We start from the raw sequence: 57,033 nt of genomic DNA, 5'->3' as shown, positions 1-57,033 counted from the left end.
ACCTCCTTCCGCGCGTGCGCGAGCTGACGTTCACCGGCTTCCTGCGCTTCGCGTAGGCCGCCGCGGGCGGGTGCCCGCTGATCAAGTGCGCGCGCAGCGCGTGTATCGAGATCCCTCGTGCGTTCGAGGGGTTTCGATACGGCGCTTCGCGCCTACTCAACCGGCGGGGCTTGCTCAACCCGCGGGGCTCGCACACGCGCACTGATCGCGACGCCGATCGGTAGGCTCGATGCCATGCTCAACATGGCCGAGGGCATCGCGCGCCTCGGCGCGCTCGCCGAGTCTCCCGTCGTCTCGACGCTGGCCGACGCCTTCGCCGCAGCCGGGCACGACCTGGCGATCGTGGGCGGTCCGGTGCGCGACGCGCTGCTGGGTCGCACGACGAACGACCTCGACTTCACCACCGACGCGCTGCCCGACGAGATCCTGCGCATCGTCAAGCCGATCAGCACCGCGCAGTGGGACATCGGGCGCGCGTTCGGCACGATCGGCGCGAAGGTCGCGGGCGAGCAGGTCGAGATCACGACGTACCGCGCCGACAGCTACGACGGCGTCACCCGCAAGCCGACGGTCGAGTTCGGCGACACGCTCGAGGGCGACCTCGTGCGCCGCGACTTCACCGTGAACTCCATGGCACTGCGGGTGCCCGGCCGCACGCTCGTCGACCCGACCGGAGGCGTCGAAGATCTCGTCGCCCGACGGCTGCGCACACCCGCCGATCCGTCGGTGAGCTTCGGAGACGATCCGCTCCGGATGCTGCGTGCCGCACGGTTCGCGTCGCAGCTCGGCTTCGCGGTCGACCCGGCGACGGCCGCGGCGATGGCGGAGTTGCGCGAGACGCTGTCGATCGTCAGCCCCGAGCGCATCCACGGCGAACTCGTGCGGCTGCTGCAGACCGACGACCCGGTGCGCGGCATCCGCCTGCTCGTCGAATCGGGACTCATGGCGCAGTTCCTGCCCGAGATCCCGGCGCTGCAGCTCGAGGTCGACGAGCACCACCACCACAAGGACGTCTACGAGCACTCGCTGACGGTGCTGCGACAGGCGATCGACCTGGAGAAGACGCGGAATCCGGATGCCGCACCCGACGTGCCGCTGCGGCTCGCGGCGCTGCTGCACGACATCGGCAAGCCGGCGACGCGCCGGCTGGAACCGGGCGGCGGCGTCACGTTCTACCACCACGACATCAAGGGCGCGCGGCTCGCTCGCAAGCGCCTCCAGGCCCTGCGGTTCGACGCCGACACGATCGGCGTCGTCACGCGGCTCATCGAGCTGCACCTGCGGTTCTTCGGATACTCCGAGGGCGCCTGGACGGACTCGGCCGTGCGCCGCTACGTGCGCGACGCGGGCGACGAGCTCGAGCGCCTGCACATCATCACGCGGGCCGACGTGACCACCCGCAACGCCAAGAAGGCGGGCCGTCTGGCCCGTGCCTACGACGACATCGAGCGGCGCATCGCCGAGCTGTCCGCGCAGGAGGAGCTCGCCGCGATGCGGCCCGAGCTCGACGGCAACCGCATCCAGGAGGTGCTCGGCATCCCGCCCGGGCGCGAGGTGGGCGAGGCGTACCGGTTCCTCCTCGACCTGCGCCTCGACGAGGGCATCGTCGGCGAGGCGGAGGCCGAGCGCCGGCTCCGGGAGTGGTGGGCGGCGCGGGGCTGACCGGGCGCGCCTACACTGGACGCACGCTCCACCGACGTCGATCGGAGCCTCCATGTCTTCGCCGTGGTCGCAGCGGCGCGAGGTGTCGCCCGAGACCTCCCGTCTGCTCATCGAGCGCGCGCACGAGGAGCTCCTCGCCGGGAACGCGGCGGATGAGCGGCTGGCCGATGTGCGGGCGCTGGTGCGAGAGTCGTGGCGCCGCTCGATCGCCAGCCTCGTCGGGGCCGAGGCGCTGCCGCCGCTCGAGCTCGACGGCGACTCGCTCGCCGAATACCGCCGAAGCCACCCGCTGGTGGGCGTCATCGACATGGTGCGCGGACTCCTCCTGCCGGGCGGCGCCGACGAATCGGGCGTGATCGTTGCCGTCGGCGACGAGGCCGGGCGCCTGCTGTGGGTCGAGGGCGACCGGCGCGTGCGCTCCCTCACCGGCGACATGGGCTTCGTCGAGGGCGCCAACTGGTCGGAGGACGCCGTCGGCACGTCGGCTCCGGGCACGGCGCTCGCCCTCGACGCCTCGCTGCAGATCCACGGCGCCGAGCACTTCAACCGGCTGGTGCAGCCGTGGTCGTGCACGGCGGCCCCGGTGCACGATCCCGAGACCCGCAAGCTGCTGGGAGTGATCGACGTCACCGGCGGAGCCGAGGCCGCCTCGCCGCAGGCGCAGCTGCTGGTGGATGCCACGGCCCGCGCCATCGAGGGCGAGCTCCTGGTCGCGCGGCTTCGCGCCCGTGCGCAGCCGGCGCGCGCACCGCGCCGGACGACCCGCACGGCGACCGCGACCCGTGCCGCGCTCAGCGTGCTGGGGCGCGATCGCGGGCAGCTGGAGGTCGCCGGCGACGGCACCGAGACCGTGTCGGCACTCGCGCCGCGTCACGCCGAGCTGCTGCTGATGCTCGCCGTGCACCGGCAGGGACTCTCGGCTGAGCGGCTGGCCGAGCTCGTGTACGGCGATCCCTCGGCGACAGTGACCGTCCGCGCCGAGATGGTGCGCCTGCGCAAAGTGCTCGAGCGCACCGCTCCGGCGCTCGTGCCCGAGTCGCGTCCGTACCGTCTGGGGATCGAGCTCGAGACCGACGCCCACCGGCTGCTCTCGCTGCTCGACCGCGGCGCCCACCGCGTCGCGCTCGCCGCCTACCGGGGCGATGTGCTCCCCGACTCGGTCGCGCCGGGCGTCGAGGACTTCCGCACCACGGTGCGCACCGCACTCCGTGAAGCACTGCTGGCCGAGGCATCCGTCGACGTCCTTCTCGCCTTCTCCGAGACGGATGCCGCGGCCGACGACCTGGAACTGCTGCGGCTCTGCCTGTCGATGCTGCCGGCACGATCGCCGAAGCGCGCCGGATTGGTCGCCCGCGTCGAGAAGCTCGAAGCGGACTCCTGACCGCGGACTCGGGCCGCCCGGCATCGCGGGGGTCGGGGTGCGCCGACGACCGGATGCAACGGAATGCAACGTCGGGTCGCCTACCTTCGGCGACACGCGACGAGGACCGTCGCGACAGCGTCGAAGGAGACCAGCATGACCATCGTCGAAGAGGGCGTCTCGAGCGTCTACGCCGCCCCCGGGCAGCGCGGCTCGATCGCCGACTACCGTCCCCGCTACGGCCACTACATCGGCGGCGAGTGGGTGGAGCCGATCAAGGGCCAGTACTTCGAGAACATCAGCCCCGTCAACGGCAAGCCGTTCACCGAGGTCGGCCGCGGCACCGTGGAAGACATCGACCGCGCCGTCGACGTCGCATGGAAGGCGTTCGCGTCGTGGAAGCGCACGACCCCCGCCGAGCGCGCGGTGATCCTCAACAGGATCGCCGACCGCATCGAGCAGCACCTCGAGAAGATCGCCGTCGCCGAGACGTGGGAGAACGGCAAGCCCGTCCGCGAGACGCTCGCCGCCGACATCCCGCTCGCCGTCGATCACTTCCGCTACTTCGCCGGCGTGCTGCGTGCGCAGGAGGGTTCGCTGAGCCAGCTCGACGAAGACACCGTCGCGTACCACTTCAACGAGCCGCTCGGTGTGGTCGGCCAGATCATCCCGTGGAACTTCCCGATCCTGATGGCGACGTGGAAGCTCGCGCCCGCGCTCGCCGCAGGCAACTGCGTCGTGCTGAAGCCGGCCGAGCAGACGCCGGCATCCATCCTGTTCCTCTTCGACATCATCGGCGACCTCCTCCCCGCCGGCGTCGTGAACATCGTGAACGGCTTCGGCATCGAGGCGGGGGCGCCGCTCGCGCAGCACAAGCGCATCCGCAAGGTCGCGTTCACCGGTGAGACCACCACCGGGCGCCTCATCATGCAGTACGCGTCGCAGAACCTCATCCCGGTGACCCTCGAGCTCGGCGGCAAGAGCGCCAACGTCTTCTTCGAGGACGTCGCCCGCACCACCGACGATGCGTACTACGACAAGGCGCTGGAGGGCTTCACCCTCTTCGCGCTCAACCAGGGCGAGGTGTGCACGTGCCCGTCGCGCGCACTCATCCAGCGCTCGATCTACGACCGCTTCCTCGGCGACGGACTGGAGCGCGTATCGAAGATCGTGCAGGGCAATCCGCTCGACCCGGCGACGATGATCGGCGCGCAGGCATCCAACGACCAGCTCGAGAAGATCCTGAGCTACATCGACATCGGCAGGCAGGGCGGGGCCAGGCTGCTCGCCGGCGGCGAGCGGGTCGACCTCGGTGGCGACCTGTCGGAGGGCTACTACGTCGCACCGACGGTGTTCGAAGGCACGAACGACATGCGCATCTTCCAGGAGGAGATCTTCGGCCCGGTCGTCTCGGTCACGTCGTTCGACGACTTCGACGACGCGATCTCGATCGCCAACGACACGCTGTACGGCCTGGGCGCCGGTGTGTGGAGCCGCTCGGGAGACACGGCATACCGCGCCGGCCGCGCAATCGAAGCGGGCCGTGTCTGGACGAACACCTACCACCAGTACCCCGCGCACGCGGCGTTCGGCGGGTACAAGCAGTCCGGTATCGGCCGCGAGAACCACCTCAAGATGCTCGACCACTACCAGCAGACGAAGAACCTTCTCGTGTCGTACGCCGAAGGCGCGATGGGCTTCTTCTGATCCGACGCACCCGGATGGGGCGATCCCACGCGCTCCATCCGGGTTGTCCGAGTTCCGACGGCCCACGCCGCACGGCGCAGCGAAAGGACCCGCGATGACAGACGCCGAGACCCGCATCCGCTCACGGGTGGCGGTGACGGATGCTGCGGCATCACTTCTTCGCCGGCTCACGGCGCAGCACGGCCCGCTGATGTTCCACCAGTCCGGCGGATGCTGCGACGGCAGCGCACCGATGTGCTTCCCGGTCGGGATGTTCCTCGTGGGGCCGTCGGACGTGCACCTCGGGTCGCTCGACGTCGGGCTGGACGACGAGGTCGAGGTCTACATCTCTGCGGCGCAGTTCGAGTACTGGAAGTACACCCACCTCACCATCGACGTCGTGCCGGGCCGCGGCGCAGGGTTCAGCGTCGAGGGCCCCACGGGCAACCGGTTCATCATCCGCAGCCGCATGCTCGACGACACCGAGCTCACGCACTTCGGGCTGGGACCGCAGGCCGCCGAGGACTGACCCGCCTCGCGGGCCACGGGTGTCAGCGGAAGAAGAGGCCGAGCACCCCGGTCTGCGAGACGATCCACCACAGCACCACGGCGCCCATCGCGATCAACGACACCCACGGCACGCCGCGCTGCAGCCGGCGTCCTTGCGGGGCGACGCCCGGCGGTGGGCGCAGTGCGTCGAGCGGAGGGGTGAAGGGCACAGCGGATGCCGCCTCCCCGGCCCCGGCCGGCGGGCCGGACGCGGCATCCGTCCTCAACTGCGCCTGAGCGCGCAGCCGGTCGTCGCGCCAGCGCGCCCACTGCGCGAACTTGTCGAGCAGCGCGCCGACGACCGAGAACAGCCACGCCCACGTCGCCGGGTCGAGCGTCGAGAAGTCGCGCTTCGCGTAGAGGAAGAGCCAGTCGTCGACGATCTCGACGTCGAGCGCTGCGGCGTTGTCGATGAAGCGCGCCATGATGTCGGGCGTGAACAGGTAGAGGGCGTCCGGCCCGTAGCCCTCCGGGCAGTAGAGCGAGAAGTATCGGTCGAAGTCGCCCTCGAGGCTCAGGCGCTGGTCCTTGTCGAAGGTCGCGGGCAGATTCGACCCGAAGAGGCCGTTGTTGCCCCTCGCGTCGAGCACGATGTGCGGCAGCGGCACGTCGAGCTTCACCGCCACGTAGCCCCAGGCGTGCGTCGTCTTGTTCTTGCCCGACCCGGTCGTGTAGCGGTAGTTCGCGAACTCGACGAAGCGCGGGTGGTCGCCGCGCACGAGGTCGCTGGCCTGCCGGGCACTGCCGATGCTGAAGATCATGCCCGGCAGCCCGGGGCTGTCGAACCGCGGCAGGTAGCTCATGCCGTTCGCGCGGGCGAAGCGCTCGAGCCGGAACATCCGCACCGCGGCGGTGCGCCCGGCGGTCGTGAACCCGACGACCACGAGCGTGATCGCCACGCCGATCACCAGGAACGGGACCACGCCGAACAGGGCCCCGGTGAAGCCGCCGCCCTCGCCCACGGCGCCCGCGAGCGAGGCGAAGATCGAGACGAACATCGTGACGAACACCGACCCGAACGCCACGACGAAGACGCCCACCACCACCACGACCACGGCGGTCGATCCGGTGAACATCCCCGGCACACGACCGCTCTCGCGAAGCCGCTTGGCGTACGCGCGCGCCTCGGCTGCGTCGACGGGCTCGACGAGGGGCCGGGCATCGAACGGGTAGGACGGGGCCGCCGCTGCGCTCGGGAGGGTCATTCCTTCACGCTACCGGGGTACGCCGACGGACCCCTCCCGGCAGAATGGTGAACGACGATCCGACCCGAGGAGCCCGCCATGGAGCCCAGGAACCCCGACGATCTCGAGGCGCTGCGCGAGGCATCCGACATCCTCGGCATCGACGCGCTGCTGAGCGACCATGAGCGGGCGACCCGTGACCGCGTGCGCGCGTTCGTCGACGACGAGATCCGCCCGCACATCGCGGGCTGGTTCGATCGCGCGCATTTCCCGGTCGAACTCGCGCGCGGGTTCGGCGAGCTCGGCGTGCTCGGCATGACCTTGAAGGGCTACGGATGCCCCGGCCGCAGCAACGTGGAATACGGCCTCGCCGCGCTCGAGCTCGAGGCCGGCGACTCCGGGCTGCGCACCTTCGTGTCGGTGCAGGGCTCGCTCGCCATGGGCTCGATCCACCGCTGGGGCTCGGAGGAGCAGAAGCAGGAGTGGCTGCCGCGCATGGCCACCGGCGAGGTGATCGGGGCCTTCGGGCTCACCGAGCCGACAGCCGGATCCGATCCCTCGAGCATGACGACCTCCGCCCGTCGCGACGGCGACGACTGGATCCTGACGGGCGCCAAGCGCTGGATCGGCCTTGCGACGATCGCGCAGCTCGTCGTCGTGTGGGCGCGGACCGACGACGGGGTGCGCGGGTTCATCGTGCCGACCGACGCACCCGGGTTCGAGGCGTCGGTGCTCGAGCCGAAGGGATCGATGCGGGCGTCGATCCAGACCGAGCTGCACTTCGACGACGTCCGGCTGCCGGCATCCGCTCTCCTTCCCGGGGCGAGCGGACTGCGCGGTCCGTTCTCGGCGCTCAACGAGGCGCGGTACGGCATCGTCTGGGGGGCGCTCGGTGCGGGCCGCGACAGCTACGAGGTCGCGCTGCGTCACGCGCTGCGCCGACAGCAGTTCGGGGTGCCGCTCGCGTCGTTCCAGCTCACGCAGCAGAAGCTCGTGAACATGGTCGTCGAGCTGCAGAAGGGTGCGCTGCTCGCGCTGCAGATCGGGCGGGCGAAGGATGCCGGCACCCTCACCCCGCCGCAGGTGTCGCTGGGCAAGCTCAACAACGTGCGGGAGGCGATCGCCATCGCGCGCGAGGCGCGGACGATCCTGGGCGGCGACGGCGTGCTGCTCGAGAACTCGCCCATCCGCCATGCCGCGAACCTCGAGTCGGTGCGCACCTATGAGGGGACCGACGAGGTGCACACCCTGATCCTCGGGCAGCACCTCACCGGCATCGGGGCCTTCCGGTGACGCCCGTCCCGGCACCTCCCCCCGCCCCCGCCCCTCCTCCCGACGGTGAAACGTCGCGATTGCGACGAGACGACGGCTCGGGAGGTGCGTCTCGTCGCGATGACGCCGTCTCGGCGCCGGCAGGCGCCTCGGGACCGCTCGCCGGACTCGTCGTCGCGGACTTCTCGCGCGTGCTCGCGGGGCCGTACTGCACGATGCTCCTCGCCGACCTCGGCGCGACGGTGATCAAGGTCGAGGGGCCGGCCGGCGACGAGACGCGGCACTGGACGCCGCCCGAGCGCGACGGCGACGCGACCTACTTCCTGTCGGTGAACCGCGGGAAGCGGTCGATCACGCTCGACTTCGACGATCCGGCCGACCTCGCGATCGCGCGCGACCTCGCCGGCCGTGCCGACGTCGTCGTCGAGAACTTCAAGCCCGGCGGACTCGGCCGCTTCGACCTGGACTACGACGCCGTGCGCGCGTCGAACCCCGGCGTGGTCTACGTCTCGATCACCGGGTTCGGACCGGACTCGACGCTGCCGGGATACGACGTGCTCGCGCAGGCGCTGTCGGGGCTCATGAGCGTGACGGGCGCGGCCGACGGCGCACCCACGAAGGCGGGCGTCGCCATCGTCGACGTCGTCACCGGCCTGCATGCCGGGCTCGGCGCGCTCGCCGCCCTGCGCCACCGCGACCGGACCGGCGAGGGTCAGCGCGTCGAGGTCAACCTGCTGTCGTCCGCGCTGTCGGCGCTGGTCAACCAGTCGGGCGCGTACGCGCTGGCCGGCGTCGTGCCCCGCCGGCTCGGCAACGACCACCCGAGCATCTTCCCGTACGGCCCGTTCCCCACCGCCGACGGAGAGCTCGTGCTCGCCATCGGCAACGACCGGCAGTTCGCGCGGCTGTGCGACGTGCTCTGCATCCCCGAGGTCGCGGCCGACGCCCGCTTCACGCGCGCGGCCGACCGCAGCGCAGGCCGTCACGCACTGCGCCCCCTCCTCCACGCAGCGCTCGCCGCCCGCTCCGCGACCGAGTGGGAGACCCTGCTCGCCGCGGCCGGCGTGCCGTGCGCGCGGGTGCTCGGCATCGACGACGCCTTCGAGCGGGCGCGCCGACTCGGCCTCGACCCGGTGATCGGCGCCGGAGAGGAGCAGACGCCGGGGGTGCGGCATCCGATCTCCCTGTCTTCGACGCCTGCGCGGTACCCGCTCGCCCCGCCGTCACACGATGCCGACCGGGCGTGGGTGCTCGAGCTGCTCGAGGGCGACAGCGGAGATCCGGGTGGATTCGGCGGCTGACCTGGCATCCGGTACCATAGGAGGGTTGTCCGCACGCGCCCCTGTGCGCGGGAAGCCGGATGACGTGCAACACACCCTCCTGCTGCCGGGAAATGCCCGACAGCCGTTCAAGTCCGAAGGAGGTGGGTTAGTGACGCACCAGTACGAACTCATGGTCATTCTGAACCCTGAGATCGACGAGCGCCAGGTCGCTCCGAACCTCGACAAGTTCCTCAAGGTCATCACCAACGATGGTGGCTCGATTGAGAACATCGACATCTGGGGTCGCCGCCGTCTGGCGTACGAGATCCAGAAGAAGACCGAGGGCATCTACGCCGTCGTGAACTTCACCGCTACGAGCGAGACCACTCAGGAGCTCGACCGCCAGCTCAATCTCAACGAGCAGGTCATGCGCACCAAGGTGCTCCGCGCCGAAGAGGCGATCGCCATGATCGCGTCCGAGAAGGCCCGCGCCGACGAGAAGGCTGCCCGCAAGGCTGCCCGTCCCGCGAAGCCCGTCAAGCAGGACGCGTAACGACGATGGCCGGCGAGACGATCATCACCGTCGTGGGCAACCTCACGGCTGATCCCGAGCTGCGCTACACGCAGAACGGTCTCCCCGTCGCGAACTTCACGATCGCGTCGACGCCGCGCAACTTCGACCGCCAGGCGAACGAGTGGAAGGACGGCGAAGCGCTGTTCCTCCGCGCGAGCGTGTGGCGCGAGTTCGCCGAGCACGTCGCGGGCTCGCTGACGAAGGGCTCCCGCGTCATCGCGACCGGTCGCCTGAAGCAGCGCAGCTACGAGACGCGCGAGGGCGAGAAGCGCACCGCGATCGAGCTCGAGATCGACGAGATCGGCCCCTCGCTCCGCTACGCGACCGCTCAGGTCACGCGGGCGGCAGGCGGCGGCGGTCAGTCCCGCGGTCAGGCGCAGGTCGCCGACGAGCCGTGGTCGACCCCCGGTTCGTCGAACGCCTCCGGTGGCAACGCCGGCGGCGGCGACGCGTGGGCCGCCCCGGGCGCCTACGGCGACGACACCCCGTTCTAAATGGCATCCGGATGCCGCGGCATCCGTTGAATCTCATCTCTCAGTAAGGAAACACCCATGGCTGGAAAGGCAACCGGCGACCGCCGGAAGCCGCGGAAGGGCGCGAAGAACGCTGCCCCCGCGAAGGCGATCCGTGTCGGTCTCATCGACTACAAGGACGTCGCGACTCTTCGCAAGTTCATCTCGGAGCGTGGCAAGATCCGCGCCCGTCGTATCACCGGTGTCTCGGTGCAGGAGCAGCGTCTGATCGCCAAGGCGATCAAGAACGCGCGCGAGATGGCGCTCCTGCCCTACGCCGGCGCTGGCCGCTAAGGAGCACCGCAATGGCAAAGCTGATTCTCACGAATGAGGTCGCCGGGCTCGGTAGCGCCGGTGACGTGGTCGAGGTCAAGAACGGGTTCGCCCGCAACTACCTCATCCCCCAGGGCTTCGCGGTCGCGTGGACCCGTGGCGGCGAGAAGCAGGTGGCGTCGATCCGCGCCGCCCGTGACGCTCGCGCGATCCACGTCCACGAAGAGGCCGTGGCCCTCAAGGACGCCCTCGAGTCCAACAAGGTCCGCCTGGTCGTCAAGGCCGGCGCCGAGGGCCGCCTGTTCGGCTCGGTGAAGACCGAGGCCGTCGCCGACGCCGTCAAGGCCGCCGGTCTGGGCGAGCTCGACAAGCGCAAGATCCACATCACCTCGCCGATCAAGTCGGTGGGCGAGCACGAGGCGACGGTCCGTCTGCGCGACGACCTCACCGCTGTGATCACCCTGCAGGTGGTTGCTGCCAAGTAGACGCGGCTCGGATCAATGCTGCGAAGCAGCGTTGATGCGCGACGGGTCTAGGTCGAGTAGGCGCGCAGCGCCGTATCGAGACCTCCCAGCGACGAACACGAGAGCGGATGCCGCGGACCCTCGGGTCCGCGGCATCCGCCGTTTCATCCCTCCGCAGACGGATGCCGCGAGCCCCCCGTTCGCGACATCCGCCTGGTTCGTGCGCCGTCCGATGCGGGACGGCCGGTCCAGGCATGGCGGCCGCCCCGCGATCGGAGGGCGAGATGGGTGGGGGAAGCGGGAGGACCGGTGGGGAACGGCCCTCCCGCCACGCCCGGCTGCGCCGCTCGTCAGAGGCCCCCTAGGTGGTCTCCGACGCGCGGGTCAGGCCGAGCGCCGCCGAGACACGAGCGCCATCGCGCCCGCTGCGAGCAGCACCATGCCCAGCAGCAGCACGGGGAGCGCGCCCATCCCTCCAGTCTCGGCGAGTGCGGTGGCGCCGGCACCGGCCGGCGAGCCGGTCACGCTGGCACCGGCCGGCGAGCCGGTGATGTCACCACCGTCAGCCGACGCGCCCGGACCGCTGGGGTCGGTCGGGTCGGTCGGGTCCGTGGGATCGGTCGGGTCCGTGGGATCGGTCGGGTCCGTGGGATCGGTGGGATCGGTCGGGTCCGTGGGGTCGGTCGGGTCCGTGGGATCGGTCGGGTCGACCGGTGCCGCCGGGACGACGGTGGTGCTGTCGCCGATGACCGAGACGGCGTTGCCGCCGAGCGTGATCGGCAGCTCGATCGGAGCCAGGATCTGCGTCCCGCCGAGGATCGAGTCACCTCCCGAGGTCAGACCGCCCGAGCCGCCGTTCCCGGCGGGAGGCGCGACCGCGCTGTCCGTCGAGGTGCTGTCGCCGATGACCGACACGGCGTTGCCGCCGGCGGTGATCGGCGCGGCGATCGGTGCGATCACCTGCGTCCCGCCGAGGATGCTGTCGCTGCCGTCGGTCTCTCCCGCCGTGGTGCCCGGAGCGCCGGTTCCGCCGCTGGTGCCCGTGGTGGAACCCGTGCTCGTGCTGTCGCCGATGACCGACACGGCGTTGCCGCCGGCGGTGATCGGCGCGGCGATCGGTGCGATCACCTGCGTGCCGCCGGCGATCGAGTCGGTGCCGTCGGTACCGCCCGCCGTGGCCGTGCCCGCGCCGCCGGTCGAACCCGGCGCCGTCGCGGCGCCCGAGCTGCTGCTGTCGCCGATCACCGAGATGGCGTTGCCGCCGACGTTCACCGGAACGGCGACGGGAGCGACGACCTGCGTGCCGCCCGCGATCGAGTCCTGTCCGTCCGTGATCGCCTCGGTAGCCGAACCGCCGCCGGCGGTGCCGGACGTGGTTGACGAGTCCGAGCTGGCACTGTCGCCCACGACGGAGACGGCGTTGCCGCCCACCGTGACAGGCACGTTCACCGACACGATCCCCTGGGTGCCCGAGAGCAGCCCGTCAGCGCCGGACGTGGTCGCCGCAGCGGCCGGGGCCGAGGCGGCTGCGGGCTGAGCGGGAGCGGCGGTCGCGGCATCCGTCGATGAAGAATCACCGACGACCGAGATCGCGTTCCCCGACACGGTGACCGGCACCGTCACGGTGACGAGCGCCTGTGTTCCCGATGCCGCGCCGTCCTGACCGCTGGTGGTCGCAGCCGGTGCGGGAGCCGGGGCCGCCGGTGCGGGAGCCGGGGCCGTGGTGGCCGCGTTCTGGCTCGAGGAGTCGCCGATGACCGACAGCGAGGTGCCGCTGATCGTCACCGGGAGGTTCACGTCGAGGAGGGCCTGGGTGCCCGAGAGCAGCCCGTCCTCCCCCGTGGTTTCGGCCGCGTTGGCGACCGTTGCGCCGAGCAGCGTGATGCCGCCGGCGAGAAGCGTGCCCAGCAGGGCGCGCTTGATGAATGTACGCATGATGTTTTCCCCTTTGATGTGACTGATGTGTCGAGGCGCGCGAGGGTGCGCGCCGATGCTCGTCCGCCTCGAGAAGGCGGCATGAGCGGATCAGTCAGGGGAGACGTCGGTGGATCCTGCAGGCGCGGGGGGCGCGAGGTCGTCCTCCGGTCCGGCACGACGCCCCCAGGCACGGAGAGCGGCGAGTGGACCGACGGCGACGAGCGCCCAGGCGCCGGGACCCGCACCACCGGGTCCCGAGGAAGAAGCAGTCGGCGGGCAGAGTTCTCCCGCCGGAGTGAAGGGTCCGCGGGCGTCGGGCGACGCCGAGGACGACGAGACAGCGGTCGCGGGCGTGGCGAAGCCCTCGTGCACGCCGTCCGAGAACAGGAGCTGAGCGGATGCCGCGGCCCCGCCGATCGCGGACGTCGCAGCCGTGTCGGGGCCGAGGCGGGGGGCGCTGGCGGCGGAGGCGGCCGGTGTGTCCACGCCGGTCGGCTCGTCGGAGTGATCCCCACCCGGGAGCACAGGAATTCCCGGCGTCACCGGGGGGAGATCTGGGGTTCCGGCGGGTGGCTGACCGATGGCGGAACCGGTGTCGGCGACCGTTCCGGTGAGTTCGCCGATCGTGTCGTCGACGGTGTCGCTGAGGTCGGAGACGGCCTGGTCGAGGCCCGTCCCGGTGACGATGCCACCGACGACCGGAACCTGCGTGACCGCCTCGACGACGGGAGCGGTGACAGTGCCGACGACGTCGTTCGAGACGACCTCGTCGACTGGCTCCGTGACCGTGTTCACCGTCGACCCGGCAGCCTGCACGACCTCCCGGACGGGCTGCTGCACCGGAGCGGGCGCCACCTCGACGACCGTGTTCACGACCTCGGTGACGGCGGACGTTGTCTTCGTCACGGCCGTGGTGACCGTGGTCGCCGTGCTGTCGACGGCAGAGGTGACGGCACCCAACAGGCCCGCTCCGTCGTCATCGCCCTCATCCGCGTGCGCGGACCCGAAGCCGAGCCCGAGCAGCAGCGAGAGGACGATCCAGGCGAACGCGGTCGCGGCCCCGATGAGGGCCAGCCGCCAGATCCTCGGCAACTGCGAGGTAGCGATCTCCACGTTCACCTCCCACGACGAACAGCGTCACGCATTCCGAGTGGAATGCGCCTGAGGGTGCCTGGACTGAACAGGCTAGCGCTCTCCCCCGGCAGTGTCCAGAGGCTTCTTGCGAGCGATCGACGGGAGGACCGTTGTTCACAAGCGACGCGGAATTGTGCACAGGGGGCCGTCCGACGGGCAACCTTCAAGCGCGACTTCAACCACATCGCCCTCCACAGCCTGTGGAACAGGGAACACCAGATCAGGCGGCCTTTGTTCCGCCGACCTCCGCCGAACTGCGCAGATTCTCCACAGGGTTTGTTCACAGGTCTATCGGCGTTTCACGCAGGCTCTCCACAGAGTTATCCACAGCCTCTGTTGCGACTGTCGGACCCCCTGCCTACCGTGGACTTCGGCACTCCGGGGGGAGAGCACGGCACGTCTCAGACGACGAGGTCCGAGTCAGCGCCGGCTCTCCCGCCGCACTCGCTTCGCGACAGCCGTGTTCCTTCTGCGGCGCGTGCGCACCCGACTCGGCGAGCCGCCCGGACGGAACCCGAACACGTGGAGGATCCTGCATTCATGTCGATCGCCGACATCTCCGAAGAACGCATGGGCGGCGGACCCCGTGAGTTCGAGCGGACTCCCCCGCACGATCTCCTCGCCGAGCAGAGCGCCCTCGGAGGCATGCTGCTGTCGAAGGACGCCGTGGCCGACGTCATCGAGACGCTCCGCGGCGCCGACTTCTACATCCCGAAGCACGAACTGATCTTCGAGGCGATCCTCACCCTTTACTCGCACGGTGAGCCGACCGATGTCGTCGCGGTCACCGACGAGCTGATCAAGACGGGCGAGCTGCAGCGCGCCGGTGGTGCCGACTACCTGCACACCCTCACCTCCATCGTCCCGACCGCCGCCAACGCCGGGTACTACGCGTCCATCGTCTCGGAGCGTGCGCTGCTGCGTCGCCTCGTCGACGCCGGCACCCGCATCGTGCAGATGGGCTACTCGGGTCAGGGCGAGGCGCTCGACCTCGTCAACAACGCGCAGGCCGAGATCTACTCGGTCACCGGCGCCGAGGCCGCCGAGGACTACGTGCCCCTCACGATCGCCGTCGATGCGGCCGTCGAGGAGATCGAGGCGGCGCGCGGTCGCGATGGCCAGATGACCGGCATCCCGACCGGCTTCTCGGGTCTCGACCAGCTCACCAACGGCCTGCACCCCGGCCAGATGATCATCATCGCGGCGCGACCCGCCATGGGTAAGTCGACCCTCGCGCTCGACTTCGCGCGGGCCGCGGCGATCAAGCACGACATGCCGACGATCTTCTTCTCGCTCGAGATGGGGCGCAGCGAGATCGCGATGCGCCTCATGAGCGCCGAGGGATCGATCCCGCTGCAGGCGATGCGCAAGGGAACGCTCGACTCGCGCGATTGGACGACGATCGCCGCGACGCGAGGTCGCATCAACGACGCGCCGCTGTACATCGACGACAGCCCGAACATGACGCTCGTCGAGATCCGGGCGAAGTGCCGTCGCCTCAAGCAGAAGGCCGGCCTGAAGATGGTCGTGATCGACTACCTCCAGCTCATGACGAGCGGCAAGCGCGTCGAGTCGCGCCAGCAGGAGGTCTCGGAGTTCTCGCGTGCCCTCAAGCTCCTCGCGAAGGAGCTGCAGTGCCCGGTGATCGCGCTGTCCCAGCTGAACCGTGGTCCCGAGCAGCGCGCAGACAAGAAGCCTGCGCTGTCCGACCTCCGCGAGTCGGGCTCGATCGAGCAGGACGCCGACATGGTCGTGCTCCTGCACCGCGAGGCCGCCTACGAGAAGGAGTCGCCCCGAGCGGGCGAGGCCGACCTGATCGTGGCCAAGCACCGCAACGGCCCCACCGACACGATCACCGTGGCGTTCCAGGGCCACTTCTCGCGCTTCACCGACATGGCCCCGGCGGGCGACTTCCAGTAGGCCACTCGCGCAGCCGTTGACCTGCTGCGACCGACGGGCCAGGATGGCCCGATGGTCGACCAGCAGCGGCTCTGGGATGCCGAGGTTGCGCAGAGTTACGACACCCCCGGCGAGGGGATGTTCTCCGACGACGTGCTCGGCCCGACCGTCGGCGTGCTCGCCGAGCTCGCGCAAGGCGGACGAGCGGTCGAGTTCGCGGTCGGCACCGGACGGGTCGCGATCCCGTTGCGCGACGCCGGAGTGCAGGTCGTCGGCATCGAGCTGTCCACGGCGATGGTCGCCCGCCTCCGCGAGAAGGCGAGTGCTGATCGGCTGCCGGTCGTCGAGGGCGACATGACCACCGCGCACGCCGGCGAGGGGTTCGCGCTCGTCTACCTCGTGTACAACACGATCTCGAACCTGCTCACTCAGGAGGTGCAGGTCGAGTGCTTCCGCAACGCGGCGCGCCACCTCGCACCCGGCGGATGCTTCGTCGTCGAGCTGTGGGTGCCCGAGCTGCGGGCACTCGCACCCGGCTACCGCGGCACGGTGGAGGTGAGCGAGCCCGGCTACCTGCTCGTCGACACGGTCGACACGCTGCAGCAGCTGATCGTCTCGCACCACGTGCGCTTCGACCCCGAGATCACCGGCAGTCGCGAGGCCCGCGTCGGGCGGTCGCCGCACCGGTACATCTGGCCGAGCGAACTCGACCTCATGGCGCGCCTCGCCGGCTTCGAGCTCGAGTCCCGGTGGGCGGACTGGGACCGCGGCGCCTTCACCGGCGAGTCGCGCAGTCACGTGTCGGTGTACCGGCTCCCGGCTCAGAGCTGATCAACCCGCCGCGTGCGAGGCTGGTCCGGTGCTGACTGACGACGCCCTGGAGTTCCTCCGCGAGTACCACCTCGCCACCCTGTCCACCCTCGGGCGTGACGACCGGATTCACGCCGTGCCCGTCGGCTTCACCTACGAGGACGGCGTGGTGCGCGTCATCGGCACGCGCGGCACGCAGAAGTTCCTCAACGCACAGCGACGCGGCCGGGCGACGATCTGCTCGGTCGACCGCGCGCGCTGGATCAGCTTCGAGGGCACCGCACGGATCAATGAAGAAGCGGATGCCGTCGCCCGCGCCGTCGAGCTCTATGCGGCGCGCTACCGCCAACCGCGCGTGAACCCGGAGCGGGTCGTGCTCGAGCTGACCGTCGAGCGCGTGCTCGGCTCGCCCCGGTTCCGCACCGTCTGACGCCTACGAGACCGCCTTCTTCACGAGTTCGGTGACTCGCTTCTCGACGGCGTCGTTCCAGTCGAGCACGGCGAACGCGGTCGCCCACATGTCGCCGTCGTCGAGGTGGGAGGGGTGCTCGAAGCCCAGCGTCGCGTAGCGCGTCTTGAACTTGCCGGCCGGCTGCACGAAGACGACCATCTTGCCGTCGGCATTGGCGAAGCCCGGCATGCCGTAGTAGGTCTTGCCGACGAGCTCCGGAGCGACCTCGCCGGCGACCTTCACGAGCCCCTCGCAGATCCTCTTGTCACTGCCGTCCAGCTTCGCGATGACGTCGAGCACGGACTTGAGCCCCGCTTCGCGGTTCTTCCCGGCCTTCTCCTGTGCCCGCAGCTCCTTGGCGCGCTCCTTGACGGCGGCGCGCTCTTCGGCGGACAGTCCGCTCGTCGTCTCCTTCGACGTTGCCTTCTCGCTCATGACGTTCTCCTTCACGGTGTGCGGCCGTCCCTGCGACCTCGAGCTTCACGCTACGCAGGGGCCGCGGCATCCGCTTCTCCGATCCTGATCAGTTCCCCGACGGCCGGAGTGACAACCCGCGCGGGGGGATCTACCGTGGACTGTCACCCGATCCGTGGAGAAGCCATGACCTCGCCAGCACCCGAGCAGATGCACGCCATCTCCGACGAGACCCGCCACACCGTCGACGACGTGCTCGACTACGCCCGGCGCCGTGCGCTCTACAAGGACGTGCCGCTCGACAAGCCGATGCGTCCGAACGACCTGTCCCGCCTCGCGTCCGGCTCGATCACCGAGGAGGGCATCGGCGCTCGCCGGGCGATCGCGCTCTTCGAGAACGTGCTGGCGCCGGCGTGCATCTCGACCGACCACCCGGGGTACCTGTCGTTCATCCCCTCCGCACCGAGCAAGGCCTCGCTCGCGTTCGACGTCGTGGTGTCGGCATCCGCGATCTACGGCGGCTCGTGGATGGAGGGCGCCGGTGCCGTCTTCGCCGAGAACGAGGTGCTGCACTGGCTCGCCCGCGAGTTCGGGCTGCCCGCGTCGGCGGGCGGGGTGTTCGTGCAGGGCGGCACGATCGGCAATCTCTCGGCCCTTGTGACGGCTCGGGATGCCGCGCGCCAGCGCAACCGCGACGCGGGCCGCCCCGACCCGGCGCGCTGGGCGGTGCTGTGCAGCGCCGAGGCGCACTCCTCGATCGCGTCCGCCGCCGCCGTGATGGATGTCGACGTCATCACCGCGCCTCCCGGCGCCGACGGGCGTCTGCACGGAGACGCGGTCGCCCGCGCGCTCGACGAGCACGCGGATGCGGTGTTCGCCGTGGTCGCGACCGGCGGCACGACCAACTTCGGCATCGTCGACGACATCGCCGGAGTCGCCGCCGCGACGAAGGCGCACGACATCTGGCTGCACGTCGACGGCGCGTACGGACTCGCGGCCATGCTCGTCGAGGAGCTGCGCCCGGCGTTCGCGGGCGTCGAACTCGCCGACTCGGTGATCGTCGATCCCCACAAGTGGCTCTTCGCACCCTTCGACGCCTGTGCGCTGATCTACCGTGAGCCCTCCCTCGCGTTGCGCGCGCACACGCAGAAGGCGGAGTACCTCGACACGCTGACGGACTCGCCGGACTGGAACCCGTCCGACCTCGCGATCCAGCTGACCAGGCGCTCGCGGGGCCTGCCGCTGTGGTTCTCGCTGGCGACCCACGGCACGGAGCAGTACCGGGCGACGATCGCGCACGGCATCGACCTCGCCCGCCGCATCGCCGACGAGATCGACCGGCGGGACGGCCTGTCGCTCGTGCGCGACCCGCAGCTCTCCGTGGTGGTCTTCCGCCGGGAGGGCTGGGCGGCCGCCGACTACCAGGCGTGGTCCGATCGCCTGCTCGAGGAGCAGCGCGGTTTCGTCGTGCCCAGCTCGCACGCCGGTGAGCCGGTGCTGCGCTTCGCCATCATCAGCCCGCTGACGACGTACGAGCTGCTCGTGGAGATCCTCGACTCGTTGGGGTGAGGCTCGTTGCCGCCCCGGCGGCGGCGGCCCTTCTCAGCGGGCCGAACTAGACTGGAGGCATCCCTTCCGTCTCGCAGGAATCCGCCGTGACCTCAGCTTCTTCCGCTCGCACGTTCGACGTGCGCCACGTGCAGCTCGCGCGCGCCGCGTTCGCGGCGCTCGCCGCGGTCATGATCACGTTCTCGCCCGACCACTCCGCGCAGGTCGGGATGTCGGTGTTCAGCGGCTTCGCGATCGCCACCGGGCTCGTGCTGCTCCTCTCGGTGTGGCTCGTCCACCCCGCCGGCCGGCGCTGGCCCGCCGCCTCCCTCGGCGGCGTGACCCTCGTTGCGGGCATGGCCGGCGGCCTGATGCCGCTGCGCACCGTGACGGGGTTCTTCTCCGTCGTGATTGCGTGGGCCCTCGTGAGTGGAGTGCTCGAGCTCATCGCCGGCTGGCGCGCGATGCGAGGTCCGCGTGCCCGTCGCGAGATCGCCCCCGGCGTCGCCGACGTGCGCCCGGTCGTCGACCCCGGACCGCGCTCCGACGCCCGCGACGGCGTCGTGGTCGGAGCGGTCGGCGTGCTGCTGGGCATCGCGCTGGCGCTCGTCCCCGCCGGCTATGCACTCACCTACCGCGTCGAGGAAGCGGGCATGACCGGCACCCTGACCGGCATCATCATCGCCGTCGGCATCTTCGGCGTCTACGCCGCGATCGTCGCGGTATACCTGGGGATCGCGGGCTTCTCGCCCCGCAAGGAAGCCGAGGTCGTCACCGAGGCCCCGGCATCCGCCCCCGCCGACCAGAAGGATCCCGCGTGAGCGACGACCGCCCCACCCGCCGCGACCTCATGAAGCCCCTGCAGCTGCTCGGGCTCGCGTTCGCGGCCGCCCTGTTCGCCGGCATCGTGACGCTCGTGTCGATGGGCTTCTTCCAGGCGGGCGGAAGCGAGCAGACGCGGGCCGCGCTCGTGCTCGCGCTCATCATCGCCGGAATCACGTTCATCGCCGTGCTGCTGATCGTGTCGCTCCTGCTTCTCGCCGTCGACCCGGCTCAGGTGACGAAGACGATCGACAAGCCGGTGCTGATGCCCGATGAGGACGACTCGTCGGATGCCGCGCCCGGTGCCGGCCCCAAGGCCTGACGCCTTCCGGCCGAGGTCGTAGGTGCGGCGACCCCGCGGGTCGCTGAGCGAGCCAAGCGCCCCTCGCCCAGAACAGGAGATCTGGCGCACGGAGGACGTTTCCCGCCGAGTCTTCCTGTCTCCGCCAGATCACCTGTTCTCGGGGACTGCCGGCCGGCTGCCGCAGGCGAACGGCCTGAGCGTCAGCCGAGCTCGTCGACCAGCTTCGAGGCGAGGCCGTCGTACGTCGCCGGAGTGAGGGCGAGCAGGCGCTCCTTCGCCGCCTCGCCGATGTCGAGTCCGCGCACGAACTCGGCGAGCTCCGCGGCGCCGACCCGGCGGCCGCGCGTGAGGTCCTTCAGCAGCGCGTAGGGGTCGCTGATCTGCGAGCGGCCGGCGGCGATCTCGGCCCGCACGACCGTCTGGATCGCCTCGGCGAGCACCTCCCAGTTCGCGTCGAGGTCGGCCAGCAGCACGTCCTCGGCGAGGGAGATCTCGCTCAGCCCGCGCTGCAGGTTGTCGAGCGCCAGCAGCGAGTGGCCGAACGCGACGCCGATGTTGCGCTGCGTCGTCGAGTCGGTGAGGTCGCGCTGCAGGCGGCTCGTGACGAGCGTCTGCGAGAGCGTGCCGAGGAGTCCGCCGGCGATCTCGAGATTCGCCTCGGCGTTCTCGAAGCGGATCGGGTTGATCTTGTGCGGCATCGTCGACGAGCCCGTGGCGCCCGCGACGGGGATCTGCGTGAAGTAGCCGATGGAGATGTAGGTCCACACGTCGGTGGCGAGATTGTGCAGGATGCCGCCGGCATGCCGCACGCGATCGTAGAGCTCGACCTGCCAGTCGTGCGACTCGATCTGCGTCGTGAGCACGTTGAACCCGAGGCCGAGTCCTTCGATGAACGAGCGGGTGAGCTCGGGCCAGTCGACGTCGGGATCGGCCGACAGGTGCGCTGACCAGGTGCCCGTGGCACCCGAGAACTTCGCGAGGTAGTCGCCGGCCTCGATCTGATCGGCCACGCGCGTGAGGCGCCACGCGAACACGGCGAGCTCCTTGCCCATCGTGGACGGGGTGGCGGGCTGGCCGTGGGTGCGGGAGAGCATCGCGGCGTCGCGGTGACGTACGGCGAGGTCGGTGAGCGCGTTGATGACCGCGCGCAGTTTCGGCAGCCACACCCGCTCCACCGCGCGCTGCACAGTGAGCGCGTACGAGGTGGAGTTGATGTCCTCGCTCGTGCAGGCGAAGTGGGTCAGTTCGGCGATCGAGTCGAGCCCCAGCGTGGAGAGGCGGTCGCGCACGAGGTACTCGACGGCCTTCACGTCGTGGCGGGTCACCGCTTCCTTCTCGGCGAGCCAGTCGATCTCGGCCTGGCCGAACTCGAGGTAGAGGGCGCGGAGGCGGGACTTGTCGTCGTCGCTCAGCGGAGACGTGCCGAACAGCGACCGGTCGGTGAGGGCGATCAGCCACTCGACCTCGACCTCGACGCGCGCGCGGTTGAGCCCCGCCTCCGAGAGATAGTCGGCGAGCCCGGTGACGGCTTCGCGGTAGCGCCCGTCGAGCGGGCTCAGCGGCTGCCACGGAAGAGCGGTGGGATGGAGAGAGGTCACGATGCTCCCGTCGAGACGCAGAGGGCGGCGCCGGTGTCAGTGCACCGGACGGATCGCGGGTTCGAGCTGCCGGAAGAGCGCCCGGCTCGCACTCTCGATCATACCGAGCACCTCGTCGAACATTCCGGGCCCGGCATAATACGGGTCGGGCACGTCGAGCGTGGTGGCCGCCGGATCGAACCGCAGCAGCAGGGCGATCTTGTCGGCGTCCGACTCGTTGCGCGCCCAGCCCCGCAGGATGCGCTCGTGGCTGCGATCGAGCGCGATCACGAGGTCGCTGTGGGCGAAGTCGGCGTGGGTGAACTGTCGTGCGCGGTGTCGAGTGCCGTCGTAGCCGGCGCGGGTCAGGGCGTCGATGGTGCGCTGGTCGGCGCGTTCGCCGACGTGCCAGTCGCCGGTGCCGGCGCTCGTCGATGCGACGCGCGAGCCCAGGCCTGCGGCATCCGCGAATCCTCGGAAGACGACATCAGCCATGGGTGACCGGCAGATGTTCCCGGTGCAGACGAAGACCACGCGAAAGGGATCGCCGGGGGTGGCCGTCATGTCCTCCATTCTTGCGCGCCGAATGTGGGTGCCCAAGAGGTGACGGATGCTGCTCCGCCCGCTCGTCACCGAACGTTATCGAACTCTCCTCTAATTGACCTTCCCGCGCGACACGAGCTCGCCTAGCCTTGCGCGGAAGGCCTACCGGCCTTCTCTCATGTCCAGGAGGATCTGTGCGCCGTTCCACACGAGCAACCGTCGCCATAGTCGCCGCCGGTGCCATCGCCCTGACCGGGCTGATCGCACCCTCCGCGGTGGCAGCCGAGGCCCCGACCGAGCTGTTCATCAGCGAGTACGTCGAGGGATCGGGCAACAACAAGGCCCTCGAGGTCTACAACCCGACGGATGCGCCCGTCGACCTGACCGGCTATTCGCTCAGGATGTACTTCAACGGCTCCGCCACCTCGACGCTCACCGTGGCGCTGTCGGGCACCGTCGCCGCCGGTGACGCATTCGTCGTCGTCAACAACCAGGCTTCCGAGGCGCTCCAGGCCCTCGGTGATCAGATCGCCACCGGCAACTGGTACAACGGCGACGACGCCATCGCGCTCTTCAACGGCTCCACCGCCGTCGACGTCTTCGGGCAGATCGGCTTCGACCCCGGCACCGAGTGGGGAACGGGTGCGACCGGTGCGCAGGACGCCACGCTCCGACGTCAGTCCGACGTATGCATCGGCGACGCCGACGGCACGAACGCGTTCAGTCCCGCCGACGAGTGGGACGGCTTCGCGATCGACACCTTCAGCGGACTCGGCGCACACACCGCGGACTGCGGCGGCGAGCCCCCCGCGCAGAAGGTCGTGATCAACGAGTTCTCGGCGAGCACCGACGGCGACGACGTCGAGTTCGTCGAGCTGCTGGCCACCCCGGGCACCGACCTGTCGGGCCATCGTGTGCTCGAGATCGAGGGCGACTCCACCACGACGCCCGCGTTCGGGGTGATCGACCAGGTCGTCTCCTTCCCGGCCGCCGACATGACCGGCCGGAGTCTCGCCACGCTCGGCAACGGCGACCTCGAGAACGGCACGGTCAGCCTGCTCCTCGTCACCGGCACGATCCCGGCTCTGGGCACCGACATCGACGCGAACGACGACGGCGTGATCGACGACGGTCTCGGCTTCGAGGTCGTCGATGCCGTGGCCGTGCACGACGGCGGCGCCTCCGACCGCACCTACGGCGGTGTGACGCTCGGGGTCTCGTACGACGGACTGCCGTTCGCCCCGGGCGGCGCATCCCGCATCCCCGACGGCACCGACACCGACACCACTGCCGACTGGGTGCGCAACGACTTCCACCTGGCAGGCATCCCCGGCTACGCCGGAACGCTGATCGAGGGCGAGGCGGCCAACACGCCGGGCAAGTCGAACTCCCTCACCGTCCCGCCCGTCGACCCGCCGGACATCGAGGCCGGGTGCGACCTGACGCACGTCACCATCGGCTCGGTGCAGGGCTCGGGCATGGCGTCGCCCGTTGCGGGCAACGATGTGCTCATCAAGGGCACGGTCGTCGGCGACTTCCAGACCGGCGGCTTCAACGGCTACTTCGTGCAGGACGGCGGCGACGACGACTCCGCGACGTCGGACGGCATCTTCGTCTACGCGCAGAACGGCGCAGAGGTCTCGGTCGGAGACGTCGTGAGCGTCGCCGGCGAGGTCAAGGAGTTCGAGGGGACGACCGAGATCGTGCTCGCCGACGTGGCAGTCTGCGACTCGGGCGTGACGCTGCCGGCACCGGTGGAGTTCCAGCTCCCCGCCACGCCCGCGCAGCGCGAGGCGCTCGAGGGCATGTACGTCACCCTCCCGCAGACGCTGTCGATACTCGAGTACTTCGAGTTCGCGCGCTACGGCACGGTCGACGTCGGCCTGACCCGTCAGTCGGTGCCGACCGCGCGGTACCTGCCGAGCGACCCGCGCGCAGCGGCACTGGACCTGTCGAACGTGGCCGAGCGGATCACGATCGACGACGGGCGCAGCATCCAGAATCCCGATCCTGCGATCCACCCGAACGGCGAGGTGTTCACCCTCGGCAACACCTTCCGCGGGGGCGACACTCTGGAGAACGTGATCGGCATCCTCGATGACCGCTTCGGCACCTACGCCATCCAGCCCACCGGCAAGCCGATCTACACGGCCACCAACCCGCGGCCGGATGTGCCTGAGGTCGGCGGCGACATCCTGGTGTCGAGCTTCAACGTCCTGAACTACTTCACGACGCTGGACGACCCGAACACGTCGGCGGACGACGACATCGCCCGCGGCGCGAACACGCAGGAGGAGCTCGACCGCCAGGAGGCGAAGATCGTGTCGGCGCTCGCGGCGATCGACGCCGACGTCTTCGGACTCATCGAGATCGAGAACAACGCCGACTCGCAGGCGCTCACGACGCTCACCGCGGCGCTCAACGAGAAGCTCGGCTCCGATGTCTACGCACCGCTCGTCACGGGCAAGATCGGGACCGATGTCATCACGACGGCGATCATCTACAAGCCGGCCACGGTCACGCCGGTCGGCGATTACGCCCTGATGAACCAGGCGAAGGACTCGCGCTGGCTCGACAGCCGCAATCGCCCGGGGCTCACGCAGACCTTCCAGAAGGTCGGCGGTGAGAAGTTCACAGTCGTCGTGAACCACCTGAAGTCGAAAGGCTCGGCGTGCACAGGCGAGTCTGAGGACCCGCTCCAGGGCAACTGCAACGTCGTCCGCACGAACGCGGCCAATGCGCTCGCCGACTGGCTCACCACCGACCCGACCGGGCAGGAAACCGTCGGCCGGGAGCTGATCATCGGCGACCTCAACGCGTACGACAAGGAAGACCCGATCACCGCGCTCACGGCGAAGGGCTACACCGACCTCATCCTGAAGTTCCAGGGCGAGGACGCGTACAGCTACGTGTTCGACGGCGAGAACGGCTACCTCGACCACGCGCTGGCCGGTCCGGGGCTGCTCGGAGACGTCCGCGGTGCGTCGCCGTGGAACATCAACGCCGACGAGCCGAGCCTGATCGACTACGACATGTCGTTCAAGCAGCCGGCGCAGGACGCACTGTGGGCGCCCGACCCGTACCGCTCGAGCGACCACGACCCGGTGCTGGTCGGACTGGAGCTGACGCCGCCCGACACGACGGCGCCGACCATCGAGGTGACCACCGACCCGTCGTTCGTCTTCCCGCCCAACAACAAGGACCGTGAGATCGCGGTGCAGATCGACGCGGCCGACGACCGCGGCGAGGTGACGGTCGAGCTCACGAGCGTGACCACCAACGGTCAGGCGCGTGCGGCGTGGACCCGCATCGACGACACCCACTTCACGGTCAAGGCCGTGAACAAGGCGACGTACACCTTCACCTACACGGCGACGGACGCCGCGGGCAACACCGCGACCGGCAGCGCCACGGTGATCGTCGGGATGAAGGGGCTCCTCGACCTCGAGTGACCCTCGGCAGACGATGAGGACGCCGCCGCGCACGTCGGGGCGGCGTCTTCTCGTTCGCTGGAGGAGAGCGGATGCCGCGCCCTCCACTCCTCCTTCACAGCCGTGCGGGTGATGGTCGCCGTGCACAGGTCGTCGGCGTCCACGGGGAGACGCGGCCGCGCCCGACGAGCATGGGGCGATGCACGATACGACGTGGGCGCCAGGCGTCGCCTCCCAGCTGCACATCGTCGCGCGGGAGCTGGCGGCGGTCAGTGATCGGCTCGTCGACGTCGCGGCTCTCGCTCGAGCGCTGTCGGCGGCGACCGACTGGCAGTCCTCCGCGGCGACGGTCTTCCACGCCCGTGCCGAGGAGTGGGCCGGCGACGTGTCGGGCCTGGTCTGCCTCGCCGAGACCGCGCGCCTGTCGGCGTTGCGCGCGCGTGATGCGGTGCTGTTCTCGTCGGATCGGGGCCTCTGATGAGCGACGACGTGCAGTTCAGCGGCGGCGGGGTCGTCGCCGTCGACACCGAGACGCTGCGGCGCACAGCGGCGCAGTTCGTCGCAGCGCGCGAAGAACTCGACGCGCTGTGCCACCGCGTCGGCTCGCTGGAGATGATGCTCTTCACCGCACGCGCCCACGCGTGGGACGCCGCCGGAGCCGCCGCGACCCTGCGCTCTCGGCTGACAGCATCGCTCGTCGGCGCGAAAGAGATCGCCCACGCCCTCCGGGAGGCGGCCGCCGTGTACGAACTCGTCGAGCTCGACGCCCAGCATCATGCCGCCGTGCTCTCGGCCGATCGCGACGCGGTCGCGCGCATCGATCGTCTGCGCGAGACCCTGGTCGCACGGCATCCCGACGCCGCGGCCGCGGCTGCGGAGGCCCGGTTCTGGTGGACGGTGAACGCACCCGGCGACCTCGTCCGCGAGGCCACCGAGGTCGGCATCGTCGTCGGCAACGAGGTCAGCGCGACCGGCGCGATCGTCGGCGGCGTGGCGCTCGGCGGGCTCGCGCTCGGGCTGGGTGTCGTTGCCGGGGTCGGCGGGTTCGGCCGGCTCGATGCTGACGCGCGCCTCACCGGGCGTGGCCGCGATCCGGTCACGCTGACGCGTGTGCCGCCGGTCGAGACGCCGACGGTCGCGCCGACGGGCCTCGCAGGCGCTGCGAGGCGAATGCCCGGCGGCGGTGACTCACGCGTGCGCGTCGAGCGGTACACGATGGCCGACGGCTCGCGGCAGTATGCCGTGTACGTGGCGGGCATGCAGACGTTCGCGGCCGGCGGCGACGATCCGTGGGACAACCTGTCGAACGCGCAGCTCTACGCCGGGTCGTCTTCGGCGTCGTACGAGGCGACCGAGGCGGCGCTCGCCGCAGCCGGGGCCGAGCCCGGCGATGTCGTCCACGCGTTCGGGCACTCGCAGGGCGCGATGATCACGTCGCATCTCGCGCTCGAGGGCGACTACGACGTGCGCACGCTCGTGTCGTTCGGCTCACCCGTCGAGGCGGACGTCGGTCCCGGCACGCTGAGCGTCGCCATGCGGCACACGGACGATCCTGTCGCCGCGCTCGCCGGAGCCGGTCACGACGGAGCGGTGGGCGCGCCGGGCAGCTTCGTCGCCGAGCGAGAGGCCGACTCCCCGTCGGGGCTGGGCGATCTCGGCGTGCCGGCGCACCGGATGATGTCGTACACCGACACTGCGGTCCTCGTCGACGCGTCGAGCGACCCGCGAATGGGCCAGGTCCGCGACGTGTTCGCGGGGCTCGCCGAGGCTGAGTCGGTCGAGGTGCTGGAGTTCGCCGCGGTGCGGGGCGACCGCGCCGTCGTCAGTCCTTCTGCCGCGGGCGCAGGATGATGCCGAAGATCCAGTTGATCAGCGAGATGATGATCGCCGCCACAAGTCCGAGCCAGAAGTCCTCGACGCGCAGGCCCCAGCTCCAGAAGCTCGTGATCCAGGCCGTGAACCACAGCAGGAACGCGTTGATCAGCAGGCCGATGAGGCCGAGCGTGAGGATGTACAGCGGGAAGGCCAGCACCTTGATGACGGTGCCGAGGATCGTGTTGACGAGGGCGAAGATGGCGGCGACCGCCAGCAGCGTGAGCACGAGCTGGAGGGTCTCGCCGGGCGGGAACGGGATGACCGTGACCTGCAGAGCCGTGATCAGAGTGACGACCCAGATCGCGAAGGCATTGACGACGACGCGGATGATGAAGCCCATAGTGAGCACAGTCTGGCACGCGCTCCGCGCGTGTGCGAGGACGCCGTGCCAGGTGTTCGGACGCCCACGTATCCTCCCGTCGGCATACGGCGCGCTCGTAGACTCGCAGGGTGACCGACGCATCCGACATTCCCATCCGCGTCCGCCCCGAGATCGCCGCACTCCCTCCGTACAAGCAGGGTCGGCAGGCCGGTGGCGACGCGTTCAAGCTGTCGAGCAACGAGAACCCCTTCGACCCCCTGCCCGGCGTCGTCGAGGCGATCCGCTCCGCGACGGCCGTGAATCGGTACCCGGATGCCTCGGCCGCCCGCCTCCGCGAGCGCCTGGCCGAGCGGTTCGGCGTCGCCTCCGACGAGGTGCACATCGGAGCCGGCAGCGTCTCGATCCTCGCGCAGCTCATCCTCGCGACGTCGGGCCCGGGCGACGAGGTGATCTACGCCTGGCGCTCGTTCGAGGCCTACCCGTGGCTCGCCGTCGTCGCCGGCGCAACCGCCGTGGAGGTCCCCCTCGCCGAGGGCGCGCGCCACGACCTTCCGGCGATGGTGGCCGCGATCACCGAGCGCACGCGCTCCATCATCGTGTGCAGCCCCAACAACCCGACGGGCCCGATCGTCACCCAGGCCGAGTTCGACGCGTTCATCGCACAGGTGCCGTCCGATGTGCTCGTCATCCTCGACGAGGCGTACGCCGAGTTCGTCACCGACCCCGACGCGGTGGACGGCCTGCTCGTACTGGGCAACGCGACCTACCCGAACGTGGTCGTGCTCCGCACGTTCTCCAAGGCCTTCGGGCTCGCGGGGCTGCGTGTGGGCTACGCGGTAGGCCACAAGCGCATCCTCGACGCGGCGCGCAGCACGAGCATCCCGCTGTCGGTCACGGCCCAGGCCGAGGTCGCCGCGCTCGCGAGTCTCGACGCCGAGGAGGAGCTGCTCGACCGGGTCCGCGCGATCGCCGAACGGCGCGACCAGCTCGTCGCCGCGCTGCGCGACGCCGGCTGGCGGGTCCCCGACGCGCAGGGCAACTTCGTGTGGCTGCCCACCGGCGACGAGACGCTCACGGCCGCGCAGGCGTTCGACGAGGCGGGGATCATCGTCCGCCCGTTCGCGGGCGATGGCATCCGGATCTCGGTCGGCGAGGCGGAGTCGGTCGAGAAGGTGCTGCGGATCGCGGCATCGCTCGTCAGCCACCTCCCCGCCGGTCACGCCGGCGCGCGAGAGAGCGTCGAGCGGTGACGTCGATCGACGGAACGGTCGAGCTCGCGGCTGCCGCGCTCGCCGACGACCCGGGCACGGTCCGCTTCCTCGCCGCTGACGGCACGTTCGCCCCGTCGCCCGCCGCCGAGCCGTACCGCGCGCTCGTCGACGGACTGGCCGACGCCGACCTCGAAGGCTTCTACCGCGACATGGCGGTCATCCGGGCCTTCGACGTGCAGGCGACCAACCTGCAGCGTCAGGGACAGCTCGCCCTGTGGCCGCCGAGCTTCGGCCAGGAGGCCGCCCAGGTCGGCTCCGCGCGCGCCGCGCGCACCCAGGACCATCTGTTCCCGTCGTACCGCGAGCACGTCGTCACGCGTATCCGCGGGGTCGACCCCGTCGACATCATCCGGCTGATGCGCGGCCTGACCCACGGCGGCTGGGACCCGACCGACCCGAAGAACGGCAACACGCACATCTACACGCTGGTGCTCGGCGCGCAGACGCTGCACGCGACCGGGTTCGGCATGGGGCTCGTCTTCGACGGGCGCTGCGGCACGGGCGACCCCGAACGCGATGAGGCCGTCATCGTCTACTACGGCGACGGCGCGTCCAGCCAGGGCGACGTGCACGAGGCGATGGTGTTCGCGGCGAGCTACCGCACGCCCGAGGTCTTCTTCCTGCAGAACAACCAGTGGGCGATCTCCGTGCCCGTCGCGACGCAGTCGCGGGCGCCGCTGTTCAGACGCGGCGCCGGTTACGGCATGCCGAGCATCCCGGTCGACGGCAACGACGTGCTCGCGAGCTGGGCGGTCACCCGCGTCGCGCTCGACGAGGCGCGGTCGGGCGAGGGACCCCGAGCGATCGAGGCGATGACCTACCGCATGGGCGCGCACACCACGAGCGACGACCCGACCAAGTACCGCACGTCCGATGAAGAGGAGTCGTGGCGCCGCCGCGACCCGATCGCCCGCATGGAGACCTACCTCCGTGCGCGTGGCGCCTCCGACGCGTTCTTCGCCGACGTCGCGGCCGAGTCGCAGGCCGTGGCCGACGACGTCCGCACCCGCACGAACGCGCTCGGCGGCATCGACACCGCGCTGATGTTCGACCACGTCTATTCCGAGCCGCATCCGCTCGTCGAGGCGCAGCGGGAGTGGCTCGCCGGGTACGAGGCATCCTTCGAGGAGGGCGCATCGTGAGCGACGTGACCACCATGCCCATCAGCCGTGCGCTCAACGCGGGTCTGCGCGCAGCGCTCGCCGGCAGCGACCGCGTGCTGCTCATGGGCGAGGACATCGGCAAGCTCGGCGGCGTGTTCCGCGTGACCGAGGGGCTGCAGGCCGAGTTCGGCGACCGCCGCGTGCTCGACACCCCGCTGGCCGAGTCCGGCATCGTCGGCACCGCGATCGGGCTCGCCATGGCCGGGTTCCGGCCCGTGTGCGAGATCCAGTTCGACGGTTTCGTGTTCCCCGCCTTCGACCAGATCACGTCGCAGCTCGCGAAGTTCACGAACCGCCACGAGGGTGCACTGCAGATGCCCGTGGTGATCCGCATCCCGTACGGCGGCCACATCGGCGCCGTCGAGCACCACCAGGAGAGCCCCGAGGCCTACTTCGCCCACACGCCAGGGCTGCGAGTGGTCAGCCCGTCGACGGCGAACGACGCGTACTGGATGATCCAGGACGCCATCGCCTCGCCCGACCCCGTGATCTTCCTCGAGCCGAAGAGCAAGTACTGGCAGAAGGGCGAGGTCGACACGACGTCGCGCGCGCTGCCGTTGCATGCGAGTCGGATCGTGCGCCGCGGCACCGACGTCACGCTCGTCGGCCACGGCGCGATGGTGACGACGCTGCTGCAGGCGGCGGCGCTCGCCGAGAGCGAGGGCACGAGCTGCGAGGTCGTCGACGTGCGCTCGCTGTCGCCCATCGACTACGGGCCGATCCTCGACTCCGTCCGCCGCACCGGCCGCATGGTCTACGCGCAGGAGGCGCCCGGCTTCGCGAGCCTGGGCGGCGAGGTCGCGGCGACCGTCATGGAGCGCGCCTTCTACGCTCTCGAGGCTCCCGTCCTTCGGGTGTCGGGCTTCGACGTGCCGTTCCCGCCCGCCAAGCTCGAGGGCACGTACCTGCCCGACGCCGACCGCATCCTCGAAGCCGTCGACCGCTCCCTCGCCTACTGACCCCCCGCCCCCGCATCCGCCCCGCCCCCATGCCCTCCTCCGCTCCGCTCCACCCCACGAGACAGCATTCGCGCGACGAGACGGCGTGCAGCAGACGCCGTCTCGACACGATTTCGTCGTCTCGCGAACAGCGCGGCGGCCGCGGCGGAGAGCACGACGAGCGGATGCTTCGAAAGGACCGCACATGAGCACCCAGACGTTCGTCCTCCCCGATGTCGGTGAAGGCCTCACCGAGGCCGAGATCGTGTCGTGGCACGTCGCGCCCGGCGACACCGTCGCGGTCAACGACGTCCTCGTCGAGATCGAGACCGCCAAGTCGCTCGTCGAGCTGCCGTCGCCCTTCGCGGGCACGGTCGGCGACCTGCTCGTCGGAGAGGGCGAGACCGTGAACGTCGGCGCGCCGATCATCACGATCACAGCGGGAGCGGATGCCGCAGGCCCGGCCACGGTCGGACAGTCCGAGCACGGCGCCCCGGCCGATGCGCCCGCCGGCGAGGGCGAGGGCGAGGGCGCGGTCCTGGTCGGCTACGGCACGGGCGGACCCGTCCAGTCGCGCCGCCGCAAGCCTCCCGCCACCGCACAGCAGCGGGTCGAGGCATCCGTCGGCGTCGTCGCCAAGCCCCCGATCCGCAAGCTCGCGCGCGACCTCGGCGTCGACCTCACCGCGGTCGCGCCCACCGGCCCTGCCGGCGAGGTGACCCGCGACGACGTCGTGAAGCACGCGTCGCAGGCCAGCGTCTTCCGCAACATCGAGACGCCCGCGTGGGGCGACGTGCGCGAGGAGACGATTCCGGTCGCGGCATCCCGTCCGGCAACTGCCGCCCCGGCGGCACCGGCCCGCGACGCAGCCGGCCGCGAGGAGACGATCGCCGTCAAGGGCGTGCGCAAGGCGACCTCGACGGCGATGGTGCAGTCCGCCTACTCGGCGCCGCACGTCTCGGTGTGGACCGACGTCGACGCCACACGCACGATGGAGCTCGTCAAGCGGCTCAAGGCCTCGCCCGACTTCGCCGACGTGCGCGTTTCGCCGCTGCTCATCATGGCGCGCGCCGTGATCTGGGCCGCGCGACGCACACCGATGGTGAACGCGGCGTGGGTCGACGGCGAGAACGGCGCCGAGATCCGCGTGCGCCGCTACGTCAACCTCGGCATCGCGGCCGCGACACCGCGCGGGCTGCTGGTGCCGAACATCAAGGATGCGCAGGACCTCTCGATGCGCGAGCTCGCCCGAGCGCTCGAGAAGCTCACGCAGACGGCGCGAGACGGCAAGACGACGCCGGCCGATCAGCAGCACGGCACGATCACGATCACGAACATCGGCGTCTTCGGCATGGACGCGGGCACCCCGATCATCAATCCCGGCGAGTCGGGCATCGTGGCGCTGGGCACGATCCGTCAGAAGCCGTGGGTCGTCGACGGCGAGGTGCGCCCCCGCTTCGTGACGACGGTCGCCGGCTCGTTCGACCACCGCGTGGTCGACGGCGACGGCATGTCGCGCTTCATCGCCGACGTCGCGTCGATCCTCGAGGAGCCCGCCCTCCTGCTCGACTGATGTTCGACGTCTGCCGAGATGCGGTAACTAACGGTTGCGGGCTCTTCACAGTTGTCCTCCTTTGGGCTATTCACATGGCCGTCAAGCGCGGTCACCCGTCCCCCAGTGGCGCAGGCACTTGGTCTTGAGGACAGGCGCCGCGCGAGATCTCCGCGCGCCAGGAACGGCAATAGGGGTCCCTGTCCCCCTTTGTTCCTACATCGCGCCAATGCGCGCAGCGCTTAGCTTGGTGCCACTTGGGAAACGGTTGCCGACACCGTCGCCGCCACTAGCCCAAGTCCCTATGGATAGGAGATGTTATGGAGTGGAGTACACCAAATAGACGCCGAGTTCAGGTCGCTGTCGCTGCGGTAGCCGTGTGCTCACTGGTTGCGTAAGGTACCAGCGCATCCGCGAGCGCCGATGACGCGCTCGAAACGTCTGTGGCTGTCACGACGACCGCGGAGCAACCGCCTGCCGCGCCGACCTTCGAGTCGGTGGCGTTTGCCCATCCGGTTTCCCTGGAATCCGCGCTGACCGTAACTGTGGTTGATGGCGCGCCCGTTCAGGGTTACCACCTGCTCAGCGACTCAATCGTCGGTGACTTCTTCCCAACGGATGGTCTGTCAGTCGAACAGTTTCTGGATGATGTCGAGTCGAAGACCGGCACTGTCCCGGAAGTGACGCACGCGTATCTAAGGGGCGAGGATGTCGAGACAGCGGCGAATCGCACGAGCACGGCGATCCTGGGCGAGGACTTGCCCAAGTTCGACGCACCAGACGCTGATCCAGACCCTGCCTACGTGCAGCCCCGCGAGGATGTTGACCGAGCGCTGGGGGCGTCCCCGCGGTCCGCGGCCTCGACCTGGCAGCCAAACGATGTCGAGGCCATGATTGAGCCGCTGGGCTCGGACAACTTGAGCATCGTCGGGAAGTATTACTGGTGGGGCGACGCACCGTTCGCATCGCCTGTCGTGATGGCCGACCACTGGGGAATGGAGTTCCAGTTCGACTTCTACACCACCACGCGGCCGAACCTAAACCCGTACGGCGACGACTACACAGGGTTCCGCCCGTTCTGCGGCACCACGTCCACGTACTACAAGGATTGGGCGGTCGCGTCTACGCGGCCGTACACGTGGACGGCTCTCGTCATCGTCGGACCCAACCTGGTTGCCGCGCCCGCCAACTTGGGAATGTATGGCGACTTCAACGACCTCAGCGATCCTTGCAATGTGAGCACGATTGCGGTGGGGATGGCCAACCCCTGGGCGATGCCGATGGATGATTGGGGACAGAACTCGCTCGTGATCTCGTACTATCCCGAGCGGGGCAGCGATACGCAGAGTGTCGTTGGTGCAATCGTTCAACCAGTCAATCGACTCCACTGTGAGGTGAACCCGACTATGCCGCTGATGGACTGCATGGGCGTCACCCCTGGTTCCTATCCCGGGCCCGGGCCCTCATCGTCCCGTGTGGTGCTAAACAACGGGCGGGGCTGGAAGGCTCCGTCCCTGTGCTGGTACTCGGGCGGATTCGGCGCTGATCCCGCCTCCCGTTGGACATGCGGCGCAGGATTTTGACCACCGTCGCCACCCACCTCGCTCTTGTCCGAGCGGGGTGGGTGGCGCTATGGCTTGGCGTGCTTACGCAACTGTGCGTGGCAACGTTCGCGGCGTACGTGCTCTGGCAGGGGCGCTGCTTTGACGTTGAATACACGTTTACGCCGCTGCTGCTTTCCTGCGCCCCCCGCTCGGCGGCAGCGCTCGCGCTCGGATGGATCGGTACAGCGGTGGTCTGCGTCGCCCCGGTATTTGCACTCGTCGCCGGACTAGTCTCGACCACTGTCGCAAGGACTGCATCACGACCTGACCCTCTCTTGCGGTCGGTGTGGTTGTCGGCGACGGCTGCTGTGACAGGGGCGATCCCGTGGATCGTCTTTGCAACCGCGAGTGGGCCGCAGCCATGGGGTGAGGGCGGCTGGATATTCATCGCCGCTGTGGCGGCGCTCGGCTGGCTGGTTCTCAGCGCGTTCCTTCAGGCAATCGTGCTTGCACTACGCAGGGACGCTGTCGATGACGCGAGTGCCCTCCAAAATGTCTCTCCCGGGCCGCCGCGCTCTTAGAGCCGCACCGCGACCACATCGCCGAGGCCACTGAGATTCTGAGAAGAATGACGTTTTCCGTCGGTTCGTACGGGCGCAGGGGTCTCAGCGCAACGAAGACTGATGCTCGACACGGAACTCAGTCCTTTCCGATCTCGCCTCCGCACCGGAGCACATAATTTGACGATCCGCCGCCATTAACCGGTTCGGCGGTCGCGCTGAATCGCTGGACCATATGCGACAGATCCGAAGCATGTATCAGTACGCGTCACAACTGAGGACCGGTCCCGGCGTTGACATCGACCCGCAGAGCTGGTTTGAGAACGATTATCAATAGCGTTACAGTGGAGGCATGACCTCCCCCCGACGTTCGCTGATCGTGCTCGGCCTGGCCGCGGCATCCGCTCTCTCCCTGGCAGGCTGTGCAGGCGGTACAGCCGCGGGCGACGGCGGTGACGGCGGGGTAGCCGTCGTCGCGTCGACGAACGTCTACGGACAGATCGCAGAGGAGCTCGGCGGCGACCTCGTGGAGGTGACGTCGATCGTCACGAACGAGTCGCAGGATCCGCACTCCTTCGAGCCGAGCGCGCGTGACCAGCTCGCTGTGGCGAAGGCCGACGTCATCATCGAGAACGGCGGTGGCTACGACGCGTTCATCGACGCGCTGATCGAGTCCAGCGACGCCGAGGCACCCGTGGTGACGGCCGTCGAGTACTCGCACGACTGGCCCGAGAACGAGGGCCACGACGCCGAGTCGGCCGGCGAGGCGGAGGACCACGCCGACCACGAGGGTCACGATCACGAGGGCCACGACCACGTCGAGGGCTTCAATGAGCACGTCTGGTACGACCCGCACACGGTCGCGCACCTCGCGGAGGGCATCGCCGCCGAGCTCGCAGAGCTCGATCCCGACAACGCCGACGTCTTCGCCGCCAACGCCGAGGCGTTCGTCGCCGAGGTCGAGGGCCTCGAGGCCTCGCTGGCCGACATCGCGGGTGCGCACGAAGGCGCCGAGGTGTTCGTCACCGAGCCCGTGCCCGCCTACCTCATCGCGGCCGCCGGTCTCGCGAACGTCACGCCCGATGCCTTCACCGAGGCGGTGGAAGAGGGACAGGATGTCGCGCCCGCGACGCTCCTCGAGTCGATCGCCCGCTTCGAGGACGGCGATGTGAAGCTCGTCATCACCAACACGCAGACCGCCGGGGCCGAGACCGCGCAGATCGTCGGCGAGGCGGACGGTCGCGGCATCCCGAGAGTCGCGTTCTCGGAAACGCTCCCGGAGGGCCAGACTTACATCTCGTGGATGCAGGCGAACATCGAGGCGCTGAGCGGCGCGCTGGAGTCGTGAGCGACCCGGCCCCCGCCCTCGAGATCCGCGGCGCCGCACTTCGCCGCGACGACCGCGAGCTCTGGGCCGGGCTCGACCTGACCGTTCGGCCGGGCGAGCTGATCGCCGTGCTCGGACCGAGCGGATCGGGCAAGACCACGCTGCTGCGGGCGATCCTCGGACTCGAGCCGCTGAGTGCCGGGTCGATCACGGTCCTCGGCGAGCCGGTGCGCAAGCGGGGAAGCCGGCATGTCGGCTACCTGCCGCAGAGCCGGCCGCTGCCGCCCGACACCGCGCTGCGCGGGCGCGACCTCGTCACCCTCGGCGTCTCGGGCCACCGGTTCGGACTGCCCATCCCGCGCCGCGGCGACCACGCGCGGGTGGATGCCCTGATCGACGCCGTGGGCGCGCGAGACTTCGCCGACCGGCCGGTGGGCGAGCTGTCCGGCGGCGAGCAGCAGCGGCTGCGCGCGGGCCAGGCGCTCGCCGACGAGCCCGGCCTGCTGCTGTGCGACGAGCCGCTGACGAGCCTCGACCTGGCCAACCAGCAGGCGGTGATCGGCCTCATCGACCGGCATCGGCGAGAGAAGGATGCTGCGGTCCTGCTCGTCACGCATGACATCAACCCCGTCCTGGGCAAGGTCGACCGCATCCTCTACCTTGCGAACGGGCGCTTCACCCTCGGCACGCCCGACGAGGTGCTGAACTCCCGGGTGCTCACCGATCTCTACGGCGCTCCGGTGTTCGTGCTGCGTGCCGGCGACCGGCTGGTCGTCGTCGGTGCGCCCGATGCCGAGGCATCCCACCACCATCACGCCCACGACGAGGACCACGCATGAACTGGGATGACATCGCCGATGCGATGTTCGGTGGCCTGCCGGTGTACGGCGACATCCTCGTGCTTGTGTCGAACTCGGTGTGGGCGGGTGCGGTGCTGGGCCTCGTGGGCGGTCTGATCGGCGTTCTCGTGATGCAGCGCGACATGGCGTTCGCCGTGCACGGCATCAGCGAGCTGTCGTTCGCGGGTGCGGCGGCGGCGCTGCTCATCGGCGTGGACGTCGTCACCGGGTCGATCGTGGGGTCGATCCTCGCCGCGGCGATCATCGGCTGGCTCGGCGCGCGGGCGCGGGACCGCAACTCGATCATCGGCGTGCTCATGCCGTTCGGGCTGGGTCTCGGCATCCTGTTCCTGTCTCTGTACGACGGCCGCAGCGCCAACCGGTTCAGCCTGCTCACCGGCCAGATCGTCTCGGTGCAGTCGGGACAGCTCGGCTGGCTCATCGTGATCAGCGCGGTCGCCCTGCTGGGCCTGCTGCTCATCTGGCGACCGCTGCGGTTCGACTCGCTCGACCCGCAGTCCGCCGCGGCGCGTGGTGTGCCGACGACCGCGGTGTCGCTGGCCTTCATGGTGCTGCTGGGGCTGATCGTCGCCGTCGCCGTGCACATCATCGGCGCTCTGCTCGTGATGGCGCTGCTGGTCACCCCGGCGGCCGCCGCGATGCGCGTCGCGACCGGCCCGGTGTCGGTGCCCGTGCTCGCGGCGCTGTTCGGGTTCGTGTCGGCCGTGGGCGGCATCCTGCTCGCGATCATGGGCACCCTGCCGGTGAGCCCGTACATCACGACGATCTCGTTCGTGATCTACCTGGTGTGCCGCGGCATCGGCGCGCGGCGCGGCCGGGTCGTCCGCTCCGCGGCCTGAATCGACGCCGACTGACCCGGCCGCTCAGCGCCGACTCCCCTTCGCTCGCCTGTCACGAAGCGCCGTGCGGGGCGGCACGTTGCGACAGGTGAGCGGCAGGCCAGGGGTCAGCAGCGGGGCCCGGGTGAGCAGGGGGCTCACTTGTCACGAAGCGCCGTGCGGGGCGGCACATTGCGACAGGTGAGCAGCAGGGGCGCACGCGACCCGGGGGCGGGCGGGTCCGGCCGGCGCTCAGGGGGCCGCCGGTAGACTTGCCCCTATGGTCCAGCGCAACACGTGGCAGCGCGAACGCGTGCGCGAAGCGCTTGCCGACGCCCGCGGATTCGTCAGCGCGCAGTCGCTTCACGCGACCCTGCGCGGCGAGAACACCGGCATCGGACTGGCCACCGTCTACCGGGCGCTCGCCGGCCTCGCGGCCCAGGGCGACGCCGACTCCCTGCAGAGTCCCGAGGGCGAGGCGCTCTACCGCGCCTGCACCAGCACCGGGCACCACCACCACCTGATCTGCCGCAGCTGCGGACTCACCGTCGAGATCGAGGCGACGGATGTCGAGCAGTGGGCCAAGCGGACCGCCGAGCGCAACGGCTTCCGCGACGCCGAGCACATCGTCGACATCTTCGGGCTGTGCGCCACCTGCGCGAAGGCCCGGGACGAGAAGCGTGACGCGGACTGACGTTCGGCCCGCGGCACCGACGCGCACGGCCCGCACCCTCGTCGCGCTCGCGATCGGCGCGGCGGTCGTCGGGGTGCTGTTCCTCCTCGACTGGCTCGTGCCGACGCTGTTCCCGGCATCCCTCCCCACGCGCGCGCAGGACGGCCTGACCCTCGCGATCAGCGTCCTGATCGAGTCGCTGCCGTTCGTGATGCTCGGGGTGATCCTGTCGATCGCGGTGCAGGTGTGGGTGCCGCCGGGAGTGCTCGAGAGATGGATGCCGCGCCGCGCGTGGGCCCGTCGGGCCGTGCTCTCGCTGCTCGGCATGATCGTACCGGTGTGCGAGTGCGGCAACGTGCCGTTCGCGCGCGGCCTGCTCATGCGCGGCTTCAGCGTGCCGGAGACGATGACGTTCCTCATCGCAGCTCCGATCGTGAACCCGATCGTCATCATCACCACGCACCAGGCGTTCGGCTTCAGCGACGGCATCCTCATCGCCCGCCTCGTCGGCGGCTACCTCATCGCGAACCTGATCGGCTGGCTCTACAGCCGCCACCCGTCGCCGGACGCACTGCTCACCGACCGGTTCCGCGACACCTGCGAGCTCGTGACGCACGAGCCCGGCGGCAAGGGCCGCCGCAGCATCGCTCAGTTCGTCGTCGAGCTGCGGGCGGTCATGCCCGCGCTCATCATCGGCTCCGCGCTGGCCGGCGCGGTGCAGGTGCTCATCCCGCGCGAGACCCTGCTCGCGATCGGCTCGAACCCGGCCCTCTCGATCGTGGCCATGATCGCCCTCGCGATGGTCGTCTCGATCTGCTCGAACGTCGACGCGTTCTTCGCCCTGTCGTTCGCCTCGACCTTCACACCCGGCTCGATCGTGGCGTTCCTGCTCGTCGGGCCGCTCGTCGATGTCAAGATGCTCGCGCTCATGCGCACGACGTTCACGACCCGCACGCTCGCCGGCATGGTCGTCATCGTCGTGCTGTCGGCCTTCGCCATCGGGACGGCGGTGAACCTCCTTGCGTAAGGCGGAGTGGATCGGCACGCGGTGGCTCGGCGTCGGCCTCGCCGCGGTTCTCGCCGTCGTCACGCTCGGGCTCGCCGTGACCGGCCGGCTCAGCCTGTACATCAACCCCGACTCCACCTGGTTCGCAGTCTCGATGGCCGTGGTCGCGCTCGTCGGCGCGATCGCGTCGTTCGCCCTGCCGCTCGGCGCCGAGGCCGATCACGGCCACGACCACGGCGACACCGTCCCCGCCCCTCAGCTCGTTGTCCACGGACGCAGGATCGGGGTGGGCGCGGGCCCGGCATCTGTGGACAACGAACGGACGGGGAGCGACGTCCATCCCCACCGGCACGCGCACGGGCGGCACCCGCTCGGCATCGCGGCGACGGTCGCGGGCGGGCTCGCGGCATCCGGGATCGCGGTCCTCACCCTCGTGCTGCCGCCCGCGTCGCTCTCCGCCGAGCTCGCGATGTCGCGCGACGTCGGCGCGACCCCGCTGTTCGCGGGAGCGGATGCCGTCACCCTCGCTGCGACCGGAGACACGTCGTCGTTCGGGGTCGGCGAGTGGGCCACGGTCTTCGCGACGGCGACCGATCCCGAGGCCTTCGACGGCGACCCGATCGAGTTGACCGGATTCGTCACCCCCGGCGAGGGCGGTGCCTTCGACCTCACGCGCCTGGTCATCACGCACTGCGTGATCGACGCGCAGCCCGCGAGCGTGGCCGTCGCCGGCGAGGGGAACCCGGGAACGGGGCAGTGGGTGACGGTGACCGGCACCGTGCGCGCCACCTCCGACGGGCGCCTCGAGATCGACGCCGCCTCGGTGGAGGAGATCGACGAGCCCGAGGACCCGTATGAGTACTGAGCCGTCGACGCGCCGCTCCCACGGCCGGCGTCGGCGCGGTCGCGCGTTCGCCGGCGCCTTTGCGATCGTCGTCGGCGTGCTGGCGGTGTTCGGGCTGGCCGGTGCCGCGGCGACCGTCGCGCAGGGGCCACGGGTGACGCAGGTGCAGGTCGATCCGGCTGCGGCGGCCGCGGCATCCGGCGGTCGTCTCATCATCACCACCACGCAGTCGCTCGCCGAAGTGGACCCGTCGCAGGTCACCGTCACGCCCGCGACGCCGTTCGCGGTCGACACCGCCGGGCGCAGCGTGGGCATCCGCTTCGCGCTCCCGCTGTGGGACGACACCGAGTACACCGTGGAGATCGCCGACGTGACGTCGCTGGGCGGCGGTCCGACGGCGGGGATCACCGAGACCTTCCGCACGCCGGCGGCCCAGGTCGAGCTGCTCCAGCGCGGCGCCGACGGCGACACGATCTTCCGCACCGACCTGTCGGGCGAGAACGCCGAGCCGGTCTTCACGCACCCGCACATCGAGGACTTCCGGGCGACGTGGGCCCACCTCGTGGTGTCGGTGCGCACCGAGGACGACCGTGCCGGGCTCGTCATGACCGACCTCGACGGCGCGAACGCGCGCGAGCTCACCCTCCCCGGCGACGGGTTCGTGTCGAATCTGCAGAGCGCTGACCGCGGCGACACGGTCGGGTACACCTTCTCGGATGCGGTGCTCACGGCCGACAGCGGACGCGAGAGCCTGCTCTACACGATGTCGCTGCGCGACCCGGGCGCCGAGCCGGTCGAGATCGCCGTCGAGGGCGCCGATCCGCGCATCGCCGAGTGGCGCTTCGTTCCCGACACCGACAGCATCCTGCTGCTGTCGTTCGACGGGTCGCTGCTGCTCACCGGGTCGGAGGGCGAGGGAGCCACGACGCTCGGCACGGCGATGACCATCGAGGGCATCGCGCGCGGTTCGACCGAGGCGATCGTCGAGCGTCCGGATGCGATGGTGTCCATCGACCTGACGGATGCGACCGAGGCCCCGCTCGTGGCAGCGACGGAAGATCCCGGTCCGGTCAGCACCGTGACGCCCCTCCCCGACGGATCGACGATCCGCACCGCGGCGGTGCTCGAGCCCGACGGCGCCCCCACCGGGAGGACGTCGGTCTCGCTCGTCTCGCCCGACGGCAGCACGCGTCTGCTGAGCGAGGTCGCCGACACGGATGCCGTGCTGCAGGTGTGCGTGTCTCCGAGCGCCCGCTACGCCGCTGTGCTGGTGGCGCCGGATGCCGTGGCCAACTCCTACGACACGTATCAGCTGCCCCTTCCGGAGCGCACCGAGACCCGGATCCTGGAGCTCGCGGACGGCAACCAGGTCGTCGCGCTCGCGGGATCGTCGATCTCGTGGTGTCAGGTGCCGCCCGCCTGACCGACGTGGTCTTCCGTGTGCTCGCCGTCCGCCTTCGCCGGCACCGGGATCGTGGCGGGAAGTCCTCGCGCCAGGACGATGGCGATGAGCGTCAGTGCGAATACCAGGAAGAGCGCCTGACGCAGCGACTCGACCTGGGCGTCGGCATACACGCCGGCCACTTCGTTCGCAACCTGTGCTGTGCCCCCTGCGTCGAGCACCAGCTGCTCCGCCTGCTGCTGCGAGATGATCGGCGCTCCGCTCGCCGTGGCCTCGGCCACCTGCCGCTTGACGTCGTCGGGCAGCGAATCGCTCCCCTGCACCGCCGCCCCGAACCCGGAGGTGAGCAGCAGGATGAACACCGAGCCGACGATCGCGGTGCCGAACGACGAGCCGAGGTTCTGGAAGGTGCCCTGCAGTCCGCCGACCTCCGATGTGTCGTCCTTCGGCACCGCCGAAATGTTGACATTGCCCAGCTGCGACGCGAGGAGGCCGAAACCCGCGCCCACCACGAGCATGCCGGTGGCGAAGAGCCAGTCGTTCAGCTCCGGCTGGACGGCGACGAACACCAGCAGCAGGCCGATCCCCAGCGTGAACTGTCCGATCCGGGCGATGTTGCGGGCCGAGCGCATGGTGGACAGGCGGGAGCCGGCGATCGAGAACAGGATCAGTCCCACCGACAAGGGCAGGATCTTCAGCCCGGTCTGCAGGGCGTCGTAGCCCAGGATCGTCTGCAGGTACACGGGCACGACGAAGAAGAGGGCCGCGATGGCGAAGTACTGCGCGAGGAACATCGTGAGGCCGCTGCGGAGCGCAGGAATGCGGAGCATGCTGACCTTCAGGAGCGGCACGCGACCGGTCGCCTCGAGATGCTGCTGGCGGCGGACGAACCACCACAGCACGAGGATCGCGACGAGGATCAGATACGCGACGGGTGAGACGCCGAACGGGGCGATGGTGGCGCCGCCGAGCTCGGGCGGGTCGAGAGGGACGAGCCATCCCCAGGTCTTGCTCTGCAGCATTGCGAAGACGAGGATCGCGAGCCCGGCGGCCGAAAGCACAACGCTCAGGAGGTCGATGCGCAGCGCCTTGTCGCCGGGGATGTCCTTGATGCGCCCGGAGAAGACCAGGACGAGCGCCATGATGACCGCTTCGCCGACGAAGACGTAGCGCCAGGACGCGTACGTGGTCATGAGCCCGCCGATGAGGGGCCCGGCGGCAGCGGCGAATCCTGTGATCGCTCCGAGCGCCGAGAACGCGATGACGCGATCGCGCCCGGTGTAGTTGATGGCAGCGAGGGCGGCGATCGCCGGGATCACCAGGACGGCGCCGAGGCCTTCGACAAGCGACCAGCCCAGGAGCAGAACTGCGAGGTTCGGGGACAGCGCCGTCGTCAGCGACCCGACGCCGTAGACGACGGATCCGATTCGGAAGGCGCGACTCCGCCCCCACTTGTCCCCCAGCTTCCCTCCCGTGAGCATGAAGGCCGCCATGGTGAGCGCGTAGAAGGTGATGGCGGCCTGCATCCCGCCGATGTCGGTGCCGAGATCGGCGGCCACGGTGGAAATGGAGACATTCATGACGGTGCTGTCGAGCACCATCACGAACTGCGAGACACCGAGGATGAGCAGCACGAACCAGCGTTTCATGGGCGCAGACTAACGACTCGTCGGCCGAGAAGAATCGTCCCGCTGGGGTGAAGTCCGTTGCGTATACTCCCGGCATGCCCGGACCCGCGCTCCGCCCCGCCCGGCGCGGCGATCTCCTCGGGCTCCCGGCGGAGGTCGCTCCGTCCCTGCTCGGTGCCCACCTGACCACGACGGTGGCCGGCGCGACGGTCACCGTGCGTCTCACCGAGGTCGAGGCGTACCACGGCCGCGGCACCGGACCCGTCCCCGATCCGGGGTCGCACGCCCGCATGGGACCGACGGCCCGCAACGCCACGATGTGGGGGGAGCCCGGGCACCTCTACGTGTACCTCAGCCACGGCATCCACTCGTGCGTGAACGTCGTGTGCGGACCCGACGGGGTCGCCGGCGGCGTGCTGCTGCGCGGCGCCGAGGTGATCGAGGGCATCGAGACCGCATTCGGCCGTCGTCCCGCAGCGCGCACGCCCCGCGACCTCGCGCGCGGCCCGGGCAGGCTCGGCGATGCGGTCGGGCTGCGGCATCCGCTCCACGACGGAATCGACGCGATCACCGGCGCCCCTCATCACGGAGCGACCGTGCGGCTCGCGCTCGCCGCCGAGCCGGTCGCGGGGTTCGCGTCGGGACCGCGGGTGGGCGTCGCCGGTGTGGCCGGCACCGCGGCCTTCCCCTGGCGCTTCTGGATCCCCGGCGAGCCGACGGTCTCGCCGTTCCGATGGGGCCGCGGCGCCGCCGAGCTCTGACTCGACGCGCGGTCAGTCGGTCAGCACCACGCGCTCGACCGCGCGGACGAGCCACGCGTGGTACGCCTCTTCGCTCCAGCCCGCCTCGGCGACCAGCTGGGTGTAGCTCTCAGGCGAGATGACGAACGACAGCGCGTCGGCGAGCTCCCCGTCGGAGCGGGCGCTGCTGCACACACCCCGACCCCGGAACATCGCGACCGCGCCGAGCATGTCGGAGCGCCGGTTGGCCTGCAGCTCGCGCAGCCGCTGCGCGACGTCGTCGTCGCCGGCCGCGGCCTCGAGCAGCCGGGGCCACAGGCGTGCGACGCGGGCGTTGGCGCTCGCGACGAACTCGACCAGGAAGGGCAGCAGCTCGCTCGGGTCCAGCTCCTCCGCCATCTCGCCGAGTTCGCGCGTGTGCAGCGGCCCCTCGCCCTCGCTGCCGGCGAACGCGTGATCGAAACCGGCCAGCAGCAGCGCTGCCTTCGGCCCGTTCTGCTTCACCGTCTCGAGCGAGACGCCGGCCTCGTTCGCGATCCGGCCGAGGGATGCGCCGGAGTAGCCGGCTTCGCCGAACACGCGGATCGCCGCGTCGAGGATGCGGGCGCGGGTCTGCGCAGCCTGAGCTTCGCGCAGGGGCGACACGTAGGGGGTCATTGACTTTCCTGACAGGGTAGTGAATACTCCACGAGTACTTTCACAACCCTACCAGTTGGAGAACGCATGCTGTCTCTCGTCATCTGCAGCACCCCGGTGCATGGTCATGTCACCCCGCTGCTCGCTGTCGCCCGCACGCTCGTGGCGGCCGGTCATGATGTGCGATTCCTCACGGGCGGGCGCTACCGCGAGGCGGTCGAGGCCACCGGCGCGCGCTGGTTCCCGCTTCCGTCCGACGCCGACTACGACGATCGGGACATGGATGCCGCGTTCCCCAGCCGCGTCGGGCTCCGAGGCGTCGCCGGCCCCCGCTGGGACCTGCAGCACATCTTCCTCGAGCCGGCGCCGAGCCAGCTGCGCGCGCTCGATGAGCTGCTGGCGGCGGAGCCGGCCGACGCCGTGCTCAGCGAGAGCATGTTCCTCGGCGCGATGCTGATGCTCGCGCGCCCGGCGCATCAGCGACCGCTCGTGGTCAACCTCGGCATCGTGCCGCTGGGCCTGCGCAGCCGCGACACCGCGCCGTTCGCCCTCGGCATCCCGCCGCTTGCCGGGCCCCTCGGCCGCATCCGCAACCGATTCCTCACCTGGACGACGGATCGCTTCGTGTTCGCCGAGCTGCAGCGCAACGCCGAGCGCATGGTGCGAGACCTCGTCGGCGTCGAGCTGAGCGTGCCGGTGATGGACTATCCGTCCACGGCCGACGCCGTGGTGCAGTTCACCGTGCCCGAATTCGAGTACCCACGGGGCGATCTCACGACGCCTGTGCACTTCGTCGGCCCCGTCTCGCTCGCCGACGCGTCGACCGTCGAGGTGCCGGAGTGGTGGGACGACCTGAGCGACGGGCGGCCGGTTATCCATGTGACCCAGGGGACGGTCGCCAACGGCGACCTCTCCGGGCTCGTCCTGCCCACGTTCGAGGCGCTCGCCGACCGCGATGTCCTGGTCGTCGCCACGACGGGTGGACGCGACGTTCCCGCGCTCGCGCTTCCGGACAATGCCCGCATCGCCCCGTATCTGCCCTACGACCGTCTGTTCCCGCTCCTGAGCGCGCTCGTCACCAACGGCGGCTACGGCGGGGTCCAGTACGCACTCGCGCACGGCGTGCCGATCGTCGCGGCGGGCGACAGCGAAGACAAGTCCGAGGTCTCGGCGCGGGTCGCCTGGAGCGGTGCGGGGCTGCGGCTGCGGCCGCGCGACGGCCGCGTCGCGCCCGCTCAGGTCGGCAGCGCTGTGCAGACGCTGCTGCGCGACCCGTCGTACCGGAGCAGCGCCGAGCGCATCGGCGCCGCGATCCGGAGATCTCCTGGTCCCGCAGGTATCACCGCCGTGCTGGACGCACTCCTTGCCGCCGGAGCCCGACGCTGAGCGGTCGACCGCGCCTTCCGCGCGACGCCGGCCGCTCCGCGCGACGCCGGGCACGGAACGAAGACACCCAAGACGAAAGAGCAATCACAGTGACGATCGACACCTCCCTCCCCGCCCCCGGCCAGGCGTCCGCCGCCGGCGCGGCATCCGCGGCCCACGAGCCCGTGCTGCCGGGTGAACACTTCGAGCGACTCCGTGCGGAGCTCTCGGGCGACCTGGTCCTTCCGGGCGAGGACGGCTGGGACTCGGCCCGCGCCGCCTGGCAGCTGCTGGTCGACCAGCACCCGGCCGCCGTCGTCGTCGCCGCGGACGTGCACGACGTCGCGACGACGGTGGCCTGCGCGCGTCGGCTCGGACTGCACGTCGCCCCGCAGAGCACCGGTCACGCGGCTGGAGCGCTCGGTCCGCTCACCGACACGATCCTCCTGCGCACCGCGCGGCTCGACGGCATCGCGATCGACGCCGAAGCCCGCACCGCGCGGGTCGGCGCCGGCGTCACCGCAGCGGCGCTGGCCGCGGCCGTGGCCGAGCACGGATGCGCCGCGGTCTCGGGCATGGCGCCCTCCGTGGGCGTCGTCGGGTCGACGCTCGGCGGCGGGCTCGGCTGGCTCGCACGATCGCACGGCCTCGGGGTCAACAGCATCCTCTCGATCGATGCGGTCGACGCGCAGGGGCACGTCATCCGCGTCGACGCCGAGCACCACGCGGACCTCTTCTGGGCGGTGCGCGGTGGCATCGCTCCCGTGATCGTCACCGCCATCGAGCTTCAGCTGCACGAGATCGGCGAGCTGCACGCGGGCGCGCTGATGTGGCCGCTCGAGCGTGCGGCCGACGTCGCGCACGCCTGGCGCGAGTGGATCGAAGAGCTGCCCGAGGCGGTCACCTCGCTCGCCCGCGTGCTGCGGTACCCCCCGATCCCCGAGATTCCCGACTTCCTGCGCGCTCGCTCCTTCGTGGCCGTCGAAGCGGCGATTCAGGCGGATGCCGCGACCGCCGCGTCTCTGCTGCAGCCCCTGCGTGACCTTCGCCCCGAGCTCGACTCGGTGCGCCCGATGTCTCCGGCGGAGCTGAGCACAGTGCACGGCGACCCGGCCCACCCCGCTCCGGGGTTTGGCGAGGCCGTCGTGCTGACCGACATCACCGCGGCGTCGATGGACGCCCTGATCGACGTCGCGCTCGAGCCTTCGTCGCAGTCGCTCCTGTCGATCGAACTGCGTCACCTCGGCGGCAGGACGGCGCCGGGCGGGACGGCCGGCGGTGTCGTCTCGGCGATCGACGGTGCCGGCCTCGTGTTCGCGGTCGGCCTGGTGCCCTTTCCCGGCGCGCTCGCCGCGGTGAAGGATGCGGCCACCGCCGTCGCCGACCGGATGCAGCCTTTCGCGTCGTCTGCCGTCGTGAAGAACTTCGCCGAACGGCCCACGGCGGCGGCGACTCTGTACGGGATCGACGCCGAGCGGCTGCGCCGCGTCGCCTGCGCGTGGGACCCCGAGGGCGTCATCCGCGTCGGCCATCCGCTCGATGGACCCCTGGCCGCCCCAGTCAAGCGCGACACGCCGCCCGTGCTAGACTGACTCTTTGTCTGCGCGCACTCCAGCACGCAGTTCGTATCCCACACCTCCTCCGGGCCGGAATCGGTCCGGTGAGTCATGGGGTGCAGACAAGGGATCTTGGGTGGGGCCGTCCGGCTCCACGGTACTAAGGAGACATCACTATGGCAGCAGTGTGCCAGGTGACTGGAGCAGTTCCCGGCTTCGGTCACAACATCTCGCACTCGCACCGCCGGACGAAGCGCCGCTTCGACCCGAACGTGCAGAAGAAGACCTACTTCGTTCCGTCGCTGGGTCGCAACATCAAGCTCAACGTTTCGGCCAAGGGCATCAAGGTCATCGACGCCCGCGGCATCGAGGCGGTCGTGCGTGACCTGCAGGCGAAGGGTGTGAAGCTCTAATGGCCAAGAAGGCACAGGACGTCCGTCCGATCATCAAGCTGCGTTCGACGGCCGGCACGGGGTACACCTACGTGACGCGCAAGAACCGCCGCAACAACCCCGACCGCATCGTGCTCAAGAAGTACGACCCGGTCGTCCGCAAGCACGTCGAATTCCGAGAGGAGCGCTGACCTATGGCCAAGAAGAGCAAGATCGCGCGCAACGAGCAGCGCAAGGTGGTCGTCGACCGCTACGCGGCGAAGCGCGCCGAACTGAAGAAGGCGCTCGTCTCGCCCGACTCGACCGACGAGCAGCGCGAGGCCGCTCGCGTGGGCCTGCAGAAGCTGCCCCGCAACGCGTCGCCCGCTCGCGTCCGCTCGCGCGACGTCATCGACGGCCGCCCCCGCGGTGTCCTCACGAAGTTCGGCATCTCGCGTGTCCGCTTCCGTGACATGGCGCACCGTGGCGAGCTGCCCGGCGTGACCAAGTCGAGCTGGTAAGCACCACGGCTTCACCGGAAGGCCCGGAGTTCCTCGGAACTCCGGGCCTTCCGCTTTGTCAAGCGAGTGCATCCGCCCGCCGGGTCCCGCCAGGATGGTTCCATGCCGCTGGACCCGTTCTTCGCCGAGCGCCTGCGCGTGCATCGCAAGTACATGTTCGACCAGGCGCTCAGTTCCGCGCGCGCCCGCATGACCGCGCTGTGGCCGTTCAGCCGCGGCACTATGCTCCCGGCGGCCGCGAAGCCCACCGGCGCGGCCGCGAAGCCCGCCGGAGCGGTCGCGCCCGAGAAGTCCGCGCCCGAGAAGTCCGCTGCGCTCGGTCCTCGCGCGAAGGCCCGCGCCCGGCATCGCCGCGCGGCGCTCGCGTGGGATCGCACCGAGCTGAGCACGGTCGGCTCGCCGGGCCCCGAGGTGCGCATCACCGAGCACCAGGTCGACGTGCCGGGGCATCCGTCCGTCCGCGTGCGGATCTATCACCCGCCCGTCGTCGGCGACGCACCGGTGCCTGCCGTCCTGGCGTTCTTCGGGGGAGCATTCCGCATCGGCGGCATCGACTATCCGACGACGGATGCCGCGTACCGCCGCCGCTGCGTCGACGCCCACGTCGCGATCGCCGCGGTCGACTACGCGCTCGCGCCCGAGCACCGGTATCCGGTGCAGATCGAGCAGGCCGCGGCGGCTCTGGACTGGCTGATCGCCTCAGCGGGCGGGCTCGGCGTCGACCCGAGCCGGATCGGCGTGATGGGCATCTCCGCCGGCGGCAGCCTCGCCGCGGCGCTGACGATCGTCAACCGGGATCGCGCGAACCACCCGCTGGTCGTTCAGGTCCTCGAGGTGCCGGTCGTCGACCTGACCGGCGCCCACCTCGATCTCGGCGCGATGCGCGCACTCGGCATCCCGCGATTCCTGACGGTGAGGGAGTTGCGATCGGTCGCGCGCACCTACCTCGCGCGACCGCAGGACGCCCGGGAGCCCTACGCGTCGCCGCTCCGCGCCCCATCGCACGCCGGGCTGCCGCCCGCCGTGATCCTCACCGCCGAGTACGACCCGCTGCGCGGAGACGGCGAGGCCTACGGGGCCGCATTGCGCGCGGCCGGCGTCGACGCCAGCGTGGTGCGGTACATGGGCGTGACGCACGACACCCCGATCTTCACCGGTGTGCTCCCCGCCGCCCGCCGGTGGCATGACGATGTCGTCGCGGCGCTGCGCCGGCTTCACGCGTGACCGCACGCGTACGCCTGCCGGCGTCCTCGTCCGTGCACGACGAAGGCCCGGGGCTCTGTCGCCCCGGGCCTCGTGCGTCCCACCGCGGACACCGGCCGAGAGACCACTCGACCGCCGAGACACCACGCATGACCTGGTGTCTCGACGACGGAGTGGTTTCCCGCCGCGCCGGGCGGCGGCATCCGATCAGCTGACCGGCTCGTTCTCGCGCACCTGGTGGGTCGTCGCCCACTCCAGCGCGTAGTCGGCGATCTCCTCCCAACCGTCCTGGCTCACCAGGCGGTGGGTGCGACCCGGGTACGTCTTGTAGTCGACGATCGCGGGGCTGCCCGTCGCGCGGTACTTCTTCACGATCGCTTCGCCGATCGCCGGCGGCACGACGTGGTCGATCTCGCCGGTGATCACGAGGAGCGGCGCACGGTCGGCACGGCCGTAGTCGACGTGCGTGACCCCGCCCTTCTCATTGAGCACCGAGAGCACGCCTTCGAAGAAGACGCGGTTGTAAGAGTTGACGGCGTACTCCGCCCACAGACGGTCGGACTCCTCGCGGGGCAGGTCGTTGCCGAACGTGAATTGGAAGTGCCGCTTCGACAGCGGCTTGGCGCCGTTGCGGTCGAACGGGTTGGAGAGGATCGGCGTTCCGGTCCACAGTGTCGACAGCGGGAGAGCGGTGACGCCGGCAGTCTGGCCGGGTGCGACGCCGACGTAGGCGACGCCGAGGCCGCGGTCGGCCAGCATCTGGGTGAGCACGCCGCCGAACGAGTGGCCGATGATGATCGGCTTCTGGGGCAGGGCGCGGATGATGCGCTCGTAGTTGTCGGCGATCTGCTTCAGGCCGATCCCCTTCAGGGCAGCAGGGTTGGTGCGGATGTCGTCGACCGACCGGTCGTCGATGCCGGGCCAGCCGGGGACGATGACCTGGTGGCCGGCGGCGCGGAAGCGCTCCGCCCAGGTGTCCCAGCTCTTCGGGGTCATCCAGAGTCCGTGGATGAGGACGATGGGGGTCTTGGTCGTGGTGTTCATTTTCCTTCTCCTGTTGGTGTCCAGCTGCGGTGGGCTGCTGATGTGTACCGATGGTAGACCGAACGTTCTATCTATACAAGACTATTCCCCGAGAATCTCGAAAATGTTCGGAAGTGGCACGATGGAGCCGGAGGATCACCCATGAGCACCCCCTACGCGCCCGCCGCGAGCACGCGCCCCTCCCCTGCCCGGAAGCGGCTGCTCGATGCTGCGACCGACCTCTTCTACAGCGAGGGCATCCACTCGGTCGGCGTCGATCGCATCATCGAGGCGGCCGGCGTCACGCGGGCGACGATGTACAAGCAGTTCGACGGCAAAGAGGGGCTCGTCCTCGCCTACCTCCGGGGCGAGGACGAACGCCTGCGCGCCCTGTTCACCGAGGCAGGCGCGGCGTCGTCCGACCCGGAGGTGCTGCTCGATCTGGTGATCGCGGGCATAGAACAGGACATCCGGGAGCGCCACACGCGCGGCTGCCCGTTCATCAATGCGGCGGCCGAGTACCCCGACGCGGGGCCGGTGCGATCGCTGATCGACGACCACCGCGACTGGTTCCGCGCGACCCTCGAGCAGGTGGCCTCCGCCGCAGGGCTCTCCGACCCCGCCGATGCGGCCGCATCGCTCGTGCTCCTGCGCGACGCCGCGCTCGTCGGCGGGTACCTCGACGGCCAGGATCGGGTCGCTCCCGCCTTCGCCCGAACGGCCCGCGGAGTCATCGACTCGCACCGCCGCTGACCGCGGCGGAGACCCCTCGAACGACCCCGAAACCCTCGTCACACCGGCCACAGGGGTCACTTTCACCCCCGACACGCCGCCTGTAACGTCCGAAAACCCCGGAAATACGCGGATCTGCGCGCGAAGTCGGGTACATTCAAGGCGGTCGATCCGACCAGCCGGGGGGCGCATGCCGTCCGGTCCGAGCAATGAAAAGGCGGCGATTCCGCCGCCTTGGAGGACAATCCCCATGGCCGACAAGTCCATCACCAAGACCGAACTCGTCGCGAGCATCGCCAGCGCGACCGGGCAGAGCCAGTCCGCCGTGTCGGGCGTGCTCGACTCCCTCTTCTCGACGGTCTCCGAGGCCGTCGCCAAGGGCAGCAAGGTCTCGATCCCGGGCTGGATCTCGTTCGAGCGCGTCGAGACGTCCGCCCGCACCGGCCGCAACCCGCAGACGGGTGAGGAGATCAAGATCCCCGCCGGCCAGCGCGTCAAGGTCACCGCGGGCTCGAAGCTGAAGGCCGCCGTCAAGTGACGCGTGGTCGGATCAATGCTGCGAAGCAGCGTTGATGCGACCCGGGTCAGGTTGAGTAGGCCGCGAAGCGACCGTATCGAAACCGGCTGACGACCACACAAGAAGGGGGATGCCGCGGCATCCCCCTTCTGCATTCCCGGCAGCGGCGATAGGCGCGCGATTCCGCGCCTAGGCTGGAGGGGTGAGTCCCCGCGCCCTGCGGGCCGCAGGGCCCGTGATCCTCGCCGTCAGCGCGCTCGTCGTGCTGATCTGGGCGCTGGCGTTCGGCGGCGGCGCCGCTCCGCTCGCGATCGGCGACCCCGGCCCGGTCGCCCGCTGGGGACTCCCCACCGTCAAGCTCGTCGTCAACCTCTCCGCCGCCGGCATGGTCGGAGCGCTTGTGACGGCGCTCTACGCGCTGCGCGCGGGGGAGCGCGAGTTCGACGTCGCGCTGGATGTGGCATCCATCTCCGCGGCGATCTTCACCGTCTCGGCGGCCGCGACCGGGTTCCTCACCTTCGTCGACGCCTTCAACCCCGCGATCGACGCCGGCCCGGAGTTCGGAGCGCAGCTCGGCCGCTTCGTCGTCGAGACCGAGGTCGGCCGTACATGGCTGATCACCACGGTCGCCGGTGCGGCGCTCACCGTGCTCACGTTCGCGGTGCGCTCATGGACGGCCACCCTCTTCGTCGCGATCCTCGCGGCCGCCTCGCTCGTGCCGATGGGCACCCAGGGCCACTCGGGAGAAGAGGCGTTCCACCACGAGGCGATGACCGCGCTCATCCTGCACATCATCGCCGCGGCCGTCTGGCTCGGCGGCCTGATCCTGCTCGTGGTGGTGCGCCCCCTGCTCGATCGCGACCGCCTCGCGACCGTCGTCGCGCGGTACTCGAGCATCGCGATCGCCGCGTTCGTCGTGGTCGCCGTGTCGGGCACCGTGCGCGCGGCGATCGGGCTGCAGACCTGGGACGCCCTGCTGTCGCCCTACGGCGCGATCCTGTGCGTCAAGATCGTGGCGCTCATCGCGCTCGGCGCGTTCGGGGCGTGGTACCGCACTCGGCTGATCGGAAAGCTGCGGGGGGATGCCGCATCCCGCGCCTTCTGGACCCTGATCGTGTTCGAACTCGTGCTCATGGGCGCGGCCTCAGGAGCCGCTGCGGCACTCGCCCGCACCCCTCCGCCCGGGTCATCCGTGCTGCCGGGGCCGCCGACGCCCGCCGAAGTGCTGACGGGCGCCCCGCTGCCGCCCGAGCTCACACCGCTGGGCTGGCTCACGTCGTGGAACATCGATCTGCTGTGGGCCGTCGCGGCCGGTTTCGGCGTCTTCTTCTACGCGATGGGTGTCTGGCGCCTGCGGCGCCGCGGCGATGCCTGGCCGATCTACCGCACCGTGCTGTGGATGACCGGACTCGCTCTGCTGGTGTGGGTGACCGGCGGCGCCATCAACGTCTACCAGGACTACCTCTTCAGCGTGCACATGGTCGGCCACATGCTGCTCACCATGGCAGTGCCGCTCCTGCTGGTCGCGGGCGCTCCGGTGACCCTCGCGGCGCGTGCCATCCGCAAGCGCGAGGACGGCACGCGCGGCGGGCGCGAGTGGATCCTCTGGGCCGTGCACTCGCCGGTGGCCCGGGTGCTGACGAACCCGTTCGTCGCGGCCGGGCTGTTCATCGGGTCGCTGTGGGTCTTCTACTACACCGACCTGTTCCGGTGGTCGCTGTACGACCACCTCGGCCACGAGTGGATGGTCGCCCACTTCCTCATCACCGGCTACCTCTTCGTGCTGACGCTCATCGGCATCGATCCGGTCCCGTACCGGCTGCCGTACCCCGGCCGGCTGCTGCTGCTCATCGGCGTCATGGCGATGCACGCGTTCTTCGGCATCGCGATCATGATGCAGGAAGGGCTCATGATCGCCGAGTGGTTCGGCTCGATGGGGCGCACGTGGGGGGCGACGCCGCTCGAAGACCAGTACGTCGGCGGCGGTGTTGCGTGGTCGATCGGTGAGATCCCGACGCTCATCCTGGCGATCATCGTCGCGATCCAGTGGAGCAGGAGCGACGCCCGCGACCAGAAGCGCCGCGACCGGCACGCCGACCGCACGGGCGACGCCGAGCTCGAGGAGTACAACGCACGACTCGCTGAGCTCGCGGCACGCGACGCCCGGCAGCCCCGCTGACGCCCCTACCGCGTGTCGGGTCCGGTCACCACGATCGATGCCCGCCCGTCGGGCTGGACGGTGATCTCACCCTCGACGATGAACGGCACGTCCTCGGCCACCTGAGTGATGGAGCCGTCGAACAGGGACTGGATGTCGACCTCGATGTGCGCCACGGCCTCGGTGGGTGCGATGCGCCACCCCGCGCCCTCCGGTGTGACGGCGACCGTGGGCTGGCGCGCGATCGACCACTTCGGCAGCGAGTCGATGCGGTCCTGCACCGTGTAGCCGAACGGGCACCCGGTGGGCTGGAGCACCTCCTGCGTTGCGCACCGGGTGAGGAACGCCTCGACCTCCTGCTGCACGACCGCGACGAACTCGTCCGTGGCCTCGGCCTGGATCTCGACGGGGATGGAGCGGAACGGGCTGTCGGAGAGCACCGCGACGCCGGGCGTCGCCGAGATGGCGGTGTCGACCGAGACCGAGTACAGGCCGGGCGAGAAGACCAGCAGCGGAAGCGGGTCGAGCGGCTCGGCATCCGCTCCGTCCACCGAGACCTGCCGCTTGTCGATCTCGAAGCCGTTCACCGAGAACACCGTCGACCCCTTGACCACGAGGTCCATCACGGCCAGCGGGCTGGTTGCGAAGCGCCACGTCGGCGCGATGCCGATCATCCCGTTCGGGGCGACATCGAAGGTCGTGGTGCCCTCGTAGCCCGCCGCGACGTATTCGACCGTGACCCGCGTGATGTCGCCGTCGGTCTCCTCGGACACCACCCGCGCGTCCGAGAGCGGAGCGAGCGCCGCCCGGCGCAGCAGCGCTTCCGACGCCGACGCGGGCAGCCCGGCCGCCTCGAGCTCGGCCGACTCGACCACGACGCCCGGCACGGTGAGTGCTTCGGCCGCCCTGCCGTCGGAGAGCATGCCGAGGTAGCGCTCGACGAACGCGCTCGGGCTGTAGAACTGCGTCTGGATGGCCCCGACGGCCGCGGCCGTCGCCGCGATCAGCAGCACGCCGACGATGGCGAGCAGGGTGAGATCCAGGGCGAGCGTGCGGCGGCGCTTGCGCGGCGGCTGGATGAGAGCGGATGCCTCGTCCCCCGGGCTCGCGGACGGAGCCGGCGACGCAGACCCGCGACCGGCTGTCGTGTCCACCGCCCCTTGGTCCACGCCCCCAGTCTAGGAAGCATCGTGGGTCCCGCCCGAAACCCGGAGTCACACATGTGGACGGACGACCCTGTGAAGGGGCGGGTCGTCCACCGAACCGTCGTGGGCGACCGGGGCGCGGCATCCGCTCGTTAGCATTGATCGGTGACCACGCCGCCTCTCTCCGCCGAGCAGGAGGCTCTGTTCCGGCTCATCGAGGACACGCGCGAGCACGTGTTCGTGACCGGCCGCGCCGGCACCGGAAAGTCGACGCTGCTGCAGCACCTCGCATGGAGCACGAGCAAGTCGATCGCGGTGTGCGCGCCGACCGGGGTCGCGGCGCTCAACGTCGAGGGGCAGACGATTCACTCGCTGCTCAAGCTCCCCCTCGGGATCATCGGCTCGCAGGAAGAAGACCAGTCCGACGCGACCCGCAAGCTGCTCAACGCCATCGACACGCTCGTGATCGACGAGATCTCGATGGTGAACGCCGACCTCATGGACGCGATCGACCGCTCGCTGCGCAAGGCGCGCGGCCGCCGCGGCGAGCCGTTCGGCGGCGTGCAGATCGTGATGTTCGGCGACCCGTACCAGCTCGCACCCGTCCCCCCGCGCGGCGATGAGCTGCGGTACGTGCGCGACCACTACCGCTCGTTCTGGTTCTTCGACGCGAAGGTCTGGGTCGGAGAGGCCGCGCGCGACGGCATCCTCGATGTCGGGTCGTACGGCGCCGACCTGAACATCCGCGAGCTCGTCGACATCCACCGGCAGTCGGATCCGGGGTTCAAGGCGATGCTCAACGCCGTGCGCTACGGCCGGGTGACCGCCGACATCGCGCAGATCCTCAACGACACCGGCGCCCGCACGCCGCCGGATCCGCGCGACGGTGAGCATCCGATCATCACGCTCGCGACGCGCAACGACATCGTCAACAACATCAACCGCCGTCACCTGAACGAGCTCGTGGGGCGCGAGCAGACCGCGATGGCCGAGATCAGCGGAGACTTCGGACGAGGGGATGCCGCGTACCCCGCCGACGTGGAGCTGAAGCTGAAGGTCGGGGCACAGGTGATGTTCCTGCGCAACGACGTCCAGTCGTACGGCGAACCGCCGCGCTGGGTCAACGGCACGATCGGCACCGTCACCCGGATCGCCGGCGGGACAGTGCGCGTCGAGGTGGAGGGCCAGGAGTTCGACGTCGAGCCCGCCGTGTGGGAGAGGTTCCGTTACGCGTACGACGCCGGTTCCAAGTCGCTCTCGCGCGAGATCGTGGCCGAGTTCACGCAGTTCCCGCTGCGCCTGGCGTGGGCGGTGACGATCCACAAGTCGCAGGGCAAGACGTACGACCGCGCGATCGTCGACCTGGGCTCGGGCGCGTTCGCGCCGGGTCAGACGTACGTCGCCCTGTCGCGGCTGACGTCGCTCGACGGGCTGTACCTCTCGCGACCGCTTCGCCCGAGTGACATCCGCGTCGACCCCGACGTGCAGAGGTTCATGGCCGGTGTGCGGGCGCAGGCCGCGGCCGGATCCGGTCGCTGACCGGACCCCCGCGGGCTTGCCGCAGTCGTAGACTTCAGCCACATCCGGTGGAGGAGCGAACATGAGTGACAAGTGGCACCGTCAGCATCTCGGCGA

Annotated in this window: 55 protein-coding genes (2 of these 55 cut by a window edge); 44 read left to right on the top strand and 11 right to left on the bottom strand. The window is 70.2% G+C overall.

Going from position 1 to position 57,033, the window contains the following annotated elements; translation table 11 throughout:
• The 5 genes from H9622_RS05360 to H9622_RS05340 all read left to right on the top strand — a co-directional run.
• Positions 1–56, top strand: partial view of a DUF7059 domain-containing protein gene (locus tag H9622_RS05360; protein ID WP_191764934.1) — the final stretch only. It extends 1,474 nt beyond the left edge of the window; the window shows 56 of its 1,530 coding nt (coding positions 1,475–1,530); its start codon lies beyond the left edge, outside the window; its stop codon occupies positions 54–56.
• A gap of 178 nt (positions 57–234) precedes the next feature.
• Positions 235–1,662, top strand: a complete 1,428-nt coding sequence (locus H9622_RS05355; RefSeq protein WP_191764931.1) for a CCA tRNA nucleotidyltransferase — start codon at positions 235–237, stop codon at positions 1,660–1,662.
• A 52-nt stretch (positions 1,663–1,714) separates the two neighbouring features.
• The gene (locus tag H9622_RS05350; protein WP_191764929.1) at positions 1,715–3,043 is read left to right on the top strand and encodes a GAF domain-containing protein; all 1,329 of its coding nucleotides are present in this window, start codon (positions 1,715–1,717) and stop codon (positions 3,041–3,043) included.
• Between the two features lie 135 nt (positions 3,044–3,178).
• Positions 3,179–4,729, top strand: coding sequence for an acetaldehyde dehydrogenase ExaC (exaC, locus tag H9622_RS05345; protein WP_191764927.1), 1,551 nt, complete (start codon positions 3,179–3,181; stop codon positions 4,727–4,729).
• A 94-nt stretch (positions 4,730–4,823) separates the two neighbouring features.
• Entirely contained in the window at positions 4,824–5,237 is a 414-nt protein-coding gene (locus H9622_RS05340) for a DUF779 domain-containing protein (protein WP_191764925.1), read from the top strand.
• 22 nt (positions 5,238–5,259) lie between these two features.
• Here H9622_RS05340 and H9622_RS05335 read toward each other — a convergent pair whose 3' ends face one another.
• Positions 5,260–6,462, bottom strand: coding sequence for a hypothetical protein (locus tag H9622_RS05335; protein ID WP_191764923.1), 1,203 nt, complete (start codon positions 6,460–6,462; stop codon positions 5,260–5,262).
• A 78-nt stretch (positions 6,463–6,540) separates the two neighbouring features.
• Here H9622_RS05335 and H9622_RS05330 point away from each other — a divergent pair, with 78 nt between their 5' ends.
• The 6 genes from H9622_RS05330 (at position 6,541) to rplI (ending at position 10,819) form a co-directional block, all read left to right on the top strand.
• Positions 6,541–7,734 (top strand): acyl-CoA dehydrogenase family protein, encoded by a 1,194-nt coding sequence (locus H9622_RS05330; protein WP_191764921.1) that lies wholly within the window; start codon positions 6,541–6,543, stop codon positions 7,732–7,734.
• Positions 7,735–7,793: 59 nt separating this feature from the next.
• Positions 7,794–9,014: a CaiB/BaiF CoA transferase family protein gene (locus H9622_RS05325; protein WP_191764919.1), complete on the top strand. Its 1,221-nt coding sequence runs from the start codon at positions 7,794–7,796 to the stop codon at positions 9,012–9,014.
• 130 nt (positions 9,015–9,144) lie between these two features.
• Positions 9,145–9,528 carry a 30S ribosomal protein S6 gene (gene rpsF, locus H9622_RS05320; RefSeq protein ID WP_191764917.1) on the top strand — a complete coding sequence of 128 codons (384 nt, stop codon included), beginning with the start codon at positions 9,145–9,147 and terminating at the stop codon, positions 9,526–9,528.
• Between the two features lie 5 nt (positions 9,529–9,533).
• The gene (locus H9622_RS05315; RefSeq protein WP_191764915.1) at positions 9,534–10,043 is read left to right on the top strand and encodes a single-stranded DNA-binding protein; all 510 of its coding nucleotides are present in this window, start codon (positions 9,534–9,536) and stop codon (positions 10,041–10,043) included.
• Between the two features lie 57 nt (positions 10,044–10,100).
• The gene (gene rpsR / locus H9622_RS05310) at positions 10,101–10,355 is read left to right on the top strand and encodes a 30S ribosomal protein S18 (RefSeq protein ID WP_045301896.1); all 255 of its coding nucleotides are present in this window, start codon (positions 10,101–10,103) and stop codon (positions 10,353–10,355) included.
• 11 nt (positions 10,356–10,366) lie between these two features.
• Positions 10,367–10,819: a 50S ribosomal protein L9 gene (gene rplI, locus H9622_RS05305; protein ID WP_191764912.1), complete on the top strand. Its 453-nt coding sequence runs from the start codon at positions 10,367–10,369 to the stop codon at positions 10,817–10,819.
• A gap of 363 nt (positions 10,820–11,182) precedes the next feature.
• On the opposite strand, the gene H9622_RS15785 is transcribed toward rplI, so the two are convergent.
• A complete protein-coding gene (locus H9622_RS15785) occupies positions 11,183–12,733 on the bottom strand; it encodes a hypothetical protein (protein ID WP_225221553.1) in 1,551 nt (516 codons plus the stop codon).
• A 90-nt stretch (positions 12,734–12,823) separates the two neighbouring features.
• The gene (locus H9622_RS05295; protein WP_318247036.1) at positions 12,824–13,828 is read right to left on the bottom strand and encodes a hypothetical protein; all 1,005 of its coding nucleotides are present in this window, start codon (positions 13,826–13,828) and stop codon (positions 12,824–12,826) included.
• 561 nt (positions 13,829–14,389) lie between these two features.
• On the opposite strand from H9622_RS05295, the gene dnaB reads away from it, so the two are divergent.
• From dnaB to H9622_RS05280, 3 genes are read left to right on the top strand one after another with little or no spacing between them, the layout of a single operon-like run.
• Positions 14,390–15,769, top strand: a complete 1,380-nt coding sequence (gene dnaB, locus H9622_RS05290) for a replicative DNA helicase (protein ID WP_191764910.1) — start codon at positions 14,390–14,392, stop codon at positions 15,767–15,769.
• Between the two features lie 51 nt (positions 15,770–15,820).
• Complete coding sequence (locus tag H9622_RS05285) at positions 15,821–16,579, top strand: class I SAM-dependent DNA methyltransferase (protein ID WP_191764908.1); 759 nt, start codon at positions 15,821–15,823, stop codon at positions 16,577–16,579.
• A 28-nt stretch (positions 16,580–16,607) separates the two neighbouring features.
• Positions 16,608–16,988, top strand: a complete 381-nt coding sequence (locus H9622_RS05280; protein ID WP_191764906.1) for a PPOX class F420-dependent oxidoreductase — start codon at positions 16,608–16,610, stop codon at positions 16,986–16,988.
• Positions 16,989–16,991: 3 nt separating this feature from the next.
• On the opposite strand, the gene H9622_RS05275 is transcribed toward H9622_RS05280, so the two are convergent.
• Positions 16,992–17,444, bottom strand: coding sequence for a hypothetical protein (locus H9622_RS05275; RefSeq protein ID WP_191764903.1), 453 nt, complete (start codon positions 17,442–17,444; stop codon positions 16,992–16,994).
• Positions 17,445–17,609: 165 nt separating this feature from the next.
• Here H9622_RS05275 and H9622_RS05270 point away from each other — a divergent pair, with 165 nt between their 5' ends.
• From H9622_RS05270 to H9622_RS05260, 3 genes are all read left to right on the top strand, one after another.
• Positions 17,610–18,992, top strand: coding sequence for a pyridoxal phosphate-dependent decarboxylase family protein (locus H9622_RS05270; protein ID WP_191764901.1), 1,383 nt, complete (start codon positions 17,610–17,612; stop codon positions 18,990–18,992).
• An 86-nt stretch (positions 18,993–19,078) separates the two neighbouring features.
• A complete protein-coding gene (locus tag H9622_RS05265) occupies positions 19,079–19,792 on the top strand; it encodes an acyl-CoA synthetase (RefSeq protein ID WP_191764899.1) in 714 nt (237 codons plus the stop codon).
• Positions 19,789–20,115: an amino acid transporter gene (locus H9622_RS05260; protein WP_191764897.1), complete on the top strand. Its 327-nt coding sequence runs from the start codon at positions 19,789–19,791 to the stop codon at positions 20,113–20,115. Before H9622_RS05265 ends, H9622_RS05260 begins: the two co-directional genes overlap by 4 nt.
• 182 nt (positions 20,116–20,297) lie before the next feature.
• Here H9622_RS05260 and purB read toward each other — a convergent pair whose 3' ends face one another.
• Together purB and H9622_RS05250 are read right to left on the bottom strand one after the other, a co-directional pair.
• Positions 20,298–21,695: an adenylosuccinate lyase gene (gene purB, locus H9622_RS05255; protein ID WP_191764895.1), complete on the bottom strand. Its 1,398-nt coding sequence runs from the start codon at positions 21,693–21,695 to the stop codon at positions 20,298–20,300.
• 36 nt (positions 21,696–21,731) lie between these two features.
• Complete coding sequence (locus tag H9622_RS05250) at positions 21,732–22,238, bottom strand: low molecular weight protein-tyrosine-phosphatase (protein WP_191764893.1); 507 nt, start codon at positions 22,236–22,238, stop codon at positions 21,732–21,734.
• A gap of 254 nt (positions 22,239–22,492) precedes the next feature.
• On the opposite strand from H9622_RS05250, the gene H9622_RS05245 reads away from it, so the two are divergent.
• The 3 genes from H9622_RS05245 (at position 22,493) to H9622_RS05235 (ending at position 27,499) form a co-directional block, all read left to right on the top strand.
• Positions 22,493–25,669 (top strand): ExeM/NucH family extracellular endonuclease, encoded by a 3,177-nt coding sequence (locus H9622_RS05245; RefSeq protein ID WP_191764891.1) that lies wholly within the window; start codon positions 22,493–22,495, stop codon positions 25,667–25,669.
• Positions 25,670–25,847: 178 nt separating this feature from the next.
• Positions 25,848–26,126 (top strand): hypothetical protein, encoded by a 279-nt coding sequence (locus H9622_RS05240; RefSeq protein WP_191764889.1) that lies wholly within the window; start codon positions 25,848–25,850, stop codon positions 26,124–26,126.
• Entirely contained in the window at positions 26,126–27,499 is a 1,374-nt protein-coding gene (locus tag H9622_RS05235; RefSeq protein WP_191764887.1) for a hypothetical protein, read from the top strand. The genes H9622_RS05240 and H9622_RS05235 overlap by 1 nt, the downstream gene beginning before the upstream one ends.
• Here the strand turns inward: H9622_RS05235 and H9622_RS05230 are convergent.
• Positions 27,471–27,863, bottom strand: a complete 393-nt coding sequence (locus tag H9622_RS05230) for a phage holin family protein (protein WP_191764885.1) — start codon at positions 27,861–27,863, stop codon at positions 27,471–27,473. The two genes, H9622_RS05235 and H9622_RS05230, sit on opposite strands and share 29 nt — an antisense overlap.
• Positions 27,864–27,973: 110 nt before the next feature.
• On the opposite strand from H9622_RS05230, the gene hisC reads away from it, so the two are divergent.
• The 12 genes from hisC (at position 27,974) to H9622_RS05170 (ending at position 41,824) form a co-directional block, all read left to right on the top strand.
• Positions 27,974–29,095, top strand: a complete 1,122-nt coding sequence (gene hisC, locus H9622_RS05225; protein WP_191764883.1) for a histidinol-phosphate transaminase — start codon at positions 27,974–27,976, stop codon at positions 29,093–29,095.
• A gap of 5 nt (positions 29,096–29,100) precedes the next feature.
• Positions 29,101–30,258 (top strand): thiamine pyrophosphate-dependent dehydrogenase E1 component subunit alpha, encoded by a 1,158-nt coding sequence (locus tag H9622_RS05220; protein ID WP_318247051.1) that lies wholly within the window; start codon positions 29,101–29,103, stop codon positions 30,256–30,258.
• Positions 30,259–30,272: 14 nt separating this feature from the next.
• The gene (locus H9622_RS05215; protein ID WP_225221756.1) at positions 30,273–31,238 is read left to right on the top strand and encodes an alpha-ketoacid dehydrogenase subunit beta; all 966 of its coding nucleotides are present in this window, start codon (positions 30,273–30,275) and stop codon (positions 31,236–31,238) included.
• Positions 31,239–31,422: 184 nt separating this feature from the next.
• Positions 31,423–32,790 carry a dihydrolipoamide acetyltransferase family protein gene (locus tag H9622_RS05210; protein WP_191764877.1) on the top strand — a complete coding sequence of 456 codons (1,368 nt, stop codon included), beginning with the start codon at positions 31,423–31,425 and terminating at the stop codon, positions 32,788–32,790.
• A 422-nt stretch (positions 32,791–33,212) separates the two neighbouring features.
• The gene (locus H9622_RS05205) at positions 33,213–34,352 is read left to right on the top strand and encodes a hypothetical protein (RefSeq protein ID WP_191764875.1); all 1,140 of its coding nucleotides are present in this window, start codon (positions 33,213–33,215) and stop codon (positions 34,350–34,352) included.
• A gap of 873 nt (positions 34,353–35,225) precedes the next feature.
• On the top strand, positions 35,226–36,221 hold the full coding sequence (locus tag H9622_RS05200; RefSeq protein WP_191764873.1) for a metal ABC transporter solute-binding protein, Zn/Mn family: 996 nt from the start codon (positions 35,226–35,228) through the stop codon (positions 36,219–36,221).
• Positions 36,218–37,039 carry a metal ABC transporter ATP-binding protein gene (locus H9622_RS05195; protein WP_191764871.1) on the top strand — a complete coding sequence of 274 codons (822 nt, stop codon included), beginning with the start codon at positions 36,218–36,220 and terminating at the stop codon, positions 37,037–37,039. The genes H9622_RS05200 and H9622_RS05195 overlap by 4 nt, the downstream gene beginning before the upstream one ends.
• On the top strand, positions 37,036–37,899 hold the full coding sequence (locus tag H9622_RS05190) for a metal ABC transporter permease (RefSeq protein WP_191764869.1): 864 nt from the start codon (positions 37,036–37,038) through the stop codon (positions 37,897–37,899). Before H9622_RS05195 ends, H9622_RS05190 begins: the two co-directional genes overlap by 4 nt.
• A 259-nt stretch (positions 37,900–38,158) precedes the next feature.
• A complete protein-coding gene (locus H9622_RS05185; RefSeq protein ID WP_191764868.1) occupies positions 38,159–38,572 on the top strand; it encodes a Fur family transcriptional regulator in 414 nt (137 codons plus the stop codon).
• Positions 38,559–39,578: a permease gene (locus tag H9622_RS05180; protein WP_191764866.1), complete on the top strand. Its 1,020-nt coding sequence runs from the start codon at positions 38,559–38,561 to the stop codon at positions 39,576–39,578. The genes H9622_RS05185 and H9622_RS05180 overlap by 14 nt, the downstream gene beginning before the upstream one ends.
• The gene (locus H9622_RS05175) at positions 39,571–40,422 is read left to right on the top strand and encodes a TIGR03943 family putative permease subunit (protein WP_191764863.1); all 852 of its coding nucleotides are present in this window, start codon (positions 39,571–39,573) and stop codon (positions 40,420–40,422) included. Before H9622_RS05180 ends, H9622_RS05175 begins: the two co-directional genes overlap by 8 nt.
• Positions 40,412–41,824 (top strand): hypothetical protein, encoded by a 1,413-nt coding sequence (locus H9622_RS05170; protein WP_191764861.1) that lies wholly within the window; start codon positions 40,412–40,414, stop codon positions 41,822–41,824. The genes H9622_RS05175 and H9622_RS05170 overlap by 11 nt, the downstream gene beginning before the upstream one ends.
• On the opposite strand, the gene H9622_RS05165 is transcribed toward H9622_RS05170, so the two are convergent.
• Positions 41,806–43,452: an MFS transporter gene (locus H9622_RS05165; RefSeq protein WP_191764860.1), complete on the bottom strand. Its 1,647-nt coding sequence runs from the start codon at positions 43,450–43,452 to the stop codon at positions 41,806–41,808. The two genes, H9622_RS05170 and H9622_RS05165, sit on opposite strands and share 19 nt — an antisense overlap.
• Positions 43,453–43,526: 74 nt before the next feature.
• Between H9622_RS05165 and H9622_RS05160 the strand changes: the two genes are divergently transcribed.
• Positions 43,527–44,192, top strand: coding sequence for a DNA-3-methyladenine glycosylase (locus H9622_RS05160; RefSeq protein WP_191764858.1), 666 nt, complete (start codon positions 43,527–43,529; stop codon positions 44,190–44,192).
• 12 nt (positions 44,193–44,204) lie between these two features.
• Here H9622_RS05160 and H9622_RS05155 read toward each other — a convergent pair whose 3' ends face one another.
• Complete coding sequence (locus H9622_RS05155) at positions 44,205–44,828, bottom strand: TetR/AcrR family transcriptional regulator (RefSeq protein ID WP_191764856.1); 624 nt, start codon at positions 44,826–44,828, stop codon at positions 44,205–44,207.
• Positions 44,829–44,894: 66 nt separating this feature from the next.
• Here H9622_RS05155 and H9622_RS05150 point away from each other — a divergent pair, with 66 nt between their 5' ends.
• From H9622_RS05150 to H9622_RS05125, 6 genes are all read left to right on the top strand, one after another.
• On the top strand, positions 44,895–46,193 hold the full coding sequence (locus H9622_RS05150) for a glycosyltransferase (RefSeq protein ID WP_191764854.1): 1,299 nt from the start codon (positions 44,895–44,897) through the stop codon (positions 46,191–46,193).
• A gap of 89 nt (positions 46,194–46,282) precedes the next feature.
• Positions 46,283–47,764, top strand: a complete 1,482-nt coding sequence (locus tag H9622_RS05145; protein ID WP_191764852.1) for an FAD-binding oxidoreductase — start codon at positions 46,283–46,285, stop codon at positions 47,762–47,764.
• A gap of 140 nt (positions 47,765–47,904) precedes the next feature.
• Positions 47,905–48,141, top strand: coding sequence for a 50S ribosomal protein L28 (gene rpmB, locus H9622_RS05140; protein WP_013584774.1), 237 nt, complete (start codon positions 47,905–47,907; stop codon positions 48,139–48,141).
• A complete protein-coding gene (gene rpmG, locus H9622_RS05135; protein WP_029145259.1) occupies positions 48,141–48,311 on the top strand; it encodes a 50S ribosomal protein L33 in 171 nt (56 codons plus the stop codon). The genes rpmB and rpmG overlap by 1 nt, the downstream gene beginning before the upstream one ends.
• Positions 48,312–48,314: 3 nt before the next feature.
• On the top strand, positions 48,315–48,620 hold the full coding sequence (gene rpsN / locus H9622_RS05130; protein ID WP_191764850.1) for a 30S ribosomal protein S14: 306 nt from the start codon (positions 48,315–48,317) through the stop codon (positions 48,618–48,620).
• Positions 48,621–48,722: 102 nt separating this feature from the next.
• Complete coding sequence (locus H9622_RS05125; protein ID WP_191764848.1) at positions 48,723–49,844, top strand: alpha/beta hydrolase; 1,122 nt, start codon at positions 48,723–48,725, stop codon at positions 49,842–49,844.
• A 186-nt stretch (positions 49,845–50,030) separates the two neighbouring features.
• Here H9622_RS05125 and H9622_RS05120 read toward each other — a convergent pair whose 3' ends face one another.
• The gene (locus H9622_RS05120; protein ID WP_191764846.1) at positions 50,031–50,867 is read right to left on the bottom strand and encodes an alpha/beta hydrolase; all 837 of its coding nucleotides are present in this window, start codon (positions 50,865–50,867) and stop codon (positions 50,031–50,033) included.
• A gap of 141 nt (positions 50,868–51,008) precedes the next feature.
• Between H9622_RS05120 and H9622_RS05115 the strand changes: the two genes are divergently transcribed.
• The 3 genes from H9622_RS05115 (at position 51,009) to H9622_RS05105 (ending at position 54,274) form a co-directional block, all read left to right on the top strand.
• Positions 51,009–51,599: a TetR/AcrR family transcriptional regulator gene (locus H9622_RS05115; RefSeq protein WP_191764844.1), complete on the top strand. Its 591-nt coding sequence runs from the start codon at positions 51,009–51,011 to the stop codon at positions 51,597–51,599.
• Between the two features lie 229 nt (positions 51,600–51,828).
• Complete coding sequence (locus tag H9622_RS05110) at positions 51,829–52,116, top strand: HU family DNA-binding protein (RefSeq protein ID WP_127473557.1); 288 nt, start codon at positions 51,829–51,831, stop codon at positions 52,114–52,116.
• A 181-nt stretch (positions 52,117–52,297) separates the two neighbouring features.
• Positions 52,298–54,274, top strand: a complete 1,977-nt coding sequence (locus tag H9622_RS05105) for a cytochrome c oxidase assembly protein (protein ID WP_318247035.1) — start codon at positions 52,298–52,300, stop codon at positions 54,272–54,274.
• Between the two features lie 5 nt (positions 54,275–54,279).
• Here H9622_RS05105 and H9622_RS05100 read toward each other — a convergent pair whose 3' ends face one another.
• Positions 54,280–55,422 (bottom strand): hypothetical protein, encoded by a 1,143-nt coding sequence (locus H9622_RS05100; RefSeq protein WP_318247034.1) that lies wholly within the window; start codon positions 55,420–55,422, stop codon positions 54,280–54,282.
• A 141-nt stretch (positions 55,423–55,563) separates the two neighbouring features.
• On the opposite strand from H9622_RS05100, the gene H9622_RS16085 reads away from it, so the two are divergent.
• Entirely contained in the window at positions 55,564–56,937 is a 1,374-nt protein-coding gene (locus tag H9622_RS16085; protein ID WP_191764842.1) for an ATP-dependent DNA helicase, read from the top strand.
• A 61-nt stretch (positions 56,938–56,998) separates the two neighbouring features.
• Positions 56,999–57,033, top strand: partial view of a hypothetical protein gene (locus H9622_RS05090; protein WP_191764840.1) — the 5' end (the start) only. Its footprint extends 238 nt past the window's final position; 35 of the gene's 273 nt are visible here — the first part of the coding sequence; the start codon lies at positions 56,999–57,001; its stop codon lies off the right edge, out of view.

The organism is Microbacterium gallinarum (assembly GCF_014837165.1).
Classification (GTDB): domain Bacteria; phylum Actinomycetota; class Actinomycetes; order Actinomycetales; family Microbacteriaceae; genus Microbacterium; species Microbacterium gallinarum.
The sequence above is the reverse complement of the archived record's forward strand: the minus strand, read 5'-3'. Positions and strand labels throughout refer to the sequence as shown.

Coding starts and splice junctions, on each gene's coding strand:
- rpmG (WP_029145259.1), top strand. CDS start 48,141: ATGGCCAAGAAGGCACAGGACGTCCGTCCGATCATCAAGCTGCGTTCG.
- dnaB (WP_191764910.1), top strand. CDS start 14,390: ATGTCGATCGCCGACATCTCCGAAGAACGCATGGGCGGCGGACCCCGT.
- H9622_RS05115 (WP_191764844.1), top strand. CDS start 51,009: ATGAGCACCCCCTACGCGCCCGCCGCGAGCACGCGCCCCTCCCCTGCC.
- H9622_RS05170 (WP_191764861.1), top strand. CDS start 40,412: ATGAGTACTGAGCCGTCGACGCGCCGCTCCCACGGCCGGCGTCGGCGC.
- H9622_RS05285 (WP_191764908.1), top strand. CDS start 15,821: ATGGTCGACCAGCAGCGGCTCTGGGATGCCGAGGTTGCGCAGAGTTAC.
- H9622_RS05350 (WP_191764929.1), top strand. CDS start 1,715: ATGTCTTCGCCGTGGTCGCAGCGGCGCGAGGTGTCGCCCGAGACCTCC.
- H9622_RS05355 (WP_191764931.1), top strand. CDS start 235: ATGCTCAACATGGCCGAGGGCATCGCGCGCCTCGGCGCGCTCGCCGAG.
- H9622_RS05330 (WP_191764921.1), top strand. CDS start 6,541: ATGGAGCCCAGGAACCCCGACGATCTCGAGGCGCTGCGCGAGGCATCC.
- rplI (WP_191764912.1), top strand. CDS start 10,367: ATGGCAAAGCTGATTCTCACGAATGAGGTCGCCGGGCTCGGTAGCGCC.
- H9622_RS05235 (WP_191764887.1), top strand. CDS start 26,126: ATGAGCGACGACGTGCAGTTCAGCGGCGGCGGGGTCGTCGCCGTCGAC.
- rpmB (WP_013584774.1), top strand. CDS start 47,905: ATGGCAGCAGTGTGCCAGGTGACTGGAGCAGTTCCCGGCTTCGGTCAC.
- H9622_RS05150 (WP_191764854.1), top strand. CDS start 44,895: ATGCTGTCTCTCGTCATCTGCAGCACCCCGGTGCATGGTCATGTCACC.
- H9622_RS05275 (WP_191764903.1), bottom strand. CDS start 17,444: ATGAGCGAGAAGGCAACGTCGAAGGAGACGACGAGCGGACTGTCCGCC.
- H9622_RS05210 (WP_191764877.1), top strand. CDS start 31,423: ATGAGCACCCAGACGTTCGTCCTCCCCGATGTCGGTGAAGGCCTCACC.
- H9622_RS05270 (WP_191764901.1), top strand. CDS start 17,610: ATGACCTCGCCAGCACCCGAGCAGATGCACGCCATCTCCGACGAGACC.
- H9622_RS05185 (WP_191764868.1), top strand. CDS start 38,159: ATGGTCCAGCGCAACACGTGGCAGCGCGAACGCGTGCGCGAAGCGCTT.
- H9622_RS15785 (WP_225221553.1), bottom strand. CDS start 12,733: ATGCGTACATTCATCAAGCGCGCCCTGCTGGGCACGCTTCTCGCCGGC.
- H9622_RS05230 (WP_191764885.1), bottom strand. CDS start 27,863: ATGGGCTTCATCATCCGCGTCGTCGTCAATGCCTTCGCGATCTGGGTC.
- H9622_RS05155 (WP_191764856.1), bottom strand. CDS start 44,828: ATGACCCCCTACGTGTCGCCCCTGCGCGAAGCTCAGGCTGCGCAGACC.
- H9622_RS05240 (WP_191764889.1), top strand. CDS start 25,848: ATGCACGATACGACGTGGGCGCCAGGCGTCGCCTCCCAGCTGCACATC.
- H9622_RS05190 (WP_191764869.1), top strand. CDS start 37,036: ATGAACTGGGATGACATCGCCGATGCGATGTTCGGTGGCCTGCCGGTG.
- H9622_RS05315 (WP_191764915.1), top strand. CDS start 9,534: ATGGCCGGCGAGACGATCATCACCGTCGTGGGCAACCTCACGGCTGAT.
- H9622_RS05335 (WP_191764923.1), bottom strand. CDS start 6,462: ATGACCCTCCCGAGCGCAGCGGCGGCCCCGTCCTACCCGTTCGATGCC.
- rpsR (WP_045301896.1), top strand. CDS start 10,101: ATGGCTGGAAAGGCAACCGGCGACCGCCGGAAGCCGCGGAAGGGCGCG.
- H9622_RS05340 (WP_191764925.1), top strand. CDS start 4,824: ATGACAGACGCCGAGACCCGCATCCGCTCACGGGTGGCGGTGACGGAT.
- H9622_RS05215 (WP_225221756.1), top strand. CDS start 30,273: ATGCCCATCAGCCGTGCGCTCAACGCGGGTCTGCGCGCAGCGCTCGCC.
- H9622_RS05165 (WP_191764860.1), bottom strand. CDS start 43,452: ATGAAACGCTGGTTCGTGCTGCTCATCCTCGGTGTCTCGCAGTTCGTG.
- rpsN (WP_191764850.1), top strand. CDS start 48,315: ATGGCCAAGAAGAGCAAGATCGCGCGCAACGAGCAGCGCAAGGTGGTC.
- H9622_RS05200 (WP_191764873.1), top strand. CDS start 35,226: ATGACCTCCCCCCGACGTTCGCTGATCGTGCTCGGCCTGGCCGCGGCA.
- H9622_RS05125 (WP_191764848.1), top strand. CDS start 48,723: ATGCCGCTGGACCCGTTCTTCGCCGAGCGCCTGCGCGTGCATCGCAAG.
- H9622_RS05250 (WP_191764893.1), bottom strand. CDS start 22,238: ATGACGGCCACCCCCGGCGATCCCTTTCGCGTGGTCTTCGTCTGCACC.
- exaC (WP_191764927.1), top strand. CDS start 3,179: ATGACCATCGTCGAAGAGGGCGTCTCGAGCGTCTACGCCGCCCCCGGG.
- H9622_RS05110 (WP_127473557.1), top strand. CDS start 51,829: ATGGCCGACAAGTCCATCACCAAGACCGAACTCGTCGCGAGCATCGCC.
- H9622_RS05160 (WP_191764858.1), top strand. CDS start 43,527: ATGCCCGGACCCGCGCTCCGCCCCGCCCGGCGCGGCGATCTCCTCGGG.
- H9622_RS05120 (WP_191764846.1), bottom strand. CDS start 50,867: ATGAACACCACGACCAAGACCCCCATCGTCCTCATCCACGGACTCTGG.